Here is a 54,744-nt window from a genome sequence, read left to right on the forward strand (position 1 = left end):
CTGGTAGTGGTTGCGGCTGTCCTTGTGGATCTGCCAGTGCATGCCGATGGTGCGCTTGTCGTGGCGCTGGAGGCGGTAGAGCCCGAGATTGCGGATGCCGCTCTCCGGGTCCTTGGTGTGGGTCAGACCGAGGTTGAAGAAGGACCCGCCGTCCTTGGGCCAGGTGAAGAGGGCGGGCAGCTGGTCCAGGTCGACCTCGTCACCCTGGAGCACGACCTCGTGCACCGGCGCGTTGTCGGACTTGATCTTCTTCGGCGGTACGTGAGTCATGGCGCCGAGCTTCCCGAAGGCCTCGCGCACCCCGATGAACCCCTGCGGCAGCTCGGGCCTGAGCAGTCCGCCGATCTTCTCGCTGATCTCGTCGTACGACTTCAGGCCGAGCGACTTGAGGAGCCGGCGGTCCGTCCCGAAGACGTTCATCGCGAGCGGCATCGCCGACCCGCGCACGTTCTCGAAGAGCAGGGCGGGGCCGCCGGCCTTCTGGACGCGGTCGACGATCTCCCCGACCTCCAGATACGGGTCCACCTCGGCCTTGATGCGCTTGAGGTCGCCCTCACGCTCAAGCGCCCGGAGCAGGGAGCGAAGATCGTCGTAAGCCATGCGTTCCAGTATCGGCTACTCGCTACGCTGAACCTGTAACGGGGGCCGCTCACCCGGCCCCGATCTCGCACGCATCTCCACTCTCCACACGCAGGGGGACCGCCGAATGCTTCGGGTGCTGATGATTCTGGTGCCGTTGGGGCTCAGCATCTATGCGTTCATCGACTGCATCACCACTGACGAGAAGGACATCCGGTACATCCCCAAGCCCCTCTGGGCGATCCTCGTGCTGCTGTTCCCGCTCGTCGGCTCCATCTCCTGGCTGATCGTCGGCCACCAGCGCAAGCCGCGCGGTCTCTCCTCCGGCCGGGGCGGCTGGGTCGCACCGGACGACAACCCGGAGTTCCTGAAGTCCCTCAAGGACGACAGCAAGGACAAGGGCAAGGACGCCGGCAAGGACAGCGGCAGCGGCAGCGAGGACGGCCCGACGGACGCCGTGACGGACGACGAGGCGCACCTCAAGAACTGGGAGGACGACCTCCGCCGCCGCGAGGAGGAGCTGAAGCGGCGCGAGGGCGGTTCGGGCGACGGCCCGGACGACTCGGCTCCGCCGAAGCCCTGACGCGCGGTCCTGGGACGCAGTTCTGAGATGGAGCCCTGAGATGGAGATCCGTCTGCTGGTCACCTTCGAGAAGGTCGCCACCGTGCTGAGCTTCACGCAGGCGGCGGCCGAGCTGAAGTACGCCCAGTCCAGCGTGACCAGCCAGATCCGCGCCCTGGAGTCCTCGCTCGGGGTGCAGCTCTTCGACCGGCTCGGCAGCCACATCCGGCTGACCGAGGCGGGCGACCGGCTCGTCCCCTACGCCCGGCAGATCATCGAGCTGAGCGAGGAGGCACGGGCGGCGGTCGTCGGTACGGAGGAGCCCTCGGGCACGCTGACGGTCGGCACGATGGAGTCGCTGACGTCCTACCGTCTGTCCCCGCTCCTCGAACTGTTCCACCACCGCTATCCCGGGGTCCGGCTGTCCATGCGTCCGACGCTGGGTGACGAGACCCGGCAGGCGCTGCGGCAGGGCACGTACGACGTGGGTTTCCTGATGGAGCGGGAGACGGAGCACGCGGGTCTTGAGGTCACGCTGCTCGCCGAGGAGCCGCTGGCGCTGGTGGCGGCGCCCGGCCATCCCCTCGCGGGAGCGGCCGTGTCGGCCGTCTCGACCGCCGATCTCGTACGCGAGCCGCTGCTGGCCACCGAGCCGGGCTGCGCCTACCGGGACCTGTTCGAGGAGGAGCTCAACACCCGGTCCGCGGAGCCGGTTTCGTTCATGGAGTTCGGCACGATCGAGGCGACCAAGCGGGCGGCGGCGGCCGGCCTCGGCATCGCCCTCCTGCCCGCGGTGACGGTGGCGGAGGAGCTTGCCGACGGCCGGCTCGTGGCCCTGCGCTGGGAGCCGCCCTTCACCCTCAGTACTCAACTGGCGTGGCGGTCCGGGAAGCGGCTTCCGGCGCACGCGCGGCTGTTCGTGGAGCAGGCGCGGAAGCTGGTTGCCGAGCAAGGGTGACCTTCAGGCTCGCGGCCACGATCAGCGGGACGCCGAGCGCCTGGACGAGTCCGATGTGGTGCCCGTACACCGCCCAGTCCGCGAACATCGCCACCGCCGGGTAGGTGAAGGCGAGTACGGCGATCTTGGCGGTCGGCAGCTGGGCGTAGGCGGCGTACATCAGGACGTACATCAGGCCCGTGTGGATGACGCCGAGGCCGACCAGCCAGCCCCAGTCGGCGCCCGTGCCGCTCATCGCGCCGAAGTCGGCGAAGGGGAGCAGCAGCGGGATTCCGACGACGACCTGCACGAGGGCGATGAGGTGCGGGCGTACGCCCGTGATGCGCTTGGTGACGAGGGTGGAGAGGCCGTAGAGGAGCGCGGCGAGGAGGGCCTGTCCGACGCCCAGGAGGTACGTGCCGTCGCCGCCCGTGAAGTCCGAGGGCCTGACGCCGGAGACGAGGATCAGGCCCACGAAGGCGAGCGCGATCCAGCCCGCCTTCGCGGCGGTGAGGCGTTCGCGGAAGAGGAGGGCGCCTAGCAGCACCACGTAGAAGGGCTGCGTGTGGTAGACGACGGTCGCGACCGAGATCGACGTGTTCTCGTACGACTGGAAGAGGAAGACCCAGTTGAAGACGATGAACAGGCCGCCGAGGGCCGCGAGTCCGAGTTTGCGCGGGGTGAGTCCGTGGTTCCGGAAGTAGCCGCGGGCGAGGGCGTACGTGGCGAGTGCCAGGGCGCCGAAGAGGACGCGGAAGAACACGACGTTGAAGGGCGAGGCGCCCGACTCCACGACGAAGATGCCGAGGGTTCCGGAGAGGACCATCGCGGCGGTCAGCTGAACGGTGCCCTTGCGCTCGGACGAGCTGTCTGTAGCCATGCCCCGAAGCTACGAGCGGCTGCCGGTACGGGTCCACGCCCCACCGGGGCGTCCTGTCGATGGGGCCATCGGTCCGCCCGATGACGTTTCTCGCCCCCGCCGCCCCTACCCATTCCCGTCCCTTTTCGGGGGCCAGCCCCCGAACCCCCGCTCCTCAAACGCCGGAGGGGCTGAAGATTTCGCAGCCCGGGCCGACAACTTCAGCCCGTCCGGCGTTTGAGGACGAGGCCGTTCAGGCCGATAGCGGGGGTCTGGGGGCGGCAGCCCCCAGGGACGGGAACGGGAAGGGGCGGCGGGGGCGAGAAAAGGCCCCCGATCAACGCCCCGCCGCCAGCCGGTAGAACGCCTGCGTCGTGCGCGGATGCGCCATCTCGTCCAGCAGATGCCGCCACTCGGGATCAGCGGTGGCGGCCGTGTGCGCCTGGTCCCAGGCATCCAGCAGCGGCCCGAGCTCACTCTCGGGGGCCGCGACGACGGTGGCGGGGGTGACGGGGATGTTCATGGCGGTTTCCTTCCGGGCGGAGAGGCTGTGAACCTCCGGGAGCGTCTGGGTACAACCATCCCGCCGCCCGCTCCTCACCACCATGAAGCGACCTCCCGAGTGGAGGTACAGCTAGCCCCACCAAAGGAGTTGGCGTCTCCTACCGGACGCCCGCCACGAACACCGCCCAGGCGCTTCGCTGGATGAGCAGAACGGGGCCGGTGGGGTTCTTGCTGTCACGGACGGGGACGATGCCGGGGATGCCGGGGGCGATTTCGATGCAGTCCCCGCCGTTTGTGCCGCTGTAGCTGCTCTTGATCCACGTCGCCGCGCTGAACGCCTGAGTGTTCATGCTGCTCGTACCCCTCCATCGCCGCGCTGATCAGAGCGGCGGACTCCGGAGCCGACAGAGCGTCCGCCCTGAGCACATCATAGGTCTGGCTGTGGCGCGCATAGGCGGCTGGATCGTCGTTGAAATGACCACGGTCCAGGGATTCCGAGTACACCCAGTTGTGCCCGTCAGGCAGGTTGATCAGCGACATCGAGGCATTGGGACGGTCGAGTCCGGGACGGGCCGCCGGAGCCACCTGGATCCGGATGTTGGGCCGCTGCCCCACGGTCAGCAGGTGCGCGCACTGGTCACGCATGACAGCCGCGCTACCGATGACGTTGCGCAGACAGCTCTCGTCCATCATCGCGACGAACAGCGGGCCGTCCGGGGCGAGAAAGCGCTGCTGCCGACTCAGTCGCGCCCTGACACGCTCCTCCACTTCCTCGGTATCGACGATGTGGCGGGAGAACAGTGCCCGCGCGTAGTCCTCGGTCTGCAACAGACCTGGCATGACCTGGGCTTGGTAGGCACGCACAGCGTCCGCCTCCGAGTCCATGCGTACCCGGCGTTCGAACCAATCCGGATGCTCCACCTGCGGATACCAGTCGATCCGACTCCACAACCGCACCAACACCCCACCCGTACCCAGCAGTTCGTCGCAAGACTTGGCGAACGTGTCCTGCGGGACGCGCGTACCGGCCTCCACGCGGGCCACGTGCGAGCGGTCGCAGGGGATCTGGCGGGCCAGGCCCTCCTGGGTGAGGTCGGCGGTCTCGCGGAAGTGCTTCAGGACCTCCCCGAACACGGCGGCGGTCGTGACCGCCGAACCCCCCTCGGCGTTGCGTCGACTCACGGCGTCCGTTCCCCCTCCGTGACAGTGCGCCAGTGGCACGCGTCATGCGTTGAAACGGGCTGCTCCGTTCAGCAACGCTTGATGCACCCAGAGTAATGAGCCAACGTACGGAGCGTCAGTGGAAGCAGAAACAGCGCCGGAACGCGGAGCCCTCGTCTACGACCCGGTGACGCAACGCGTCGGCGAGTACCGGGACGCGACAGGCCCGTACGCGATGCTGCGCCCGGTGGGCGGCGGCCGGGAGTGGCAGGCCGACCCGGAGCGGATCCGCCCGGCGACCGCCGACGAACGGCTGGCGGCGGCTCTCAAGGCCGCCAACAGGCGCTCGGAGAGGGCATTGTGACGGGACGTCAGGCCACGGAGGAGGGAGACCTGAGCCGTCCGCCCGTACCCGTCCCCGGCTGCCCGGCGTGCACGGAGCTCGCGATACGACGTGACGACGCCCGCGCCTGGCGCGACCGCAGCGCTGAGACCGACGCCGATGTGCTGCTGAGACGGCATCTGCGTGCGGCCGGGGTGGAAGACATGCACCGTCAGGGACATCGCGCCGACCACGGGGAAGCAGGGCTTTGACGGTAAAGGCGAGGGGCAAGGGGAACTGGCGGTTCATGACCGGGCGTCCGCGTGCGGCGTGGACGGCCCGGCTCACGGACTCGCTGCTCGTCACCCTCGCGGCGCTGGACGTGTGGTGGCAGCTCGACCGGGACACCCCGGTCGAGGTGGTCCTCTCGGTCGCCGCCTGCGCGGCCCTCGCGGTGCGGCGGCGCTTCCCGCTGCCCGTCTTCCTGCTGTCGCTGCCCGCCGCACTGTTCTCGTCGGTCGTGGTGGTGCCCCTGGCCGCCCTCTACACACTGGCCGAACTCAGCCGGGACCGGCGCCTGTTGACCGTCTGCGCCACCGCGTCCGCGGCGGCCTCCGCCATGCCGTGGCCGCTGTCGGAGTACGCGTCGGACGACCGCACCTGGACCTTCGTCAACTTCGTCTACCTGCTGGCCACCGCGGCGGCCCCGGTCTTCCTGGGCCAGCTGGTCCAGGCCCGGCGCGACGCCGCGGTCCGGCTCGTCGAGATCGAGGAGGCACGCGAACACGAGCGGCAGCTGCACGCCCAGAACGTACTGGCCCGCGAACGGGCCCAGCTGGCCCGGGAGATGCACGACGTCGTCTCCCACCAGGTGAGCCTCATCGCCGTACGGGCCGGGGCGCTGCAGGTCGGCGCGCCGGACCCGGGCTCGCGCGAGGCCGCCCGGGCGATCCGCGAGCTCAGTGTCACGACACTCGACGAACTGCGGCACATGGTCACGCTGTTGCGTGCCTCCGGCGGCCGTACGACCGAGCTGACCCCGCAGCCGACGCTCGCGGACCTGCGCCAACTGATCGACACGAGCGGTATCGAGGTGTGCCTGGAGGGCGAACTGCCGCCCGGTATCGGGGCCCCGGCCCAGCGCGCGGTCTACCGGACCGTGCAGGAGGCCCTCACGAACGTACGCAAACACGCGCCCGGCGCGACGGCGACCGTACAGCTGTGGCACCTGGGCGACGAGCTGGGCGTGACCGTCACGAACACCCCGCCGACCCGTCCGACTCTCGAACTGCCCGGCTCCCAGCAGGGGTTGATCGGTCTGGGCGAACGGGCCGAGAACCTCGACGGCTCCTTCGAGGCGGGCCCGACGGAGGACGGCGGCTACCGGACCCGACTGCGACTGCCGGCGACGACCGACTGACCAACCGACCGCCCACCGGCCGGTGTTGCGCCGCCTGGTCGCCCTCGCGCAGAAAGTCGGACGTACGGGTCAGTCCTCGCGCAGGACGAGCGCGAGGAGCCCCGGGAAGCGGGCGTCGAACTCCTCGCGGCGCAGACGGTTGACGCGCCTGACGCCCTCGTCGCGCTGCTCGACGAGTCCCGCGCCGCGCAGCACGGAGAAGTGATGACTCAGGGCCGCCTTGCCGACCGGCACGTCGAAGCTTCCGCAGCTGCGCGTCCAGACGGGGGACCCCGCGAGCTCCCGTACGAGCGTGATGCGTACGGGATCGGAGAGGGCGGCGAGGGCGGTCAGGACCGGGACCTCGTCGGGGTGGGTGTGCTCGGGGGCCGCCCGGTGGCTGACGCGTTCCGCCATGTCCGCCTCCCCTTGAGCACGGTCGTTTCCGCTTGCCGAGTGTTCGACGAAAACCATACACTCCGGAGTGTTCGCTTTTCATTGAACAGTCGACCGGGGAGTGTGGCATGCGCGCGGTTCAGGTCCAGGAGTACGGCGGCCCCGAGGTCCTCAGGACGGTGGAGACGGAGGTGCCCGAGCCGGGCCCCGGCCAGGTGAGCGTGGACGTGGCGTACACGGGGGTGAACTTCGCCGACCTCAAGGCGCGGGGCGAGGGCTACCGCGTACCGTCGCTGCCGTTCGTCCCCGGCCTTGAGGTCTCGGGCCGGGTCCGGGCGCTCGGCGAGGGCGTGTCGGGTGTCGAGGTCGGCCAGGAGGTGGCGGCCCTCACGAACGGCGGCGCGTACGCGGACGTGGTCGTGGCCGACGCGACGACCGTCTTCCCGCTGCCGTCCGGCGTGGACCTCCGTACGGCCGCCACGCTGCCCACGGTCCTGCCGACCGCGTACGCCCTCGTGCACGCGGTGGGTCGGCTGCAGCCCGGCGAGACGGTTCTCGTACAGGGTGCGGCGGGCGGAGTCGGCACGGCGGTGGGGCAGTTGGCGAAGGCGGCGGGGGCCTCCGGGGTGTTCGGGGTGGTGTCGGGCGCGGCGAAGGCGAAGTACGCGCTGGACCACGGCTACGACGACGTGTTCGTCGCCCCGTCCACCAACTCCACGGCCTCCACGAACTCCACGGCCTCCACGGTCTCCGCGGGGTTCGTGGACGAGGTTCGTGCGGCTACGGGTGGCCGGGGCGTCGACCTGGCCCTCGATCCGGTCGGTGGCGAGACCTTCAGGGCGTCCCTCGCCTCCCTGGCCGTCTTCGGGCGCCTGGTGTCGTTCGGCAACGCGAGCTCGGCCGAGCCGTGGCGGGTCGGGCAGCCGGAGCTGTACCCGACCGGCCTGTCGGTCTCCGGCTTCTCCATCCTGACTCTGGCCCAGACGGCGCCGGACGCTCTGCGGGCCCTGACGGAGAAGGCGTTCGCGGCCGTGGCGGAGGGGGTCGTATCCCTGCCGGTGACCGCGGAGTTCCCGCTGGAGGAGGCGTCCGAGGCGCACCGGCTGATGGGCGGGCGGACGAGCACGGGGAAGCTGTTGCTGCGGGTCGCATGACCAGGCTCCCGCTCAGCTCTCAGGCACGGTCGACTCGGGTTTCGTGTGGAGGACCTCGCGGGCCTGGTCCGCGGCGCGGATGAGGCTCTCGCTCACGTAGTCGAGGAAGCGGGCGATGTTCTCCAGGCGCGCGGCGGCCGGGGTGTCGGGGCCGAGGATGCCGACGCCCTGCCGTGCGGTCTCGGCCAGTTGGATGGTGCCGCGGGCGCTGGCCACCATCGACTGGTACCAGACGTCGTCGTCGACCGTGTACCGCTCGCGGCGGTTTTCGTCGCGCTCCCGGCGGACGAGGTTCTGGCTCTCCAGGAACGCGATCGCCTTGGAGATGGACGCCGGGCTGACCTGGAGACGCCGGACGAGTTCGGACGCGGTGAGGCTGCCCGTGTCGCTGGTGAAGAGGCAGGCGAGCACCCGGGACATCATCTTGGGCAGGCCCTGCTGCATGAAGACGGTCGTGAACGTCTCCTCGTACTCGCGCACGGCTTCCGCGTCGCGCCCATGGGCCTGCGGGGGCGCCTCCGACCCCCGGGTCTCGGCCGGCCTGCGCCGGTGGGCGCGGCGCTCGGTGGCTCGGTGGGCCAGGTCGGGGCGGTAGGCGGTGGGGCCGCCGTTGCGCATGACCTCGCGCGTGATCGTCGAGGTCGGACGGTCCAGACGCCTGGCGATCTCCGCGTAGGCGAGCCCGTCGGCCAGTCCCAGCCCGATCTGCTGACGTTCCTGCTGGGTGAGTCTGCCTCCCGGCATCGCGGTCCCCTTTCGTACTTCCTTGACGCGCCCAGCATAGCGTTCACTCGCAGCCCAATGCAACGAGCGTTGGGCTTACGTTGCATTAAATCTCAGACGGTTGCAACGATATTTGCACTCTGAGCTGCAGTGATTCAGATCGAGTGCAACAACCTCATTGCGCACTCCATGAACGCAACGTAGCGTTTGCGTTGCCAGAAACCAGCAGCGCAAGACAGCGAGCGGTGCAGAACAAGCACCGCACGAGGAGAACACCATGCAGAAGTTCGACACCCCCGCCGCGATCTCCGCCGTTCTCGACATCCCTGCGGGACGCATCCGGTTCATCGCCGCCGACCGGGCCGACACCACCGTCGAGGTCCTTCCGGCGGACACCTCGAACAGCCGCGACGTGAAGGCGGCGGAACAGACCGAGGTCGCGTACGGCGACGACGGTGTCCTGAGGATCAAGGCCTCACCGGCGAAGAACCGGATCGTCGGCCACTCCGGATCCGTCGAGGTGACCGTCCAGCTGCCCGTCGGCTCCCGTGTCGAGGCGAAGGCGGCCAGTGCCGAGTTCCGGGGCGTCGGTCGGCTCGGTGACGTGGCCTTCGAAGGCGCGCAGGGCTCGGTCAAGCTCGACGAGACCGCGAGCGCCCGCCTCACCCTTCTCGCCGGTGACGTCTCGGTCGGCCGCCTGGGCGGCGACGCGGAGATCAGCACCCAGAAGGGCGGTATCCAGATCACCGAGGCCGTGCGCGGCACGGTCGAACTCCGCACCGAGGCCGGCGAGATCTCGGTCGGCGCCGCACGCGGAGTCTCCGCCTCCCTGGACGCGGGCACCACCTACGGCCGGATCAACAACGCACTCAAGAACACCGACGGCGCCGACTCCGCCCTCACCATCCGCGCGACCACCGCCTACGGCGACATCACCGCCCGCAGCCTCTGAGCGACCACATCGTCCGCAGCCTGTGGACGACTTCAACGTCCGCTGTCCCTGCACGGCATCAACGTCCGCTGCCCCTGGACGACTTCACCCTCCGCAGCTCTGAAGGAGCACTCATCATGACCGACTTGGCCATCGCGGCGAACGGGCTGCGCAAGTCCTACGGCGACAAGACCGTCCTCGACGGCGTCGACGTGGCCGTCCCCGAAGGAACGGTCTTCGCCCTGCTCGGCCCGAACGGCGCCGGCAAGACCACCGCCGTGAAAATCCTGTCCACGCTCATCTCCGCCGACCCCGGCACCGGCGACGTCCACATCGGCGGCCACGACCTGGCCGCCGACCCCCAGGGGGTGCGGGCCACGATCGGTGTCACGGGTCAGTTCTCCGCGGTGGACGGACTGATCACCGGCGAGGAGAACATGCTCCTCATGGCGGACCTGCACCACCTGTCCAAGCAGGAGGGCCGCCGGGTCACCGCCGAACTCCTGGAACGCTTCGACCTGGTGGAAGCGGCGAAGAAGCCCGCCTCCACCTACTCCGGCGGCATGAAACGCCGCCTGGACATCGCCATGACCCTGGTCGGCAACCCGCGGATCATCTTCCTCGACGAGCCGACCACCGGCCTGGACCCGCGCTCCCGCCACAACATGTGGGGCATCATCCGGGAACTGGTCACGGGCGGGGTGACGGTCTTCCTCACTACCCAGTACCTGGAAGAGGCCGACGAACTCGCCGACCGCATCGCGGTGCTGAACGACGGCAGGATCGCCGCCGAGGGCACCGCCGAAGAGCTCAAGCGCCTCATCCCCGGCGGGCACGTACGACTGCGCTTCGAAGACCCGGCCACGTACGAGACGGCCGCCGTCGCGATCAGCGAGGCCACCCGGAACGACGAGGCACTCTCCCTCCAGATCCCCAGCGACGGCAGCCAGCGCGAACTGCGCTCCATCCTCGACTGGCTGGACGCGGCCGGCATCGAGGCCGACGAACTCACCGTGCACACCCCCGACCTCGACGACGTGTTCTTCGCCCTCACCGGCCCGGCCAACGTTCCCAACCAGCCGGCTCAGCCCGCTCAGCCCACCCAGCCCGCTCAGACCAAGGAGACCGCCCGATGAGTACCCTCTCCCTCGCCGTCCGCGACTCGTCCACGATGCTGCGCCGCAACCTGCTCCACGCCCGGCGCTACCCGTCCCTCACCCTGAACCTGCTGCTCACCCCGATCATGCTGCTCCTGCTCTTCGTGTACGTCTTCGGCGACACGATGAGCGCGGGTATAGGAGGTGGCGGCGGTCCGGACCGGTCCGCGTACATCGCGTATCTCGTCCCGGGCCTGCTGCTGATGACCATCGGCAGCACGACCATCGGCACCGCGGTGTCGGTCTCCAACGACATGACCGAGGGCATCATCGCCCGCTTCCGCACGATGGCGATCCACCGCCCTTCGGTGCTCATCGGACACGTCGTCGGCAGCGTGCTGCAGTGCGTGATCAGCGTGATCCTCGTCGGGGCCGTCGCGGTGGCCATCGGCTTCCGGTCCACGGATGCCACGGGTCTGGAGTGGCTGGCGGCGTTCGGACTGCTCGTGCTCTTCGCCCTGGCGCTCACCTGGATCGCGGTCGGCATGGGCCTGATCAGCCCCAACGCCGAAGCGGCCAGCAACAACGCGATGCCGCTCATCTTCCTGCCCCTCATCTCCAGCGCCTTCGTCCCCGTCGACTCCATGCCGGGCTGGTTCCAGCCGATCGCCGAGTACCAGCCGTTCACCCCGGCCATCGAGACTCTGCGCGGCCTGCTGCTCGGCACCGAGATCGGCCACAACGGCTGGCTCGCCCTCGCCTGGTGCCTGGGTCTCGCGGTGCTCGGCTACTTCTGGTCGACCGCGAAGTTCAACAGCGACCCGAAGTAACCGCCGTGACAGCGCGGGTCACCTCCCCCGCAACTCGTCCCGCCCCCAGGGCGGCGCACCCCGACACCACGTGGGCGTACGCCGCCCTGTCGGCGTCCCCGGCGAGACCGACGCAGACTGGAGACCCGAACGAAGGGAGACTGATGCCATGCCGGACACAGCAGCCGAGAACTCCCCCGGCCCCCGTGAGGTCCTGGCCCGCTATCAGCAGGCGATGCTCGACGGTTCCGCGGACGACCTGGCCGACCTCTACGCGGTGGACGCCGTCCACGAGTTCCCGTTCCTCTTCCCGGGCATGCCCGAGCGGTACCAGGGGCGCGAGGAGGTGCGCGCGGGCTACCGGGCGGCCTGGGGCGCGAGCCCGGCGCGACCGCGGGACATCCGTGACGTCGTCGTGCACGACAGCACCGACCCCGAGGTGATCACCGTCGAGCAGGTCGTCACCGGGACCGTTACCACGACCGGCCGGTCCTTCAGCTTCCCCGGCCTTCTGGTGATCCGGGTCCACGACGGCCTGATCACACATGTCCGCGACTACATGGACGGGCTGGGCGTGGCGCATGCGATGGGCCGCCTGCCGGCGGTGGTCACCGCCCTGTCCCAGTAGGTGTGTTGCGTTGAGCGGGTCGTGTTAGAGGGATCGTGTCGTGGGGAGAGGTTGGTGATGAGAGCCGACGACCTCGTACCACTGGGCCGCACGGGACTTCAGGTCAGCCGTCTCGGGCTGGGACTCGCCTCCCTGGGCGGCCTGTTCGAGCCCGTGCCCGAGCGACAGGCCGCCGCCACCATCGACACCGCCTGGGAGTTGGGCGTACGACTCTTCGACACGGCTCCCGTGTACGGGTACGGGCGCTCGGAGACCCGTACGGGCGCGGCCCTCGCCTCGCGGCCCCGTGACGCGTATGTGCTGTGCACCAAGGTGGGGCGGCTCATCGAGCCCGGCGGGCCGGACACCCAGCCGATCTGGGCGGACCCGCCGGCCGGGGTCGGGCCCCGGCTCGACTACTCGTACGCCGGGGTGCTGCGGTCGGTCGAGGAGAGCCTGGCGCGGCTGGGGCTCGACCGGATCGACGTCCTCCATGTCCACGATCCCGACGAGGACTTCGGGGCGGCGGTGGGCGAGGCGTATCGTGCGCTGGCCGATCTGCGGGCCGAGGGTGTCATCGGTGCGGTCTCCCTCGGCGTCAACCATGCGCCCGTGGCGGCGCGCTTCCTGCGGGAGGCCGCCGTTCCCGGGCCCGACTGTGTGCTGCTGGCCGGGCGGTACAACCTTCTCGACCAGTCGGGGCTCGACGAGTTGCTGCCGCTGTGTGTCGAGCGGGGGGTGGTTGTCATGGCCGCGGGGGTCTATCAGTCGGGGTTGTTGGCGGATCCGCGGCCGGGGGCTCCGCACGGGTACGCGTCCGTTCCTGCTGAACTGGCCGCGCGTATCGGGGCGTTGAGGCAGGTTTGCGCGGACTTCGGTGTTCCGCCCCTCGCGGCGGCCGTTCAGTTTCCGCTTGCCCACCCTGCGGTCACCAACGTGGTCGTCGGCGCTCGCTCGCCTGCGGAGGTGGCGGACACGGTGTCTCTCTTCAACCAGCCTGTTCCGGGGGACTTTTGGGCGGCGGTGAAGACGGCCGGGTTGCTTCCGGAGGAGGCGCCGACGCCCGCGTAGGGAGGGGCTTTTCTTCGCCCCCGCCGCCCCTACCCATTCCCGTCCCTTTTCAGGGGCTCCGCCCCCGAACCCCCGTATCGCGCTGAACGCGCTCGTCCTCAAACGCCGGACGGGCTAGGTGGGTGGGTGGGCAGGAGCTAACCGGGGGTGGGTGGGGACCAGCCTGAACGGCCTCGTCCTCAAACGCCGGACGGGCTGGGTGGGGTCGGTGGGACTGCGCTCACCACACCCGCTGGTCCTTGAAGAAGACGCTGGCCTGGCGGACGCCCCCCGTGTTCGACTCGAAGCCGAAGCACAGTCGTGGCTCGGGGGCGAGCCAGATGCTCATGCCCTCGGGCTCGCGGGCGGGCAGCGACTGGCCGGCCGTGGTTTCGAAGGTCTCGACGACGGAAGAGCCGACGTCGTTGAGATCGATGGTCCGGAGGTAGGAAGCACTGTTGGTGCCCCCCTCCAGCAGATATGCGAAGGACCCGTACGCGGCGAACCCCTGGTGGGTGGCGACGGGGTCCGGAAGGGCCCGTTCGATGAGCCTGTCGGCGTCGGCGAGGCGACCGGCGCGCGCATCACTGAGGTCGAAGGCCACGATGCGGCGTTGAGTGCCATTCGAATAGCGGACCAGCAGACGATTGGTGGACGGGTCGATGACGGGCTGCGGGTTCCTGACCACATCGCTGATGGTGGGAGTGCGGTCCTGAATCCGGGAATCGTTCCTCTCGAAGACCGCGCCGTTGATGAATTCGAATCGGCCCATACGAGTGCCGTAGAAGCCCTCGTTGGCCTCGCTGGCGTTACCGGTGCCGTTGTAGGCACCCAAGGTCTCCGTCCAGAGATAGACCTTGCCGTTGTACGGCTCTACGGCGACGGACACTCCATGACCGAAGCCGTGGAGCGCCATGGAGCCCGTTTCATTGCCCGCGAGATCGGTCCTGGTGACCCAGATGTCGCCGAAGTTCTCGGCGCTGGTGTTCGTGCTGTTGTGCTGGAGAAAGTAGATCTGGTCATTGACGGAGTCGTAACCAAAGGACTGCAGCACCCAGTTGGCGTGCAGCGATCTCTTCCAGATCGGGTTTCCGCCGGTGCCTCCCAGGACGAATCGCATGGAGACGGGAACGGACGCACTCGCCGGCGTCGCGCCCAGCACCGTGGCCCCCAGCCCGACGGCTGCGGCGCCACCGGCTTTGAGCAGGGTACGGCGGTTTATTCGGGAGTTGGGTCTGTCTAACGCGCTCATGGCACCTCGCTGCAAACGTTGAAGCGGATGGCGGATGGACGGGCATCAGTCGTGCGCGTGGCCGTAGATCTGGCCGGACAATGCAAGATCAGCAACTGTCGAACATCCAATCAGGCCGGAGTTTCGGCGCGCCAGTGCGTTTACCAGAACTTGCCGAGTGGGTGGTCATGCCGCAATGACCGTCAGTCGCATGTTCAGGCTGAACACAACCCAGTTGACGCCCACCCGCCCGCGGGGATTTCCTGCCGCCATGACTGACCTTCGTATCGAACGCGTCGACGCCACCGAGCCCCTGCTCGAAGACTGGCGGCACGTTCACAACGTGATCGTGCCGCCGGCCGCCATGGACCTCGACGAGGTGCGGGAACGGGCCGGACGGAATCACCTGGAGGTCGCCTACCTCGGCGACGGACCCGACGGCGTCCTCGTCGGGTGTACGACGGTGCGCCCTCCTACGGACGACACGGCGACGGCCACCGTGATCGCCCGCGTACTCCCCGCCCACCGCCACCAAGGACTCGGCGAGCAGCTCTACGTACGGGCGCTGGCGCAGGCCCGCGAACTCGGCGCCCAGCGGATCGAGACCGTCGTGCTGGCCGCCAACACCGAAGGACTCCGGTTCGCGGAACGGCACGGATTCGTCGAGTTCGACCGGTACACGCTGCCAGGCGAGAGCGCCCTCTGGATCGACCTACGGCTGGCGTGAGGCACGCCGTACCGGAGTCCTTGTCGTATAGGACATGGTCTGGCCTACACGGCTCCTAGCGTCGGGCTCACCGCCTCCGTTCACGGACGGCCGGCTGCCGACGACCGACCAAGGAGCCCCCCATGAGCCTCGTCACCACCATCCAGCCGGACGGTACGCCCACGTGGATCGACCTCAGGGTGCCCGACCTCGAACGCGCGCTGGAGTTCTACAACGCGCTCTTCGGATGGGAGTACGCACCGGACACCGCGAAGACCGGCCTCGGCACGGTGTGCCTGCTGCGCGGGCGCCCCGTCGCGGCCATCGCGCAGGCCGCCCCGACCGACACGAGCACGAACCCCGACTGGACCATGTACTTCGCGACCGCGGACTGCGACGGCACCGCCAAGCGGATCGCCGACGCGGGCGGCTCCGTGCTCACGGCCCCGACGGACATCGGGGAGCACGGCCGCGCGGCCCTCGCCGAGGACCCGGTCGGCGCCCGCTTCGGTCTCTGGGAGGCCCGGGCCCACGTCGGCTGCGAGGTCGTGAACGAGCCCGACTCGCTCGTACGGAACGACCTGGTCACCCCGGACCCCGAACCCGCCCGGGCCTTCTACACGACCGTGTTCGACTACACCCTGGACGGCAACAAGACCCTCCCGGACCTCGACTTCACCTTCCTGCGCCGCCCGGACGGCCACGAGATCGGCGGCATCTTCGGCTTCCCGGGCGCCCCGAGGTCCGCCTGGGCGACCACGTTCGAGGTGGCCGACACGGATGCCGTCGTCGGCCGTGCCGTCGCGGCGGGCGGCATCGCCGACACCCCCGAGGACAGCCCGTACGGCCGAATCGCCACCCTCACGGACCCCTTCGGCGTGGAGTTCTCGGTCATCACCAGGCCCGCCTAGGACAGAGTCACACCGATCCGAGCAGGCCGTCGAGGATGGTCTTCTCGGCGAGGTAGAAGGCGAGAGCGCCGACGGGAACGAGCGCGGCGCACAGCCAGTAGCGGTGCACCCCGGCGCGCGCCAGGTAGCCGGTGAGGAGGGCGGTGAACAGCGCGCCGACGGCCAGGAAGACGGCCGCCTCTCCCCAGTAGCCGAGCGCCAGACCCAGCCAGAGTCCCTCCCCCAGCACCACCATCGGGACGGCCGCCGCGGCCACCGCCCGTACGTGCCCCCGCCCGCGCCGCACCGTCCACCCGGCCCACCCCAGCAGCGGCCCTCCGGCCAGCCCGGCCACCGACCACACGGCGGCGGTTCCGAGCCCTCCGGCCCCGAAGGTGTCCCCGAGCGTGGACGCCGTGTAGTAGCCGCAGCAGGTGGCGAGCATCATCGACGCCCCGCCCCAGACAGCGAGCGGCCGGGTACGTATCAGGGCACCGGCCGCGGCGGTCCAAATGATCCAGGTGGACACCGAGTTGGTCGCCCGCTCCAGCAGGGGCGCCGTCCCGTGCAGGCCGTAAGTCGCCCAGCCGAGCAGAAGCCCGAAGGCAGCGGTCGCGGTGATGGTCGCCGTAGCGGTGAGGACGCCGGCGGAGGTGTCGCGACGGGACACGGTTCCGGTAGACATGCCCGCACTATACACACGACGTATACGCACGGTGTATAGCCTTCGTTCGTTCGCAGCGGAGGCTCCGGCGCCCTAGGCCCCCCGCGGCGCTCCCCACTCATAGCCGTGCGCTGTGAAGGCCTCGGCGAGGCGGCGCCAGGGCAGGCCGCAGCGCTCCCGGGCCAACTCCCCGCCGTCCGGGGCGACCAGGACGAGTTGTTTGCCGTCCCGGCACGCGAGGGCGATCTCGTCGCGCGCGAACTCCTGGTCCGAGTCCCTGATCGTGAGGACCACACCGCTGTCGGAGATACGGGCCGTCAGGGACTCGTACACGGCGATGAACCCGACCAGCACGCCCAGCGCGAGGCCCACGACGACCGCGCCGACGGTGAGCCAGGGTTCGGGGACGGAGGTCAGCAGCCGGGCCGGTCCCTTCATCGGCACCCAGGGCAGCGACAGCCACAGGTCGGCCAGGAGCGTGAGCAGCCAGCCGCCCACGCCCCCGCACCCCACGCAGACGAGCATGAGCTGCCAGACCGGCTCCGCGAGGACGGTGGCCTCCCCCGAGCCCGCCACCGTCCCGTCCCGCGGATCCGGGCCGCTCTTCTCCATGTCCACGCTGCTTCTCCCCGATCGGCGCCGATGGTGCGGTCTCCAGTCTCACGAGCACGGGGCCGTCCGGTCGTCGGCCGATGGTCTATGTGCCCGCAACTTTGGTCGTCCACCGGGTACTTTCCGCACGTTGCCCCGGCATACCGGCCGAAGGAAACAGGAAAGTGGAAGGCATGGATCAGGCACAGGCACAGGCACAGGCACAGGCACGCGCATGGCTGGCCACCGCTGTCGAGGAGGCACGCACGGGGCTGGAGGAGGGCGGCATCCCCATCGGGGCCGCGTTGTACGGAGCGGACGGCACACTGCTGGGGCGCGGGCACAACCGGCGCGTCCAGGACGGCGATCCGTCGATGCACGCGGAGACGGCCGCCTTCCGGAACGCGGGACGGCAGCGTACGTACAGGGGCACGACGATGGTCACCACCCTCTCCCCCTGCTGGTACTGCAGCGGTCTCGTCCGGCAGTTCGGGATCTCCCGGGTCGTCGTCGGGGAGGCCGAGACCTTCCACGGCGGGCACGACTGGCTCGCCGAACACGGCGTCGAGATCGTGCTCCTTGACGACCCCGAGTGCACCGCCCTGATGCGCGACTTCATCAAGGACCGACCCGAGCTGTGGAATGAGGACATCGGTGAGTGACGCCACCACCCCCAGCAGTCCCCGTACGGCCCGTACCCCCCGTATCCCGACCGTCGATCTGCGGCCCTGGGTCTCCGGCGACCCGGCGGCCCGCGAGGAGATCGCGCGTACGGTCGACTCCGCGCTCCGGACCGCCGGCTTCCTCCTGGTGACCGGCCACGGCGTCGATCCCGCCCTCCGCGCGGAGATCCGCGAGGCCGCCCGCGCCTTCTTCCGGCTGCCCGCCGAGGTGAAGCAGCCGTACGCCGTCAAGGTCGGTGGCCGCGGCTGGCTCGGCCCGGGTGCCGAGGCCAACGCCTACTCGGAGGGCACGGAGACCCCGCCCGACCTCAAGGAGTCCCTGTCCTTCGCGACCGACGAGCCCTTCGACGACCCGGAGATCGACGCGGAGTGGTGCGCGCCGAACGTCTGGCCCGCGGAGGCCCCCGGGCTCCGGGCGCTGTGCGAGGAGTACCTGGCCCGGATGGCAGAGCTGGAGAACCATCTCCTGGAACTGCTCGGCGCGTCCCTCGGCCTCGAAGCCGACTTCTTCACCCGCCACATGAGCCACCCGACCTTCGGCTTCAACATCAACTGGTACCCGGGTACGGAGGTCGTCGGCGAGCCCGAGGAAGGCCAGTTCCGTATCGGCCCGCACACCGACTTCGGCACGGTCACCATCCTCGACCGCCAGGCCGGCAAGGGCGGTCTGCAGGTCTACACGGACGAGGGCGGCTGGGAGGACGCACCCTTCGACCCGGAGGCCTTCACCATCAACATCGGTGATCTGATGGCCCGTTGGACGGGAGACCGGTGGCGCTCCGGCCGTCACCGCGTGCTGCCGCCGCCCGCCGACGCCCCCGCCGAGGAGCTGATGTCCCTCGTCTACTTCGGCGAGTGCACCCCGGGCACCGTCGTCGAGTCCGTCCCGGCTCCGGTGGGACGGGTGGCCCACGAGCCGGTGGACTCGCACACGTATCTGCGGGCGAAACTGGACTCGATCACCGTGGTCTGACGCCGATTCCGCGATCAGTCTCCGCCAACCGCGGCGACACTTTCGCAAGCTGCCGGACATCATGCGGCCTACTCCGAATCAACTCCCCCTCTCCGTCCTGCTGTTGATACACCTCTCCACAGCACGGAGAACCGGACCGCCCCAGGGGGAGATGCGGTGCACAGTGGGCTGCACGGCCGAGGGGCGCTGTTCGACACGGATCCGCCCGGCCTCGTCGCACGGCTTGTCGGGCTGTGCCCGTTCCAGCACGGGCCGACTCCTCTGGAGTACGCGAAGGAGCCGCCGTTCGTGGTCTTCACCGGCGGACCCGGGCTCGGCAAGAGCGCGGTGCTCGGCGAACTCCGCGCCGCCTACGCGGGGCAGACGCCCCTCGCGCTGATCGACTGCGAGGACGAGCTGTTCGCGCGGCCCCCGGCGCGGCGGCCCGGCGAGGCCTGGTCGCCGGTGTCCCAGGCCGTCCTGACGATCGCCGAGCAGCTCGCCGAACCGGTCGCGGGCGCCGGGCGGATCGCCTTCCCCCGGCTGACGGCAGGGCTGTTGGCGGTGGCGGCGGGCGGCTGGCGCGACCGCGACCTGCCCCGCATCCGCCAGGAGGCCGAACGGATCCTGCTGCTGAACGACACCGGCTCCTGGGTCGCCGGATTCACCGGCCGCTGGGTCGGCCGGGTGTCGACCAGACTGGTCGACGCACTGTCCGGTACGGGGCCGGTCGCCGCGCCCTCCGGTACGGGGTCGGTCGTCGCGCCCATCATCGAGGCGACCCTGGAGGTCTTCTCGGAGGGCGTCACGCCCACCCACCGCCGGCTGCGGAAGGCCGCCACCTGGTACCGCGACTGCCCGAGCGCGGGCGGCAACCCGAAGCTCGGACTCATCCTGCTCTCCGGGCACTTCAGGGCGGGCGGCGACTCCCGCACCCACGCCGAGCGATATCTCGTACGGGCCCTGCTGGCCGACCTCGACGACGCCTACACCGGTGCCGTACAGCGCACGCACCGGCCCGGACGTCCGGTCGTCCTCGTCGACAACGTCCAGGCCACGGCCGGTGTCGGGCTCATCGGCTCCGTGCTGCGGGACCGGGCCGACGGCATCGCCGACCGGGTGGCGTTCTTCGCGGGGCTGCGCGGCGACGGCCACCCCTCCCTGCACAACGCCGCACGCCGAGCCCTGCCGGAGGTGGCCCGCGCCACCGGCTGGGAGCCCGGCGGCACGGTCTCGTCCCACGCCTTGCTCGTACCGCTGCCGCCACCCGCCACCGCTTCTCCACAGGCTGTGGAAGCCGGTCTGTGACAGCCACGGCTGCCGTAGTGACAGCTACGGCAGCCGGCCGGTCTCGTCGACGATCCCCCGGTCCACGACCGCCACGGACTCGACCAGGTCGCCCTTGTCGAGGACGTCGCACTCGTTCTTCGGCCCGGTGATCCGGACCGTGCTCTCGCCCAGGAACTTGTCCGTCTTCTCGTCGAAGATCAGCTCGCTGCGAGCACCGACCCGGTCGGGTGTCCAGGAGAGGCTCGCGCCCTTCATGGCGACGGCCACTCCCTGCCGCCCCGCCGCGTCCCGCGCACCGTCCACTACGAACAGGCCGGGAATGCGGGCGGCGGCCCGGTAGAGCGCGGCGGCGGTCTTCGGCGGCAGGAGCTGGCCGGTCAGCAGAGTCGCGACCTTCTCGTACGCTTTCACGTCGTCGGACCGCTTGCCGGACGCCCGCTCGCCGGGTTCCAGCCCGTAGAGCCACCGGTACATCCCCTCGGGGTCGGTGGGCAGTTCCTCGACCTGCCGGAAGTACTCGGGCATGGTCTTGCCGGGCAGCTGACGGGCGATCGTGTTCTCCACGTAGTCGCCGTCGCCGCCGCTGCCCTTCCCGTCCGCGTGCTCGCGGCGCAGGCCCTCGCTCTGCCCGTCGACGGACTTCCAGGACTGCTCCACGCCGTACGGGTGGCCCTCCTGCGTCATGAGGCAGCCGTCGGGAATCCGCAGGCCGGGGTTCATCTTCCAGTGGTAGTTCTCCACTTCGGAGTAGACGAACTGGTTGTCGCGCACCCGCGGGAGCCGCTCCTTCTCCGCCGCCCGGGCGATCCGCTCCAGCACCTCGGCGGGACTCTGCCGGTTCATGGTGTCGGGCGTGCGGTCACTCGACGCGATGCCGGGCCCGGCCGACGGCCCGGTGGCGTCCCGGGTCACCGTGACACCGAGGACGACGGCCACCGACAGGGCGCCCGCCAGGGCCGGGGCCACGAAGGCCGGGCGGCGCCAGAGGGGCGGCCGTACCGGCGGCGGGGTCTCGCTCGTGTCGTGCGCCTTGTCCGTCTCGCCCGTATCGCTCGTCTCGTTCGTGATCTCGCGCATCAGATGCTCCCTCAGGACGCGGTGGCGGCCCGGCGGGAGGTCCTTCTCGGGAATCGTGCTCACTGGTTCCCCTCCTGGATGGGCCCGGCCACGGACGGGCGGCCGTCCCTCATCTGTCCGCGCCCGCCGGCGAGTTCCGCCGCGAGCTTCGTACGCGCCCGGGAGAGCCGGGAGCGCACCGTGCCGACCGGGATGCCGAGCGCCTCCGCGGCGGCGGCGTAGTCGAGGCCGCCCCAGACGCACAGCGCGAGCACCTCGCGCTCGGGCCGGCGCAGCCGGTCGACGGCGACGCGTACGGACCTGAGGTACTCCACGTCGTCGATCCGGGCGGCGACCTCGTCGGCGAAGTCGCGCTCGGCCTCGGCGGGCGGCAGCCGTGCCACTGCCGCCGTGTGACGCCGGGCGGCCCGGCGCCTGTTGCGGGCCACGTTCGTGGCGATGCCGAGCAGCCACGGCCGCGGCGAACCGCCCTCCGCGTCCAGCCGCTCCCGCAGCCGCCAGGCCTCCAGGAACGTCAGCGACACGATGTCCTCGGCCCCCGCCCAGTCCCCCGTCAGCCGGAACGCGTGGTTGTAGACGGAGCGCGCGTACGCGTCGAAGAGCCCCCCGAACGCCTCCGCGTCCCCGGCCCGGATACGCGCGCGCAACTCCCGCCGGCTCGGGCGGTCCCCCTGATTCGTCTCCACGTCCCCCACCTGTCCGTACAACGAAGGCCGGTTCCCGTGACGTGCGTCACATGGAACCGGCCTCGGTCGTACGAGGGTGTCAGACGGCGGGTGTCGTACGGGAGTGTCGGATGGAGAAGTCAGACGCCCGCGTAGGAGTGCTTGCCGGTGACGAAGATGTTCACGCCGTAGTAGTTGAACAGCCAGCAGGCGAAGGCAATGAGCGCGATGTACGCGGCCTTGCGGCCCTTCCAGCCGGCGGTGGCCCTGGCGTGCAGGTAGCAGGCGTAGGCGACCCAGGTGATGAAGGACCAGGTCTCCTTGGGGTCCCAGCCCCAGTAGCGGCCCCACGCGTCGCCCGCCCAGATCGCGCCCGCGATGATCGTGAACGTCCACAGCGGGAAGACGGCGGCGTTCACGCGGTACGAGAACTTGTCGAGCGACGCCGACGCGGGCAGCCGCTCCATGACGGAGGTGGCGAAACGGCCGGGCTTCCCGCCGGTCGTCAGCTTGTTCTCGTACGAGTCCTTGAAGAGGTACAGGATCGTGCCGACCGCGCCCACGTAGAAGACGGCACCGCAGAAGATCGCGGTGGAGACGTGGATGTAGAGCCAGTACGAGTGGAGGGCGGGAACCAACTGGTCGCTGGCGGTGTACAAGACAGTGACGGCGAGACCGAGATCGAGGAGGACCGTGGTCACCAGGAAGAGGCCCATCCAGCGGACGTTCTTCTTCATCGCGAGCAGCGCGAGGTACACACCGACGGCGACGGTGGAGAAGGTGATGTTGAACTCGTACATGTTGCCCCACGGCGCCCGCTGCACCGACAGAGCACGCGTGAGCACACCGCCGAAGGCGATGAGGAAGGCGAGCACGGTCAGGGACACGGCGATACGCCCGTAGAGGTCCCCCTGCTCGTCCCCGCCGTGCGCGCCCGGCCCGTCCGGCACGTCCCGGGAGCCGGGTGCGGCCCGCGTGACGACCTTGGGCCGTTCCAGTACGGCGGTTCCGCCCGCGTTCTTCACGGTGACCGCGGGAGCCGCCGCCTTCTTGCTCTTGGCGTCCTTGTCCGCGGTCAGCGCGGCGGCCGTCCGGCCGACCTTGCTGCGGCTGCCGAAGAGCCATTCGGCGATGTACGCGAAGAAGGCCAGCGTGTAGACGGCCATCGCGGAGTAGATCAGCGTGTTGCTGAGGTTCGCGAGGTTTTCGTTGGTCGCGGCGGCGAGCTCGGTTGCGGCGGCGAGAGTCACTTCTCAGCCCCTTCGGCGGCAGGTACGGCGGGGGGTTCGGGGGTGGAGGTCTTTGCTTCCGGGGCCGGGTCGGACTCCGGTGTGTCGGGGGCGCCCGGCGCCATGTCGTACAGGATCCCGGCCAGGTCGCCCAGTTCCTCCGGGACCTTGGCGGACTCGCTGCGGCCGAGGCCGGCCATCTCGACGACGGTGACGCCGTCGGGACCGGCGGTGGCGCGGACCCAGACGCGGCGGCGCTGGATGAAGAGGGACGCGGCGAGGCCGAAGATGGCGGTGAGGGCTCCGGCGAGGGCCCAGCCGGAGCCGGGCTGCTCGGTGACCTGGAAGCCGGCCCACTCCTTGATGTCCTTCTCGAAGGTGATCGAGCCGGCGCCGTTCGGGAGCTTCATGGTCTCGCCGGGCTTCAGGTTCTCCCTGAGCTGCTTGCCCTTGGAGTCCTTGAAGCCCTTCATGTTCTTCTTGTCGAGCTGGTACACGCTCTGCGGGAGTCCCGAGTCCACACCGAGGTCGCCGTGGAAGGCCTCCAGGTTCAGCACCGGGTTGAGCAGCGCGGGGAACTGCGAGACCACCGCGGTGTTCGCCCCGCCGTACGCCGGAAGGAAGAAGGCCCGGAAGCCGAGCTGGTCCTTCTTCCCCTGGGCGTCGCGGTAGCCGTCCATGACCTTGATCGCACCGGTGGAGGTGACGTTGGAGTCGAGCGGCAGCAGCGGCACGGCCTGGCTGTAGACGACGTCGCCCTTGCCGTCCCGGACGGTGACGACGGGCGCGTACCCGTGGCTGACGAGGTAGACCTTCGTGCCGGCGATGTCGAGCGGCTCGTTGACCTTGATCGTCCGCTGCTTCTCCTTGCCGTCGGAGCCCTCGCTGTAGGTGACGTGGGACTCGTACGTGCGCGGGGTGCCCTTGTTGGGCCCGCTCGGCTCGTACGTACCCCTGAAGTTGTCCAGGACGAAGCTGAACGGCTCCAGGTCGTCCGTGCTGAAGAGGCTCCCGGACTTGAAGTCGTCGTACTGCGTGAGGGTGTTGGCGAAGCCGTCGCCCTCGACGATCAGCTTGTTGCCCTCGTACTTGAAGAGCTGGCCCCAGGCGAAGGCGATCAGCATCACGATCAGCGCGATGTGGAAGGCGAGGTTGCCGACCTCCCGGAGGTAGCCCTTCTCGGCGGCGACGGCGTCCCCGGCGGCATGCGCGCGAAAGCGCCGCCGCGTCAGCAGCTTCAGGGCTTCCTCGCGGACCGCCTCGGGCTCGGCCTCGGTGCGCCACGTCGTGTACGCGGGCAGCCGGTTCAGCCGTCGCGGGGCGCCCGGCGGCCTGCCGCGCAGCTGGCCCACGAACTGCCAGGTGCGGGGCACGATGCAGCCGATGAGCGAGATGAACAGCAGGATGTAGATCGCCGAGAACCACGCCGAGCTGTAGACGTTGAAGAGGCCGAGCTTCTCGTAGATCGGCCCCAGGGTCTCGTGCCGGCCCATGAAGTCGGCGACCTTGGTCTCGTCCTGGCCCGTCTGCGGGATCAGGGAACCGGGGATCGCGCCGAGCGACAACAGGAAGAGCAGGATCAGCGCGACCCGCATGGAGGTCAGCTGCCGCCAGAACCAGCGGGCCCACCCGAGGATCTCGCGGCCGGTCCACGCCAGCCATCCCGCCGCGCCGGGGGCGCGCACACCACCGAAGGAGCCCGGTACGACCGTGTCCCGGGGCGCGGTGGACAGCTGCGCCCCGGCGGCGCCGAGTTCGCCCGCGTCCCGCGCCGCGGCGGTGTCGGTCGCGGCGGCGTCGTTCCCCTCACCGGTCGGCACGTCCGTGCCTCGTTCACCGGTCCGCACGTCCGTGTCCCGTGTCGTGCCCATGGATCAGACCCCTACCGTGAAGCCGTTGGACCAGCCCTGCATCTCCTGCACGATGCTGTCCCACGCGCCGGTCAGCAGCAGCAGACCGGTCGCGATCATCATTCCGCCACCGACGCGCATCACCCACACGTAGTGGCGCTTGACCCAGCCGAAGGCACCGAGCGCCTTGCGGAAGGCGACGGCCGCGACGACGAAGGGCACGCCCAGACCGACGCAGTACGCGATGGTCAGTATGGCCCCACGGCCGGCGCTCGCCTGGTCGAAGGCGAGCGCGTTCACGGACGCGAGCGTCGGTCCGATGCAGGGCGTCCAGCCGATGCCGAAGAGCGCGCCGAGCACAGGGGCCCCGACGAGACCGGCCACCGGCCGCTTGTGGAAGCGGAATTCGCGCTGGGTGAGCCAGGGCATCAGGCCCAGGAAGAAGATGCCCATCGCGATCATGAGCCCGCCGAGCACCTTGGAGAGGACGCTCTGGTGCTCCTGCAGCGTCGAGCCGAAGTACCCGAAGAGGGCGCCGCCGGAGACGAACACGGCGGAGAAGCCGAGCACGAAGAGCGAGGCGCCCGCCACCATCCGCCCGCGCTTCGCGTCACCCAGGTCGGTGCCGCCGACGCCGGTGACGTACGACAGATAACCGGGCACCAGCGGCAGTACGCACGGTGAGAAGAAGGAGACGAGTCCGCCGAGTACGGCGATCGGGATGGCGAGTACCAGCGCCCCGGTGAGGACGGTCTGGTTGGGGTCGGTGCCCGCGGCTACGAGAAGGGACACGAGCCGTCACTTCTCCGCGAGGATCGGCTTGAGCATCTTGCGCAGGCTCGCCTCGCTGAGCGCCGACAGCGAGCGGGAGGCGACCTTGCCGTCCCGGTCGAGGACGAGCGTGGAGGGGATCGTCTGCGGGTTGAGCGTGCCCTTCTTGAAGCGGAGCATCAGCTTGCCCGTCGGGTCGTACAGGCTCGGGTACGTGACGCCGTGCGCCTTCTCGAAGGCGATCGCCGGACTGGTGCTGGTGTCGCGGGTGTTGATGCCGACGAACTGCACGCCCTGGTCCTTGAGGTCCTCGGAGACCTTGACGAAGTTCTTCGCCTCCAGGCGGCACGGGCCGCACCAGGAGCCCCAGACGTTCAAGACGACGATCTTGCCCTTGTAGTCGGCGACGTCGAGCTGCTTGCCGTCGATGGTCTTGCCCGAGAGTTCGGGAGCCGCGACCCGGCTGCCCTGCTTCACCGTCGCGATGCCGTCGGAGCCGGTGACGAAGCCGGTGTTGCCTGCCCCTCCGGACTTGCCCCCGGAACCGCACGCGGACAGCAGCAGCGCCGCGACGACGGCCCCGCCGGTCAGCAGGACGGCGCGGCCATGACTACGGCTGCGGCTCTGGCTGCGACTACGGCCGTGGGCCCGGTTCGTACGGTTCGTGCGCTGAGGGGTCCGGATCGAGCGCTGGGGGGCGCGGCTGGCGGCACTCATGTGAAAAGTTTCGCATGTCCGTTCCGAGGATCTTGCCCACCCCCCTCGCAGGCGGAAACCCGCACGTCAGACGCCATTTCGGGCACTGGTCCCGGTGGCCGTCAGGCGGCCTTGTCCGAGCCCTTCTCCGACCTGTTCGCGGAGTTCGTGCCGACATCGCCGAGGAACCCGTTCCAGCCACCGGCCGGTTCCTGCCCCACGCCGAGCGACCGCAGCTTCTCCAGGACGGCCGGGTCCTGCGCGTCGAGCCAGTCCACGAACTGGCGGAACGACACCAGGCGTACGTCCTTCTTGCCGGCGATGTGCTTCAGCGCGCCCTCCACGGCATCCATGTAGATGCCGCCGTTCCACTCCTCGAAGTGGTTGCCGATGAAGAAGGGGGCGCGATTCGTCTCGTATGCCCGCTTGAAGCCAGCTATGTACGACTTGGTCGCCTGCTCGCGCCAGGCCGGGTAGTTGGCGGGCGGCGCCTGCGTCGAGTTGACCGACTGGTTGGCGAGGATGTTGTAGTCCATCGAGAGGACCTCGAAGGTGTGGCCGGGGAAGGGGATCGCCTGGAGCGGCAGGTCCCAGAGGCCGCCGTTCTTCCTGGGCCAGACCTGGGTGCCGCCGGGCGAGGAGGCGTCGTAGCGCCAGCCGAGCTCGCGGGCGGTGGGCAGCAGGTTGCTCTGGCCGAGCAGACAGGGCGTGCGGCCGCCGATGAGTTCCTTCTCGTAGTCGAAGGGCAGCGCGGGCACCTCGGCCTCGCTCCAGCCCGTGTTCGTACGCCATTCCTTCACGAAGGACTTCGCCTGGGCTATCTCGCTCTTCCACTGGGCGGGCGTCCAGTTGCCGACCGTGCCGCTGCCGCCGCAGAAGTGGCCGTTGAAGTGCGTGCCTATCTCGTGGCCGTCGAGCCAGGCCCGCCGGACGTTCTTCAGCGTCGACTTGATGTGGTCGTCCGTCAGATAACCGATGTCGGACGCGCCCGGCGCGTTGTTCGGCGGGAGGTACTTGCGCTTTTTCGACTCGGGCAGCAGATAGAGGCCGGAGAGAAAGAACGTCATGCTCGCGTCGTGCTCTTCGGAGAGTTTCAGGAATCGCTCGAAGAGGCCGTTGCCGACGTCACCCGCGCCGTCCCAGGAAAAGACGACGAACTGCGGCGGGGTCTCGCCGGGTTCGAGACGACGGGGCTTACCGGGCTGCTTCGGCTGCTTCCCGGTGAAGGAGGTGGAACCGTCACCGATGGGGCGTACGGGGTGGTCGCCACGCTTGTTTCCGCCGTTGCCACGGTTTCCGGAACCCCCGACCCCGTCGGAGCCGTCTCCCAGTGCGGTACCGCAGCCCGCGAGTCCCATCGCGGCCGCGGCCCCGACCCCGAGCCCCAGCGCTCCCCTTCGGCTGATGTCGCGCATTCCGTCCCCATTCGTCGTGCCCTGTGCCCATGTCGAATGGACACCGGGTTAGAGGGCACGACGAAGACGGGGGTTCCCGGTCACACGCACATATTTCGGTGACTATCCGAAGATGAACCTGTAACGGACACACCGGAACGCAACAGACCGATTCCCCGTCTCAGCAGGGCGACTTTTTCAAGGGGCCAGGGACCGGCGCGCCTCAGAGGGGCGCGGGGCTGTGACATTTGCGGCTCCGCCGCGGGGCGCGACAAGCCCCCACCGACCCGCACATCACATACCGGCCGATGCACGGAGTGCTTACGCCCCGAAGGCCTTGGACTTGCCCTTCACCGGCTTGGCCCCTGCGAGGAGATGCGCGGGCACAAGATCCCGCGCGGGCTCGCTGTAGCCGACGGACACGATCTTGTCGCCCTGGTACGTGAAGGTCGTCAACGACGCCAACGTGCACTGCCGCTTCCGCGGGTCGTGCCACAACCGCCGCCGCTCCACATAGGACCGCACGATCCAGATCGGCAGCTGATGGCTGACGCACACGGCCTCATGCCCTCGAGCCGCGTCCTTGGCGGCATCGAGCGCCCCCATCATCCGTACGACCTGGTCCACGTACGGCTCGCCCCAGGACGGCTTGAACGGGTTGACGAGGTGTTTCCAGTTCTCGGGCCGGCGCAGCGCACCGTCCCCGACGCCGAAGGTCTTGCCCTGGAAAATGTTCTCGGCCTCGATCAGCCGGCCGTCGGTCGCGAGCTCGAGGCCGTGCGACTTGGCGATCGGCGTGGCCGTCTCCTGCGCTCGCTCCAGCGGCGAGGAGACGACATGGGTGATGTCCCGCGAGGCGAGGTGCTCGGCGACCCGCTCGGCCATCTGCTGCCCGAGCTCGGACAGGCGGTAGCCCGGGAGCCGCCCGTACAGAACCCCGTCCGGGTTCGCGACCTCGCCGTGCCTCATCACGTGTACGACGGTGATGTCACTCATGCTGCCGTGGCCTCCGCTGCTGCCCGTGCCGCCGCCGGAAGGGCGTCGGCGATCCGCTGAACCGCCCGTTCGTCGTGCGCCGTCGACACGAACCAGGACTCGAACGAGGACGGCGGCAGGTACACACCCTGCGCCAGCATCGAGTGGAAGAAGGCGGTGAAGCGGTACGACTCCTGCGCCTTCGCGTCCTCGTAATTACGTACGTCCGCCTCGGTGAAGAAGACGGAGAACATGTTGGACGCGTTCTGCAGCCGGTGCACCACACCTTCCTTGGTGAGGGCGTCCGTGACGAGCGTACGGATCTGCTCGGACACCGCGTCGACCTTCACGTACGCGGCGTCGTCGAGCAGCCGCAGCTGCGCGAGCCCGGCGGCGGTCGCGACCGGGTTCCCGGACAGGGTGCCGGCCTGGTAGACGGGACCCGCGGGCGCGAGGTACGCCATGACGTCCCGCCGCCCGCCGAACGCGGCGGCCGGGAAGCCGCCTCCCATGACCTTGCCGAAGGTCATGAGGTCGGGGGTGACGCCGTCGACGCCGTACCAGCCGGCTTTGCTGGTCCGGAAGCCGGTCATGACCTCGTCGGAGATGAACAGCGCGCCGCCCTCGGCACAGATGTCCTTGAGCCCCTGGTTGAACCCGGGCCCGGGCGGCACGACGCCCATGTTCCCGGGCGAGGCCTCGGTGATCACGCAGGCGATCTCACCGGGATGGGCCCGGAAGGCCTCGCGCACGGCGTCGAGATCGTTGTACGGCAGGACGATGGTGTCCCCGGCCTGGGCGCCGGTGACGCCCGGGGTGTCGGGCAGCCCGAAGGTGGCGACGCCGGAGCCGGCCGCGGCGAGCAGCGCGTCCACGTGCCCGTGGTAGCAGCCGGCGAACTTCACGACCTTGGCGCGGCCGGTGAACCCGCGGGCCAGCCGGATCGCGGACATGGTGGCCTCGGTCCCGCTGGACACGAGCCGCACCTGCTCCAGGGGCTCGATCCGAGCGACCATCTCCTCGGCGAGCGCGACCTCGCCCTCCCCCGGCGTGCCGAAGGAGGTGCCTCGGGAGACGGCCTCCTGGACCGCCGCGATCACCTCGGGACGGGAATGGCCGAGGATCATCGGCCCCCAGGAACAGACCAGGTCCACGTACTCCCTCCCGTCGGCGTCCGTCAGGTAGGGACCGCTGCCGGACACCATGAACCGGGGCGTACCGCCCACGGCCCGGAACGCGCGGACGGGAGAGTTCACGCCACCGGGCGTGACGGCCGCCGCACGGTCGAAAAGGGTCTGCGAGACCGGCGCCTCATAGGGATAAGGGACGGCCTCCCCCGCCTCAGGTACCTCGGGTACCTCAGGCACCTCGGGGGACGCACCGCCGGAGATGTTGTTCGCCTCTGCCATGTACTTCAGCGTACGGCCAGGGGCGGGTGGCTCCGGCTCTGCCCCGGGGTCTCCGACCACGAGGGGCTCCCGCCCGAACCCTCCACTCCGGATGCCCGATTTCACCGATATCTGCTAATCGGCTCGGGAACGGTATACCCTGCTGTGACGCGATACCGCGCGCCGCTCCACTCTTCGTTGGTCACCGCGAGCGCGAACTACCTAGACTCCCTGAAGGTGCCGTTCTCGGGGATAGTTGACTTCACACGCGTGGGGTCGGTCCACGGCGACGGACAAGTGTTTCAACGCACGTTTCGGCGGGCGGTCGTGGGGGAGGTCACTCTCACGATGATCGGGTTGCGTGGCGGGGGTCGCGCGCCTTAGAAAAGCAGTCGGGTGGAGATATGCATCGCGGTGGCGGACTGGGCGAGGGGACCGATGACCTGGGTCCTCGGCGTGCCCGGCGGGGGAAGCACCGACGCGAGGCGGAAGCGGCCGAGACACGTCAGGCACAGGGATCGCAGGGCGAACCTGAGCGGAACGACCCGTCCAGCCGTATGGACGGTATGGACTACACAGACCGCGGGGCGGACCAGCTCAGGGCAGGAAGCGGGAATGGTGGCCGGGTGGGGGTGACGTACAAATACTTCGGAGCCCCGGACGGCGCGACCGCCGCACGCGTTCCGATCTCCATGAGGCCCGAAGAACTCGGCGGCGACGAGCTCGGCATGAACGGCATGTTCACCAAGATCAAGCCGGAGACGATGGCCGCGATGGTCCTCACCGGCATAGAGGGCATACCGCTGCACAAGGTGCCCCCGCTGGAACTCGTCGTCCTCCACCCCGACTACGCCGTCGTCAAGCTCCCCATGACCGTCGTCGACCCCCTCCGCGGCATCGGCGAGGAGGCCGTCGGCGCGGCCGCCTTCATCTGGTCCACGGTCCCGGACCGCGGCGGCCCGCGGGACGCGTACAACGTGTACCAGCTGCTGCACGAGTGGCAGGACTTCTCCCACCGACTGCACGAGGCTGGGCACCAGCCGTACTGCTTGGTGTGGCCCTGACCTGACCCCCTGACCCGGGTTTCTGCGAATCGGGCGGAGCTTTCGGGCTCCGCCCTCGTCGTGTTCTGGGAGGGGCCGTCGTGCGGCCGCCCCCCTTGGAAGCACATGAGTCCGGGCGAGGGCTCTGAGACGCCCCCGCCCGTAAGTGTGTGCCGCTGCCGCCCTCAGCCGCGCAGCGGATGCGTCAGGTGGCCGAGCACCCCCGCCACCAACGCCGTCTGAGCCGGCACCGTGTCCGGGTAGATGAACTCGCCCTGGGCGTGGGCGCCGTCGCCGACCGCGCCCATTCCGCAGAGGACCGGGAGGCCGAGGGCGGCGACGAAGTTGGCGTCGCTGGCGCCGCCGACGGCGGTGTCGGGGAGGGAGTCGCGGCCCTGTTCGCGGGCGACCTCGCGGGCGAGGGCCAGGAGTGGGGCGGAGGCGGCGTTGAGGGTCATCGGGGGGCGGTTCCAGGCGTGGTCGATCTCGATGCGGACGCGGGGGTCGCTCACCTTGATGGCGTCCAGCTCCTCATCCACACGGGTCTGTTCGGCCTCGCTGCTGACCCGGATGTCCACGCCGGCGGTGGCCTGCCCGGCGACTACGTTGATCGCCGAACCGCCCTTGAAGAGGCCGGTGTTGATCGTGGTGCCCCGGTCGGGCGCGGCGACCTTCGCCGCGGCGACCACGAACTCCGACAGCGCGGTGATCGCGCTCGCCCCGTCCTGCGGCGCTAGCCCTGCGTGCGCCTCGACGCCCGTGGCGGTGACCTGGAAGATGCCGGTGCCCTTGCGGGCCGTCTTGACCGCGCCGTGGGCGGTCGGCTCCAGCACCAGCGTGACGTCGGCCTTCTGCGCGACCTCCTCGATCACCGGCCGCGAGGACAGGGAACCGATCTCCTCGTCGCCGTTGAAGAGGAAGGTGACTGTGGGCAGGGGCGCGCCGCTCTCCCGGGCCAGTTTCAGGGCCCAGATCCCCTGGGCCAGGCCGGTCTTCATGTCGAAGATGCCCGGCCCGCCGAGCTTCTCCCGCCCGTCCTCGGACGCCCCCGGCTGCTCCCATCCTGCGAGCGTCCCGGTCGGCCACACGGTGTCGTAGTGGCCGACGAGCAGGACGTGCCCAGCGCCCGCCCCGGTACCGGCGTACGTCAGCGTCAGCGTGTCCCCGCACTCGCCGCCCGGGTAGCGGTGCTCGTGGTCCGGCCGCCCGAGCCGCTGGACGGTCAGTTCGCGCAGGAGGTCCAGGCCGGTTGCCAGGCCGGGAAGGTCGTAGCTGCTGGTCTCCTGGCGTACGAGGGTCAGGATGTCGTCGACGATCCGCGGGGACACCTCCTGGGCTCGGGTGGTGAGGGCGGCGGCGGCTGCAGCTGCGGGTGATGCGGTCATCGTCTTCTTTCTCTTACGGAGGTGGGGCGGCGGTCCTCGGCGAGGGTCCGGTGGCGGAGGGTGCGGTCAGCCGACGCCGAAAGGGATGCCCAGCAGGTACCAGGCCACGAAGAACGCGACCCAGACGACCCAGACGACGGCGGCGATCGGGATCGTGAAGGAGGCCAGCGTGCCGATGCCCGCGGACTTCCGGTACTGCTGGATGAAGCCCAGGGCCATCACGAAGTACGGGCTCATCGGGGTGACGCAGTTGGTGACCGAGTCGGCGACGCGGTAGACGGCCTGGGTCGTCTCGGGCTCGATGCCGATGAGCATCAGCATGGGTATAAGGACGGGCGCGGCCAGGGCCCACAGCGCGGAGCCGCTGGTGATGACGAGGTTCATGAAGGTGATCAGCACGGCGATGCCGACCAGTACGGTCCAGCCGTCCATGTCCAGTTCGCGCAGCGTCTCCGCGCCCTTGACGGCGAGGATGTTGCCGATGTTCGTCCACTTGAAGTACGCGAGGAACTGGGAGATCGCGAAGAACAGGACGAGGATCGGCGCCATCGAACGGGTGCCGTCGACCATCGCGGTGATGATGTCTCCGGCGGCGGAGAAGCTCCCCGTCATCCGCCCGTAGACCGTGCCGAGCACGGCGAAGAACACGCCCAGGACGAGCGCCATCCCGCCGATCAGCGGGGATTCGACGATGCCGCCGCCCTCGCCGCGCAGCGGTGAGGACGCGGGGATCATGGCCACCGCCAGGAACGCGACGAAGCCGAGGGCGACCAGTCCGGTCACGCGCAACGCGCGGCGCTGCTGCTCGGTGACCTCGATCTCCTCCAGCTCGTCGGCGTCGAGCGCGGCGACCGGCTCGTCGGGCTCCAGGTCCGCGCGGCGGGCGAGGACCTTGTCGACGACGAGGGTGATCACCAGGGCCACCAGGACCGACGAGCCGAGCCCGAAGAAGTAGTTGGCCACCGGGGTGACGACGTAGTCCGCGTCGATGGTGTGGGCGGCAGCCGTGGAGATCCCGGACAGCAGTACGTCGGTCGTGGTGAGCGACGGAGAGGCGTCGTAACCGGCGGCGATCGAGACGTAGGCGACGACGCAGCCGAGCACGGGACTGCGGCCCGCCGCACGGAAGACCAGGGCGCCGAGCGGGATGAGCGTGACGTATGCGGCGTCACCGGCGACATGGCTGACCATGGCCGTCATCGACAGCGCGAAGGTCAGGTACTTGCCCGGCACCCGCGCGACCATGCGGCGCAGCAGGGCGGAGAACAGTCCGCTCCGCTCGGCGACGGCGATGCCGAACATCACGGTGAGGATGGTGGCCAGCGGAGGGAAGGCCGCGAAGTTCTCGACGGCGCCCTCGACGGCCATGGTGAGGCCGGCCTTGCTGAGCAGGTTCTGCACGTCGATGGTCTCGTGCGTGCCGGGGTGGACGGCGCTGACACCGATCGCCGCCAGCACGGCACTGAGGACGGCGACGACCCCCGCGAGGATCCAGAACAGCCAGAACGGGTTGGGGAGTCTGTTCCCGACCTTCTCGATCGCCGCGAAACTCCGGAACGCGGCACGCAGGGCTCTCGACCGGGGCTCGGTCGGCTGTGGCTGGGCAGAGGTGGCACTCATCGGTACCTCTTCGTGCATTTGAGGGATGTTCCCGCGAACAATGGCATTCAGATGAGAGATTCTCTATACCCTGGATGTAACGGTGGGATTAATCGGCAGTCTAAGGTGGGGCGCTATGACCCGCCCTCTCCTCGACGAGCTCGACCGGCGCCTCATCGGGGCACTCCACCTGGCACCCCGGGCCACCTGGGACGACATCGGCGCGATCCTGTCCGCCGACGCCGGCACCCTGAAGCGCCGTTACGACCGGCTGCACGAGGCCCGGATGGTCCGCGTGATCGGACAGGCCGACTGGGGCATGCACTCCACGGCGATGCCGGTCCATGTCTTCCTGGACATCACCGGCGAGACCCCGCTGGCCGTCCTGGACCGCCTCCGGGGCCTGCCCCACCTCCAGCTCCTGGCACAGATCTCGGGCGACTACCCGCTCTACGCCGTCGTGCACGCCCCCTCCGACACGGCCACCAGCGAGGCGATCGACCGGATGTTCTCCGTCCCCGGCGTCCGCCGCGTCAAGGCCCTGCCCGCGCTCAGCACCCTGCGCCGGGGCATCACCTGGGACCCGCAGTTCCTGACCGAGACCGAACGGGCCGGCCTGCTCGAACTCACCGGCACCCGCGTCGAGGGCACCGCCACCGCGACGCCCCCCGCCAAGCCCCTCAGCGAGGCCGAACGCACCGTCGTCGCCCAGCTGCTCCAGGACAGCCGGGCCTCCGCCGCGAGCATCGGCCGGGCCGCGGGCCTGGCCACCTCCACCGCACACCGGGTCGTCCGCCGAGTCCTCGACGAACAGTGGGTCAAACCACGCCTGGAGATCGTGTCGGACTGGCTGGGCTTCCAGACCCCCTTCGTACTCCGCCTGCGGATCGCGCCCGGCGAGACCCCCGACGTCATGCGCCGCATCGACCGGCTCCCCCAGACCCGGCTCGCCGCCCACGTGGCCAGCGACATGTCCGTCCTCGCCACCGGCCTGGTCACCGACCGCTCCGCCCTGGCGCTCTTCATCGACAACGAACTCGCCCGGATCCCCGGCATCCTCGGCGTCAGCGTCGACGTCATGCTCGCCGAACCGCGCCGCTACTGGCTGGACCGCGACCTCACCTCGGGCCTCGGCACGTTCCACGCACCGACGCTGCTCTGAGGCGCCGAAGACACCGAGACACCTGAGGCACCCGAGACACCGGCCGGCACCAGGCACCACCAGGCGGCACCGGCCGACACCGGGCGCCATCAAGCACTCCCCCTTCCCCCGCCCCCTTTGCCCTGTCTTTGCGCCACCATCGCCCGAATCCACTTGCGTAAGTCAATCAATCCTGCATATCGTTGAGTAAGTCAAGCAAATCAGCCATCCCCTTCCGACGGAGGCAGCACGATGTCCGACGCCCTTGTCCGATCCGGTGAGGTCGGGGATTCCGCCCCGCCCAGGTCGAACGCCGTGGTGGCGGTCCTGGCCTTCGCCGGAATCGTCGTCTCGCTGATGCAGACCCTGGTGATCCCGATCGTCCCGGAGCTGCCGAAGTACCTGGACGCCTCGGCGTCGAACGCCGCCTGGGCGGTGACCGCCACCCTGCTGGCCGCCGCAGTCGCGACCCCGGTCGTCGGGCGCCTGGGCGACATGTTCGGCAAGCGGCGGATGCTGCTGGTCAGCATCGTCCTGCTGGTGAGCGGCTCGGTGGTGGCCGCGTTCAGCGACTCACTGGTCCCGATGATCGTCGGCCGGGTGCTGCAGGGCCTGGCGGCCGGTGTCGTCCCGCTCGGCATCAGCGTCATGCGTGACGTACTGCCCTCCGAGCGGCTCGCCGGCTCCACCGCGATGATGAGCGCCTCGCTGGGTGTGGGCGGCGCGCTGGGGCTGCCGTCCGCCGCGTTCATCGCCGACAACTACGACTGGCACGTGCTGTTCTGGGTCTCCGCGGTACTCGGTGCCGTCGCCTTCGTACTCGTCCTGACGATCGTGCCCGAGTCGAAGGTGCGGACCGGCGGACGCTTCGACCTGGTCGGCTCACTCGGTCTGTCGGCCGCACTGGTCTCCCTGCTGCTGGCCATCTCCAAGGGCGCCGACTGGGGCTGGGGCAGCGGCACGACGCTCGGCCTGTTCGCCGTCGCGGCCGTCGTGCTGGTGGCGTGGGGCTTCTACGAGCTGCGTACGTCCCAGCCGCTGGTGGATCTGCGGACCACCGCCCGCCGGCAGGTGCTGTTCACCAACCTCGCCTCGATCGCGTTCGGCTTCTCGATGTTCGCGATGTCGCTGGTGCTTCCGCAGCTGCTCCAGCTGCCCGAGCAGACCGGTTACGGCCTCGGCAAGTCCATGATGACCGTCGGCCTGGTGCTGGCCCCGCAGGGTCTGGTGATGATGGCGATGGCGCCGGTCTCCGCCGCGATCACCAAGACCAAGGGTCCGAAGATCACCCTGATGACGGGTGCCGTCATCGTCGCCGTCGGCTACAGCCTCAACATCCTGCTGATGTCCGAGGTCTGGCACCTCATCCTGGTCTCCTGCATCATCGGCGCCGGTGTCGGCTTCGCCTACGGTGCGATGCCCGCGCTGATCATGGGGGCCGTGCCCGCGTCCGAGACGGCCGCCGCCAACAGCCTCAACACCCTGATGCGGTCCATCGGTACGTCCTTCGCGAGCGCCGTCGCCGGTGTCGTACTGGCGCAGATGACCACGGACTTCGGCTCGTCCGCGCTGCCCTCCGAGAACGGCTTCAAGGTGGTCATGGCGATCGGTGCGGGTGCGGCGCTGCTGGCGCTGGTTCTCGCCGCGTTCCTGCCGCGGCAGCGGACCGCCGCGCAGGCCGTGTCCCCGGCCGGGGACACGGACGACAGCGGTCAGGCCGAGGTCACGGAGGTGGCCGGAGTGAAGTCGTAACGCCTCCGGGCCTTTCAAGCACCCAGGCGGTCGCCTCCCACGGGAGGCGACCGCCTGGGTTCGTACGGGATGCGGTCAGGGCTTGCGGCCCAGTCCGCCGTGCTGGCCGATCGGCGTCGGGGCCGTGTCCGACTTCTCCGGGTGCCAGAGCGGGACCGAGACGACCCCGGGCTCGACGAGTTCGAGGCCCTCGAAGAACGCCTCGATCTGGGAGACGGGACGCAGGAAGTACGGGACCGCGCCGGTCTCGTTGTAGCCGTCCTGGGCCGCCTCGTACGCCGGGTCGGTGCCGCGGGAGCCGTCGTTGATGCACAGGTAGCTGCCCGACGGGAGGCCGTCCACGAGGGCGCTGACGAGGGTGCGGGCCCGGTCGTAGTCCGCGACGTGGCCGAGGATGCCGCTGAGGATCAGGGCGGTCGGGCGGGAGAGGTCCAGGGTCCGGGCGGCCTCCGCCAGGATGAGGTCCGGCTCGTAGAGGCTGGAGTCCACGTAGTCGGTGGCCCCCTCCTTCGACGAGGTCAGCAGGACGCGCGCGTGGGCGAGGACCAGCGGGTCGTTGTCGACGTAGACGATCCTGGACTCCGGCGCGATGCGCTGGGCGACCTCGTGGGTGTTGTCCACGGTCGGCAGGCCCGTACCGACGTCCAGGAACTGCCGGACGCCCGCCTCCTCCACCAGATGACGGATGCTGCGGCCGAGGAAGGCTCGGCTGCTGCGGGCGATCGTCACGATGCCGGGGAAGACGGCGGTGTACGCGTCGCCGGCCTCCTCGTCCACGGGGTAGTTGTCCTTGCCACCCAGCCAGTAGTTCCAGATCCGCGCCGAGTGCGGCACGGAGGTGTCGATTCTCTGCCTCGCCGCCGGGCCGGTCGAGCTCTCGTGGTCGGTCATGGGCACCGTCTTCTCATCCAAGGCGTGTACGGACACGCACAAACATAAGGTTCAAGATTCACCGATCAAGGTCCAATCTCCAAGATACGTACGGCATTTCGCACTTCGTGTGCCACCCCTGGTACCGCGGTGGCGCGCGGGGCGGTCGCACGGCCGTGCACTGCCCGCCGGACCGCCCGACGGGGCGTGTGATGATGGCGGAAGTCGTGGAGAGATGCGGGGGTGGGCGACCATGACCAGCCGGTTGCTGATGCCGTACCGGAGCGCCGGACGCGCTGCCCGGTCGGACGTACGGCGGGTGGCCCGGCCACCGGAGGTACGGGGTTCGACGCGGGCCACCGAGATCCTGGACTGGACGGATCCGGGTGTCACCGCCCTGGTGAACCGGGTCCGGGAGCGGGCCTCCGCGTCCGAGACGCTGCGCGTGGCGCACGGGATCGTCGCGCGGGAGATCCGGCCGGTGTACTCCGTGGAGGACCGGCGGCGGGTCTCGACGACACTGCGGCTGGGGCGCGGTTCGTGCAGTCAGCGGATTGCGGTCCTTGAGGCGGTCGCCCGTGCCGTGGGCATCCGTACGCGGGTACGGGGCCTGCTCGTCGACGGCGTCTTCTGGTATCCGCGGTTCCCCCGGCTGAAGCCGCTGGTGCCCGAGCAGGTGCTGCTGGCCTGGCCGGAGTTCCGGCTGGAGGGCGCGTGGGTGCCTATCGGCGAGCTGTTCGGGAAGGGCGGCGACGGCGGGTTCACCAACCGGGGTGGCGAGACCCTCTTCGACGCCGTGGCCCGTACGACCGTCGACTGGGGTGGTGCGACTGCCTGCGGCGGCGCGGGTGGGGGCTGCGATCTGTCGGCCCAGGTCCGGACGGACCTCGGCCACTTCGACTCCCGCGATGCGCTCTTCGCGCAGCACGGCCAGACGTTGTGCTTCGCGGCGCGCGCGGTGTCCGAGCCGGTGCTGGGGCGGTGGAGTGCGGGCTCCTGAATGTCTCCGGTGTGCACGTGACTCATCGCGTGCGGGTGGGTGGGGGCTGAGTGCGCGGTTCCCCGCGCCCCTTAAAGAACAGGTAGCCCCCTGCCTTTAAGGGGCGCGGGGAACTGCGCACCAGCACCCCACCCACCCGCACCCGTCGAACAAGCCACGGCTCAAGCGGCCAGCGAAACCGCCCCGACCGCCGGTGTCCGCAGCGCGCGCCGAGCTGTGACCAGGCTGGTCACGAACACCGCCGCCCCCGCGACCCCCACGATCCCGAACCAGATGCCCAGTCCTCCCTCCGGGAGGACGGAGTCCGTGCGGACCATCGTGAAGGGGATGATCCCGGCGAGCCCGGCGGCCGTGCCGAAGAAGACACCCGTCACCGTGAGGACGAGGGACTCGATGCCGATCATGCCGAGGACCTGACCCGGCGTCGCCCCCGCGAGCCGCTGCTGGCCGAACTCCCGGCGGCGGTAGGTCGTCGCCGCGTACAGCGAGTTGATCAGCATGATGCAGGAGAAGACCACGATGATGCCGACGACCACGAGGTTCAGGGTCTCGAGGTTCTTGGCGTCGATGGACTTCGGGACTCCGGAGGCGTCGATGGCGTCGTTCTCGACGGCCTGCATGTAGAGGGTCGCCGTCGCCATGCCGGTGAAGAGGATCAACGGCATGAGGACCCCGGACAGCTGCGCGGCACGCTCCCGCATGGTGCGTACGGCGAGATAGCCGCTCGGGCCCGTCGGCGGAAGCCGGTCGAGCAGGGCCCTCAGCAGCTTCGGCGAGAGCAGTGCGAAGCCGACCGCGAGCAGGATCGCGCCGTACGCGGCCGGTGCCATCAGCGCGGCGGCGGTCGAGGAGAACGCGAAGGTGGAGCAGACCGACAGGCTGCCGAGGACCAGGGCGGCGCGGACGAAGAACGTCCGTCCCCTGCCGCGGGGGCCGGTCTTCCGGGTGGCCCGGCGGACCGCGAGGAACGCCGCGCCCGCCGCCGCGAGGACCGTGATGTCGATGCCGGAGAGCAGCGCGACCGTTCCGAAGGTGTAGTCGACGGACTCGGCGACCTGCCCGCTGTCCTGGAAGAGGTCGAGCAGCAGCCGTCCGCCGAGCATCGCGGGACCGATCGCCAGCAGTGCGCCCACCAGGGCGACGGCCACCGACTCCCCCACGACCATCCGCTTGATCTGTGCGGGGGTCGCGCCGGAGCAGCGCAACAGCTCGATCTCGGCGGAGCGTTGACGGACGTTCACCGTCAGGGTGGAGGCGACGGCGAAGAACACCAGGAGGGTGCCGTAGCCGCCGACGACGCCCGCCGCGGTGGAGAGGCTCTCCGCGCTGGTGGCGTCGACGCCCTTGGCGCCGGCCGTGTCGTGCATCGAGTTGAAGGTCATGATGATCGCCGCGCCCAGGAAGGCGGACAGCAGCGTCGCGCCGAAACGACCGGGGCGCCGGCGGATGGAGCGCAGGGCCAGAGCGAACATGTCGTCACACCCCCGCCATCACGTCGTCGCCGAGGTGCGCGAGGCGCTCGGCCACCGCGTCCGCGGTCGGCCGGTGCATCTCACCGGCGAGCCTGCCGTCCGCGAGGAACAGCACCGAGTCGGCGTACGAGGCCGCCACCGGGTCGTGGGTCACCATGACGACCGTACGGCCGTGGACCCGTACCGCCTCCTGGAGGAGCCGCAGGACGTCCCGCGCGCTGCGGGTGTCGAGGGCGCCGGTCGGCTCGTCGGCGAAGATCACGCTCGGCTCGGTGACCAGGGCGCGGGCGATGGCGACGCGCTGGCGCTGGCCGCCGGAGAGCTGGTCGGGCCGGTGGCCGAGGCGGTCGCCGAGGCCGACGGCGGTGAGGATCTCCTGCACCCGGGCCCGGTCGACGCGGCGGCGGGCGAGCTTGAGCGGCAGGATCGTGTTCTGGGCGACGGTGAGGGTGTCCAGCAGGTTGTACTGCTGGAAGACGAAGCCGATCCGGTTGCGCCGGAACTTCGTCAGCTCGGCCTCCGTGCCGCCGGTCATCTCGGCGCCGTCGACCACGACGATGCCGCTGTCGGGCCGGTCGAGTCCGGCCGCGCACTGCAGCAGCGTGGACTTGCCGGAGCCCGAGGGCCCCATCACCGCGGTGAACGTGCCGCGCGGCAGGGCGAGCGTCACCCCGTCGAGGGCGGTCACCGCGTTCTCCTCGCCCCCGTAGGTCTTGGTGACCTTGACCAGCCGCAGTGCCTCGGCGGCGGGGCCCGTGCCGTGCTCGTGGTTGCGTCGATCGGTTCGGCGAAACATCGTCATCAGCCTCCGTCGGGCACCGTCCGTGCCCCGCTGTCGGGCACTTCCTGTGCCCTGCCGAAGACGCTACGGAGAAGGCGGGGCAGGCACATTGGGCGCAGAACCCGTATCGGGGGGTGTACCCAGCGACACCTCCCCCGGCGGGAAATCCCGGTCCCGCCGAAGGCAAACCCCGGTCCTGGAGGGAAATCCGGGCCGCACACCGCCTCGAACAGCGGACTTGTAGGTGGCATGACCACACTCATGCGTGGCCTTTGCCTCCGCTTCGCCGCCCGTACGCCTCCACTTGCTTGCATCGACGGCATGGACCACATCACGTTCCTTGTGGCCGTCGTCATCGTCACGGCCCTCGCCTTCGACTTCACCAACGGCTTCCACGACACGGCGAACGCGATGGCGACGTCCATCGCCACCGGCGCGCTGCGCCCCAGAACGGCGGTCCTGATCAGCGGCGTACTGAACGTCGGCGGCGCGTTCCTGTCCACCGAGGTCGCCAAGACGATCTCCGGCGGGATCGTGGACGACACCCTGGTGACACCGGGCATGATCTTCGCCGGTCTGGTCGGCGCGATCCTGTGGAACCTCGCGACCTGGCTGCTCGGACTGCCGTCGAGCTCGTCGCACGCGCTGTTCGGCGGCCTCATCGGGGCCGTCTGGGTGGGCGCCGGCGAGCACGGGGTGCACTTCGACAAGGTCGTGGAGAAGGTGCTGATCCCGGCGGTCGCCTCGCCGCTGGTGGCGGGCGTGGCCGCGCTGATCGCCACGTACCTCGCGTACCGGATCACCGCACGGGCGCGGCAGAAGACGGTGACCAAGGGGTTCCGGCTCGGGCAGATCGCCTCGGCGTCCCTGGTCTCGCTCGCGCACGGCACCAACGACGCGCAGAAGACGATGGGCGTCATCACGCTCACGCTGATCTCGGCAGGGGCGCTCGGCCATGACGCAGGGCCGCCCCTGTGGGTGATCGCGTCGGCCGGTCTCGCGATCGGCCTCGGTACGTATCTCGGCGGCTGGCGGATCATCCGGACGATGGGCAAGGGGCTGACCGACATCCAGTCGCCGCAGGGCTTCGCCGCGGAGGCCGCCTCCACGACGGTGATCCTGACCTCCGCGCACCTCGGGTTCGCCCTGTCGACCACACAGGTGTGCTCAGGCGGCATCCTCGGCGCGGGCCTGGGCAGGCGTCTCGCCGAGGTGCGGTGGGGCACGGCGGGACGGATGGTGGTGGCGTGGCTGGTGACGCTTCCCGCCGCCGCGCTGGTCGGCGGCCTCTCCGCGAGCGTGGTGACGCACGGCGGGAACTTCGGCATCGTGGTAATCGCACTCCTCGCGCTCGCCGTCGCCACCTTCATCGTGGTCATGTCGCGCCGCAACCCGGTGCACGCGTCCAACGTCAACGAGACCCACGAGGTCAGCGTCCGCGGCGCGGCCTCGACGCAGGTCTCCACCGCCGCCTGATCCGCCCCGGCCCGGGAGAGCAAGGAGAGTACGAACGATGCAGCTGGACTGGAGCGCCCTCGGCGAGGTCGCCGCGGTGAGTACCGGAGTCACGGTCGGAGTGGTCGTCGTCTTCGCCCTCGGCGTGCTGGGCCTGGCCCGCGCCGAGACCGCGCGGGAGGGCGACGGAGGCACCGACCCGGTGGGGCTCGGCGTGGCCGGGCTGTGTTTCCTGGCGTGCGCGAGCGTGGTGGCGTACGGGATCTATCTGATCGTGCCGCAGTTCCACTGATTCTCCCGGGGAGCAGAGATGACCGAGCTGCTGAGTGACATGCGCGTCGACTACACCGACCACGACGACCCGGTGCTGATCCGCCCCGACGGCAGTCCGGTGGACACCTGGCGGGAGAACTACCCGTACGAACAGCGCATGGAGCGCGGCGAGTACGACTGGCACAAGCGGCTGCAGCAGATCGAGCTGCTGAAGCTGCAGAGCTGGATCAAGGAGACCGGGCGTCGGCTCGTCGTCGTCTTCGAGGGGCGGGACGCGGCCGGCAAGGGCGGCACGATCAAGCGCTTCACCGAGCATCTCAATCCACGCGGCGCCCGGGTGGTGGCCCTGGAGAAGCCGACGGAGCGCGAGCAGGGGCAGTGGTACTTCCAGCGGTACGTCGAGCATCTGCCGACGGCCGGGGAGATCGTGCTGTTCGACCGGTCCTGGTACAACCGGGCCGGGGTGGAGCGGGTGATGGGCTTCTGCACGGGCGACGAGTACCGGCGCTTCATGCGACAGGCGCCCGCCTTCGAGCGGATGCTCGTCGACGACGGCGTGGACCTGGTGAAGTTCTGGTTCTCGGTGTCGCAGGGCGAGCAGCGCACACGCTTCACGATCCGGCAGGTCGACCCCGTACGGCAGTGGAAGCTCAGCCCCATGGACGTCGCGTCCCTCGACCTCTGGGACGACTACACCGCCGCCAAGGTCGCCATGTTCCGCGAGACGGACACCGAACAGGCCCCGTGGACCGTGGTGAAGAGCAACGACAAGAAGCGGGCCCGCGTGGAGGCCATGCGCAGCGTGCTGGACCGCTTCGACTACACGGGCAAGGACGACGAGGTGGTCGGAAAGCCGGACCCGCGGGTGGTCGGCGCGGCGGCGACCCTCCTGGAGGCGGGCGAGGACGACGAGTTGCAGGAGGGCTGGTAGGGGGCTCGTGGAGTAACTCTCGGCCGGGCTCGCGGAGGAGCGCCTGGACCCACCGGTGGTCCGAAGGCGTACGCGGACACCTCAGCCCCCGCCGCCCCGGCCCACCGTGAACCCGATCGCCGACCCCCCGCCCTCCCGGCGCCGGGCGAACGGGTCTCCGCCGTGGGCGGCGGCCACCTCGCGGACGATCGACAGTCCGAGCCCGGAGCCGGGCAGGCTCCGGGCGTCCGGCGCGCGGTAGAAGCGGTCGAAGACCCGGTCGAGGTCCTCCTCGGCGATACCGGGCCCACGGTCGAGAACCTCGACACGGACAGCGGCGCCCACGTCGGCACCGGCGCTCGTCCCCACCGGCACCCCAGTTCCCGTCACCACGATGTCGATCGGCTCGCCCCCGCCCCGGTCGAACTTCGCCGCGTTGTCGACGAGGTTGGACAGCGCCCGTTGCAGCGCGCCGGGCCGGCCGTCGACCACCGTGTCGCCGGACACCCGCACCGTGACGGCCCGGCCCGTCCGCCGCCGCGCCGCCACCGCCACGTCCTCGGCGATGTCGGCGAGGGCCACCCGCTGGAGCGGCTCCCGGTCCGACTGTCCGGCCGCGAGGTCGACCAACTCGTTGACCAGGTCGGTGAGTTCGCGGGATTCCTGGGCGAGGTCGGCGACCAGTTCCCCGCGGGCCGCGGGCGGCAGTTCGTCGATCCGGCGGAGCATCGAGATGTTGGTGCGCAGGGAGGTCAGGGGCGTACGGAGTTCATGGCCCGCGTCCTGGACGAGGCGCCGCTGGTCCTCCTCGGACTGGGCGAGGCGGCCCAGCATGCGGTCGAAGGAGCGGCCGAGCCGCGCCACCTCGTCGTATCCGGCGACCGGCACCTGGATGCCGAGCCGCCCGGTGCGCGCCACGTCCTCCGCGGCCCCGGCGAGCCGGACGAGCCGCGAGGTGATGCGCCGGGCCAGCCACCAGCCGAAGAGACCGGCGGCGATCACGACGGCGCCCACCAGCAGCACGGTCCGCTGCTGGAGTTCCCGCAGCAGGTCCTCCGTGTCGCTGAACTCCTGCGCGATCTGCACCGCGCCCCGCCCGTCGCCGAGCGAGACGGTGGCCACCCGGTACATGCCGTCGCCGACGTCGACGTCACGGTGTTCCACCAACTGGCCGGCCGGCCGCGCGGCTGCGATCCGCCTGTCGTCGGCCCCGACGGGCAGCGGCGGATGGCCGCGGTCGACGACCGAAGCGTCCGGCCCGAGGACCTGTACGACCGTGCCGCTCGGCCTGATGAGTTCGTCGCGCGGGCCGCCGTCGGCGTCCGCGGTGGCGAAGTCGGCCGGGGTCAGCGCGCTGTGCCGCACCTCGTCGAGCAGGTCCTGCACGACACCCTCGAACACGGTCTGCTGGTCGACGCGTACGAGCCGGGCGGCGGCGTCGTACGACAGGAACCCGACGAGGACCGTGACGGCCGCCGCCACCGCCGCGAACGACACCGTGAAGGTGGTGCGCAGCGAGGACAGCCGCGCCCGGGCCACCCAGCGCCTCAGGCGCGCGCCGGAGCGCACTCAGTCCTCCCTCAGCACGTACCCCACACCGCGCACCGTGTGGATCAGGGAGGGCGCGCCCGGCTCGTCGAGCTTGCGCCGCAGGTAACCGACATACACGGCGAGGTTCTTGGAGCCGGGCCCGAAGTCGTAGCCCCAGATGCGGTCGTAGATGGTCGTGTGGTCCAGGACGATGCCCGCGTTGCGGACGAGCAGTTCGAGCAGGTCGAACTCGGTGCGGGTGAGCTCGACCTCGTGCGGGCCCCGCCACACGCGGCGCGCCTGCGGATCGATGCGCAGACCCGCTGCGGCGATCTGGCCGTCGGGCATGCGCGGCGGTTCACTGGGTACGTCGACGGGGGCGCCCGTACGCCGGAGCAGGGCCCGGAGCCGGGCGAAGACCTCCTCGACGTCGAACGGCTTTACCACGTAGTCGTCGGCGCCCGCGTCCAGACCGGCGATACGGTCCGCGGTCTCGACGAGTGCGGTGAGCATCAGGATCGGGGTGCGGTTGCCCTCCGCACGCAGGACGCGACAGACCTGGAGGCCGTCGATGCCCGGCATCATCACATCGAGAACGAGCACGTCGGGTGGGGTGCGGTGGGCCTGCGCGAGCGCCTCGACGCCGTCGGCGACCGCCGTGACCGCGTATCCCTCCAGGGTCAGGGCCCGCTCCAGGGCATGGCGGATCGCACGGTCGTCCTCGGCGAGCAGCAGATTCTGGGGCACGGGACCAGTCTGCCAAGCCCCGCGGTACGTACTACCTGCTGGAGAGGGGTACGGCCGGGCCTCTTACCCGGCTCTCACCCTGCCGGGACCGGTGGCTTACCTCGCCCCGCCACTGTGTCCCCGATGCCGGGGGCGAGCGCCGCAACGGGGAGGCAGCGCACCGCATGAAACGTAGGGAGACCACCGAACGCATGAGGATCGTGTTCCTTCTGCACAACGCGTACGCCATCGGGGGGACCGTCCGCACCACGCTCAACCTCGCGGCGGCGCTCGCCGGGCGGCACGACGTGGAGATCGTGTCGATGAGGCGGCACCGGGACGAGCCGAGGTTCACCGTCGACCCGCGGATCACGATCATCCCGCTGGTGGACGAACGGGACGGCAGCCAGGACCTCACCGACCCGTCCTACGCACAGCCGGCCGTCGACTTCCCCGCCTCCGACAAGCGCTACGAGCAGTACACCCGGCTCACCGACCTGCGCGCCCGCGACCATCTGGCGGCCTGCGACGCGGACGTGGTGATCGGCACCCGGCCCGGCATCAACGTGTACGTGGCCCGGTTCGCCCCGCGCCGGGCGCTGCGGATCGCCCAGGAGCATCTGCGGCACGACTCGCACAGCAAGCGGCTGCGGGGTGTCCTGGCCCGCGCCTACCGCTCTCTGGACGCGGTGGTGACGACGACGGAGGCGGACGCCGAGGTGTACCGGCAGCGGATGCCGCTGCCGGGCGTACGGGTCGCCGCGGTGCCGAACATGGTGCCCGCGCCGGTCGGGATCACTCGGGACGACACGACGAAGGTGATCACCGCGGCGGGCCGTCTGGTCCGCGGCAAACGCTTCGACCTGCTGATCGAGGCCTTCTCCGCGGTCGCCTCGAAGGAACCCGACTGGCAGCTGCGGATCTTCGGCGGCGGTCCCGAGCGAGAACACCTCCAGCACCTGATCGACGGCCTGGGCCTGGCCGGGCACGCCCGCCTGATGGGACCGCGTACGCCGATCGAGGCGGAGTTCGCCAGATCGGCGATGGTGGTCTCGGCCTCGGACGCGGAGTCGTTCGGGATGACCCTGGTCGAGGCGATGCGCTGCGGGGTGCCGGTGATCAGCACGGACTGCCCGCTGGGCCCCGCCGAGATCATCACGGACGGCGTCGACGGCCGGCTCGTCCCCGTGGGCGACGCCCGCTCCCTCGCCGAGGCGATGCTCGACCTGATCACGGACGACCCGCTGCGGCAGGCGATGGGCGAGGCGGCGCTACGAAGTTCCCACCGCTACGACGCCGACCCGATCGTCGACCGCTACGAGGCCCTGTTCACGGAACTCAGGGCCACCCGCGCCCGCCGCGCCTGGACCCGGACCCGGTCCCGCGCCCTGAACTGGGCCCGCCGACAGCCACACCGCTTCCGCCGCACGACGAACACCCGGACCCCCACCATCAACAGCACAAGACCCACAGGACCGTGACGCCCGGGGCTCCGAGGACGTCACCTCCAGTACGCCGGGCGGCCCACATGGGTTCCCAGTCCCCCAGGACCGCCCGGCTCCCGCACCGGTCCGCCCGGCTTCCCGGCCCGGTGCGACGAGCCGCCCGCTTTCGCACGGCGGGCGGCTCGTAGGGGGCCGCGCCCCGCACCCAGAACACAACCTCCGCCCGGGCTACTCGCTCCTCAACGCGGCAAGCTGCTGCTCGAACGGAACCACCTCGAAGCCGCCATCACGCACGAGCTCCACCCCGCCCTGCGTCGGCAGCGAAACCGGCACCGACCCGGACCGCCAGGCCGCCAGGCCGTTCATCAGCCCCGCCAGCTCCCCCGCGGCCCGATCGATCCGCTCGACGAGCCCCTCGGCGCCCCAGTCCTCCGAGGCCGCGTACACCCCGGTGGGCACGACCACGGCCCGCAGATACGAGAACAGCGGCCGCAACGCGTGCTCCAGGACCAGCGAATGACGGGCCGACCCCCCGGTCGCCGCGACCAGCACGGGCTTCCCGGTGAGCGTGTCCGGGTCCAGCACGTCGAAGAAGGACTTGAACAGACCGCTGTACGAGGCGGAGAACACCGGCGTGACGACGATCAGCCCGTCCGCCGACGCCACCGCGTCCAGGGCGGCGCCCAGCGCCGTCCCCGGAAAGCCGGTGGTGAAGTTGTGCGCGATCTCGACCGCGAGGTCGCGCAGCTCCACCACCTGGACGTCCGCCGAGGTGCGCTCGGCGGTCGCGTTGGCCAGCCGGTCACCCAGCAGCCGCGTGGACGACGGAACACTCAGCCCCGCGGAAACGACGACGAGCTTCATGACGAGGTCACCTCCTTGCCGGCGGCGTCGGCGTCGGCCACGGCCGCCGCGGCGACACGGGACGCGTGCGTGGGCGCATCCGGCACCCCGGCCGGACGCCGCTTCGCGAACTCCTCACGCAGCACGGGCACGACCTCCTCGCCCAGCATGTCGATCTGCTCCAGCACGGACTTCAGCGGCAGCCCGGCATGGTCCACCAGGAACAGCTGACGCTGGTAGTCACCTGCGTACTCCCGGAAGCCCAGCGTCTTCTCGATGACCTGCTCCGGAGAGCCGACCGTCAGCGGGGTCTGCTGGGTGAAGTCCTCAAGGGAGGGCCCGTGCCCGTACACCGGCGCGTTGTCGAAGTACGGCCGGAACTCCCGGACCGCGTCCTGCGAGTTCCTGCGCATGAAGATCTGGCCGCCGAGCCCGACGATCGCCTGCTCCGCCGTGCCGTGCCCGTAGTGCGCGTACCGCGACCGGTACAGCTCGACCATCCGCTTGGTGTGGTCGGCCGGCCAGAAGATGTTGTTGTGGAAGAAACCGTCGCCGTAGTACGCGGCCTGCTCGGCGATCTCGGGCGAGCGGATCGAGCCGTGCCAGACGAACGGCGGCACGCCGTCCAGCGGCCGGGGCGTCGAGGTGAACGACTGCAGCGGCGTACGGAACTTGCCCTCCCAGTCGACGACTTCCTCACGCCACAGCCGGTAGAGCAGCGCGTAGTTCTCGACGGCGAGGTTGATGCCCTGCCTGATGTCCTTCCCGAACCAGGGGTAGACAGGACCGGTGTTGCCGCGCCCCATCATCAGGTCCACTCGCCCGTCCGCCAGATGCTGGAGCATCGCGAAGTCCTCGGCGATCTTCACCGGGTCGTTGGTGGTGATGAGGGTGGTGGAGGTGGAGAGGATGAGCTTCTCGGTGCGCGCGGCGATCCAGCCGAGCATGGTCGTCGGCGACGACGGCACGAACGGCGGGTTGTGGTGCTCGCCGGTCGCGAAGACATCGAGCCCGACCTCCTCGGCCTTCTGCGCGATGGCGACCATGGCCTTGATCCGCTCGTGCTCGGACGGCGCGCGACCCGTGGTGGGGTCCGGCGTGACGTCACCGACGCTGAAGATCCCGAACTGCATGGCTGCCTCATCCTCCACAGGTTGTTTACGATTCAACTATACCCGCCAACGATGGCCCCCGCCGGGCTATTCCCAGCCTCCGGCACCCCGAGTGCCGTGGCATCCCCGGGCCCGGGCATCCCTGCGCCTACGGGGTCCCTCCCCGCTGTCAGTGCCCCGTCCTACCATCCCGATATGGCCGCCCCACGCCGTGACGCACACCACGACACCGACCGCGACACCGACAGCAGCAGCGACCGCGACGACCGCGACACGAGAGGCATCGTCGACGCCGCGGAGTTCCTCGCGCATGTGGACTTCCGCCGCCCCGAGCCCGCCGAGCCCCTCCGCCGTCACGTGGAGCACTACTGGCTGATCGACTGGGACCTCCCCGAGCCGTACGTCTCCCACGTGGTCCCGCACCCCGCGGTCCACGTCGTCTTCCAGCAGTTCGAGGGCCAGGACCCCTTCGTCGAGGTCGCGGGCATCCAGCTCGGGCTCTTCACGCAGAAGCTGGAGGGGCGGGGCAGGGTGTGCGGCATCAAGTTCCGGCCGGGCGCCTTCCACCCCTTCGCACCGCGGCACCCGGTGTCCGACTGGACGGGCAGGCGCCTGCCCCTGACGGAGGTCCTCCCCGCGGCCCGGGACGACCTCGACGCCGTCCTGACCCCGCCCGACGAGAGCGCCCGCGTCTCAGCGCTCGACACGTTCCTGCTGGGCCTCGCCCCGGCCCCCGACCCCCGCGCCGACCTGGCGAGGGACCTGGTCGAAACCATCCGCACCGACCGCACGATCCGCCGCGTCACCGACTTCGCCCGCGCCCAGGGCATGACGGTACGAGCGATGCAGCGCCTCTTCTCCACCTACGTCGGCGTGGGCCCCAAGTGGATCATCCTCCGCTACCGAATCCACGAGGCCCTGGAGCACGCCGAATCCACCCCCTCCACCGACTGGGCCACCCTCGCAGCAGACCTCGGCTACGCAGACCAGGCCCACCTGATCCGCGACTTCACAGCAACGGTGGGGGTACCCCCGACGGCGTACGCCCAGAACACCCACTGAGGGCGGGGGGGGCCGTGAGCCCCTTTAGCGACGCGGGGGTCGCCAGCCCCTTCGGTGGCACAGGGGGCCATGAGCCCCATTAGGGGCGCGGGGAACTGCGCAATCTTTTAGGGGCGCGGGAAACTGCGCGACCAGCACCCCACCCACCCGCACCAACACGTACCCACACGCACCCACCCGCGCGCCACCTAGAACACATACGTATCCCCGGTGTCCAGCACCAACACCTCCTGCCGGTCGTTGTGATGGTTGCGATCCACCGCACCGCCGCCCCACACCGTGTCGATGCCCAGCGTCACCTCCGAGGGCGCCCCCCTCAGCCGTACGGCCATGGTGATCGTCTCCCCCCACCCGTCCGCGGGCAGCGCCCCCGTCCGGCACATCACCGTCCGCACCTCCGTCCGCGCGCACCCGGCCGGCAGCCCCTGCTCGTCCGCGAGCGGCACCGACCACCGCAGCCGTACGGTCGCCTCCGCGATGCCGGAGGGGCCGTGGTTCTGCGGGGTCATCCGCAGGTCCACACGCCCGCCGGTCATCACCAGGTGCCCGTGATAGGCGAGATCGGCCTCGGGCGCCGCGGCCGGAGCCGCGTCCACCACCGGTGCCGCCGTGGCAGCCGAAGAGGCCAGGGCCACCAAGACAGCCGCACCCAGCCCACAAAGAATCCGCATGTGTCATGTCCTCCGCGTCGACCCGCATGTCTCCGTACGTCGACGGATGTATGCCACCTGGGCCGCACGACAGGCGCCGCCCATCAGGTGAGGTGAGACGGCGGCTGGGTGGTGGAGCCGGGAGCGAGCCGCGGAGGACCCTTCAGGCGGGTGGCTCGTCGGGCAGCAGCCCCAGCTGCCCCAGGAAGTCCATCTGGTCGAAGTAGAGCCGGTAACTGGCGATCCGGCCGTCCGCGTCGACGGTCGCGAGGTCGACTCCGCGGACCCTGATCTCCTTCTGCGTGGCCGGCAGCGACTCCCCGGAGGGCAGCACCAGTGGCCCCGTGTTCCTGCCACTGAAGAAACCCTCGTCGACGGCGGTGTCACCGATCTCGTACGAGTACACCGTCTCGAACGTCGCCTCCGGGACCGCCTCCGTCATGTGCCGCCAGTACTCGACGATGTTGTCGCGCCCATGGATCTCTCCCTCGTCGGGCGTGACGGCGACCGCGTCCGCCGCGTAGAGCTCGGCGATGACCTTGAGATCCTGGTTCGTCGTCAGTGCTTCCGTGAGCCGGTCCATGACCTCACGTGCCTGTCCCATGATCCACCTCCTGCGCAGGGGATCACCCACCTCGATTTTCCCACCGCACCCGGCCCAGCGCACCAGGTCACCCACCGGCCGAACACCCCGCCCGCCTATCCTGGCCGATGAAGCAATCGACCGTACGAGCGAGCGGCGGTCCCGCACCACGGCCGCGCCCGCCCCCTCCCCCGAGGAGCAGCCCATGACCGCCGCCGCATCCGCCGCGCCCGCCGCCGCCTCCCGCATCGCCGTCGTCACCGGCGCGAGCAGCGGAATCGGCGCCGCGACGGCCAGGCAGCTGGCGGCAGCGGGCTACCGCGTCGTCCTCACCGCTCGCCGCAAGGACCGTATCGAGGCGCTCGCGGAGGAGATCGGCGCGGCGGGCGGCCAGGCGACGGCGTACGCGCTGGACGTCACGGACCGCGCGGCGGTCGACGAGTTCGCGACGGCCTTCAAGAAGATCGGCGTCCTGATCAACAACGCGGGCGGCGCGCTCGGGGCCGACCCTGTCGCGTCCGGCGACCCGGCCGAATGGCGCCAGATGTACGAGACGAACGTCATCGGCACGCTGAACATCACCCAGGCGCTGCTCCCCGCGCTGACCGCGAGCGGCGACGGCACCGTGGTCGTCGTCTCCTCGACCGCCGGACACGGCACGTACGAGGGCGGTGCGGGCTATGTGGCCGCCAAGCACGGCGAGCACGTCCTGGCCGAGACGCTCCGACTGGAGATCGTCGGGACCCCGGTCCGCGTCATCGAGATCGCCCCCGGCATGGTCAAGACGGACGAGTTCGCCCTGACCCGCTTCGGCGGCGACACGGAGAAGGCCTCGAAGGTCTACGCCGGCGTCGCGGAGCCCCTGACCGCCGACGACGTCGCCGACACCATCACCTGGACGGTCACCCGCCCCTCCCACGTCAACATCGACCTCCTCGTCGTACGCCCCCGCGCCCAGGCCTCCAACACAAAGGTCCACAGGGAGCTGTGATGCCGGACGCCGACAACCCGGCCCAGAACCCACCCGCCACGGACCCACTCGCCCGGGCCCAGGAACAACGCCGCCTGGCCCAGGAAAAGAAGGACGAACGCTACGTCTGGTGGTACCTCGCGTACTTCCTCTTCGGCATCCACCTGGTGGCGTTCGTGATGATCTACGCGGTGATGCACGCGAAGTAGTGCGGTCAGGTCGGTCTCATGACCGCCATCCCGCCTGCAGAACCTGGTAGTCGACCACGAAGATCCCTTCCTCCCTGAGGAGTTCACGGGCTTCGGCCGAGACGAGAAACTCGTGGTCGCTCTGCCGGACCCGCCACCCGTCGGGCTCGACGGCCCGCGACTGCGCGTCCCCCAGCCCCGGATGCACGGCCCACTCGCTCAGCCCGGCCGGAAGCTCCCGCAACAGCCGCGCGTACCGCTCCGCCTTGCCGTCGAGGGGCAGCGAAAAGCTGTCGAGGAAGTCATGGTCGACAACGGGCAGCCCGCGCACTCGCTGCCGCCCGGCCTCACCCCAGACCCGCACGGCAAGCCCGTACTCCCCGGCCAGGGCCACGGTCAGCTCGAAAATATCGTCGCGCCCGCCATCGAGCAGGCAATGCCAGTCAAGATGGGTCGGCTCCAGCCCGGCCGCGACCACAGTCTCGACCTGAGCCCGGAACTCCACCTCGACGTCCTCGATCCGAGCCCGCGCCATCAACTCGGCACGCCGCTCGGGCGTATGGAGCTCCCCGTCCTCATCAACCAAGGACGCCACATCCGCCCTCGGCGCGACGGGCCCCCGCCCACTCCGTGCCCCCGCCTCGCACACCAGCGAGAGATGCACCCCGAACGACACCTCGGGCCGCTCCCGCAACAGCCGCATGGCCTCTTCGGCCCCGCCGCAGGGCACCATCAAGCTGCACGAAGCCGCTATCCCACTCTCGATCGCCTCGACAACGGCGGCATTGACCCCACGCCGCATCCCGAAGTCATCACAATTGACAATGAGGACACGGGCATCAGCGGGGAAACCCAATAACTCACTGGCCAGCAATGGCAGTTCCCTTCGGCGAAATGAAAAAGGGGCCCGGGCCGACAACAGCCCGGGCCCCACTTGCAGTTCAGCCCTTCACGCACACCACCTGCTTCAGCTTCGCGACGACCTCCACGAGGTCGCGCTGCTGGTCGATGACCTGCTCGATCGGCTTGTACGCGCTCGGGATCTCGTCCACGACGCCGGAGTCCTTGCGGCACTCCACACCCTGCGTCTGCTCCTCCAGGTCCTTTGTCGAGAAGCGACGCTTGGCGGCGTTACGGCTCATGCGCCGGCCCGCCCCGTGCGAGGCCGAGTTGAACGCCTTCTCGTTGCCGAGACCCTTCACGATGTACGAACCCGTGCCCATCGAGCCCGGGATGATCCCGTACTCGCCGGAGCCCGCGCGGATCGCGCCCTTGCGGGTGACCAGCAGGTCCATGCCCTCGTACCGCTCCTCGGCCACGTAGTTGTGGTGCGCGCTGATCTCCGGCTCGAAGGTCGGCTTCGCCTTCTTGAACTCCTTGCGGACCACGTCCTTCAGGAGCGCCATCATGAGCGTGCGGTTGTACTTCGCGTACTCCTGCGCCCAGAACAGATCGTTGCGGTACGCCGCCATCTGCGGGGTGTCCGCGATGAATACGGCGAGGTCGCGGTCGACCAGACCCTGGTTGTGCGAGAGCTTCTGGGCAATACCTATGTGATGCTCGGCCAGTTCCTTGCCGATGTTCCGGGAACCGGAGTGCAGCATCAACCAAACAGAACCGGTCGTATCCGTGCACACCTCGACGAAGTGATTCCCGGATCCGAGCGTTCCCATCTGCTTCGTGGCCCGTTCCTGTCGGAATTTGACCGCCTCGGCCACACCGTCGAACCGCCCCCAGAAGTCGTCCCACCCCGCCGTGGCCAGCCCGTGGAACCCACCAGGATCCACCGGGCTGTCATGCATCCCCCGCCCC

General features: G+C 70.0%; 58 protein-coding genes (2 of these 58 cut by a window edge). 26 read left to right on the top strand and 32 right to left on the bottom strand.

All coding sequences use genetic code 11. The annotated features are described in order from the left end of the window. A protein-coding gene (locus tag ACN20J_RS21615) for a menaquinone biosynthesis decarboxylase (RefSeq protein ID WP_190230995.1) crosses the window boundary here: on the bottom strand, positions 1-600 show its 5' end (the start). 861 nt of this gene lie to the left of the window's left edge; 600 of the gene's 1,461 nt are visible here — the first part of the coding sequence; the start codon lies at positions 598-600; its stop codon lies beyond the left edge, outside the window. 106 nt (positions 601-706) lie between these two features. Here ACN20J_RS21615 and ACN20J_RS21620 point away from each other — a divergent pair, with 106 nt between their 5' ends. After that, complete coding sequence (locus ACN20J_RS21620; RefSeq protein ID WP_419666559.1) at positions 707-1,162, top strand: PLD nuclease N-terminal domain-containing protein; 456 nt, start codon at positions 707-709, stop codon at positions 1,160-1,162. A 40-nt stretch (positions 1,163-1,202) separates the two neighbouring features. After that, positions 1,203-2,099, top strand: a complete 897-nt coding sequence (locus ACN20J_RS21625; RefSeq protein ID WP_189844864.1) for a LysR family transcriptional regulator — start codon at positions 1,203-1,205, stop codon at positions 2,097-2,099. Here the strand turns inward: ACN20J_RS21625 and ACN20J_RS21630 are convergent. The 4 genes from ACN20J_RS21630 to ACN20J_RS21645 all read right to left on the bottom strand — a co-directional run bounded on the left by ACN20J_RS21630 (position 2,002) and on the right by ACN20J_RS21645 (position 4,623). Then, entirely contained in the window at positions 2,002-2,958 is a 957-nt protein-coding gene (locus ACN20J_RS21630) for a DMT family transporter (protein ID WP_419666560.1), read from the bottom strand. The two genes, ACN20J_RS21625 and ACN20J_RS21630, sit on opposite strands and share 98 nt — an antisense overlap. A gap of 316 nt (positions 2,959-3,274) precedes the next feature. After that, on the bottom strand, positions 3,275-3,460 hold the full coding sequence (locus ACN20J_RS21635; protein WP_189844865.1) for a hypothetical protein: 186 nt from the start codon (positions 3,458-3,460) through the stop codon (positions 3,275-3,277). A 139-nt stretch (positions 3,461-3,599) separates the two neighbouring features. After that, a complete protein-coding gene (locus tag ACN20J_RS21640) occupies positions 3,600-3,719 on the bottom strand; it encodes a DUF397 domain-containing protein (RefSeq protein ID WP_257678096.1) in 120 nt (39 codons plus the stop codon). After that, entirely contained in the window at positions 3,676-4,623 is a 948-nt protein-coding gene (locus tag ACN20J_RS21645) for a helix-turn-helix domain-containing protein (protein ID WP_364195970.1), read from the bottom strand. The genes ACN20J_RS21640 and ACN20J_RS21645 overlap by 44 nt, the downstream gene beginning before the upstream one ends. Before the next feature lie 118 nt (positions 4,624-4,741). Between ACN20J_RS21645 and ACN20J_RS21650 the strand changes: the two genes are divergently transcribed. Next, positions 4,742-4,966, top strand: a complete 225-nt coding sequence (locus tag ACN20J_RS21650; RefSeq protein WP_419666561.1) for a hypothetical protein — start codon at positions 4,742-4,744, stop codon at positions 4,964-4,966. 265 nt (positions 4,967-5,231) lie between these two features. Further along, positions 5,232-6,344, top strand: coding sequence for a sensor histidine kinase (locus ACN20J_RS21655; protein ID WP_190230989.1), 1,113 nt, complete (start codon positions 5,232-5,234; stop codon positions 6,342-6,344). Between the two features lie 69 nt (positions 6,345-6,413). On the opposite strand, the gene ACN20J_RS21660 is transcribed toward ACN20J_RS21655, so the two are convergent. Next, positions 6,414-6,740: an ArsR/SmtB family transcription factor gene (locus ACN20J_RS21660; RefSeq protein WP_189844868.1), complete on the bottom strand. Its 327-nt coding sequence runs from the start codon at positions 6,738-6,740 to the stop codon at positions 6,414-6,416. A gap of 107 nt (positions 6,741-6,847) precedes the next feature. Between ACN20J_RS21660 and ACN20J_RS21665 the strand changes: the two genes are divergently transcribed. Then, a complete protein-coding gene (locus ACN20J_RS21665) occupies positions 6,848-7,873 on the top strand; it encodes a quinone oxidoreductase family protein (protein WP_419666562.1) in 1,026 nt (341 codons plus the stop codon). Positions 7,874-7,885: 12 nt separating this feature from the next. Here ACN20J_RS21665 and ACN20J_RS21670 read toward each other — a convergent pair whose 3' ends face one another. Then, the gene (locus ACN20J_RS21670) at positions 7,886-8,617 is read right to left on the bottom strand and encodes a GbsR/MarR family transcriptional regulator (protein ID WP_189844870.1); all 732 of its coding nucleotides are present in this window, start codon (positions 8,615-8,617) and stop codon (positions 7,886-7,888) included. A gap of 256 nt (positions 8,618-8,873) precedes the next feature. Between ACN20J_RS21670 and ACN20J_RS21675 the strand changes: the two genes are divergently transcribed. The 5 genes from ACN20J_RS21675 (at position 8,874) to ACN20J_RS21695 (ending at position 13,111) form a co-directional block, all read left to right on the top strand. Further along, the gene (locus ACN20J_RS21675; RefSeq protein ID WP_419666563.1) at positions 8,874-9,548 is read left to right on the top strand and encodes a DUF4097 family beta strand repeat-containing protein; all 675 of its coding nucleotides are present in this window, start codon (positions 8,874-8,876) and stop codon (positions 9,546-9,548) included. A gap of 116 nt (positions 9,549-9,664) precedes the next feature. Continuing rightward, complete coding sequence (locus ACN20J_RS21680) at positions 9,665-10,663, top strand: ATP-binding cassette domain-containing protein (RefSeq protein WP_419666564.1); 999 nt, start codon at positions 9,665-9,667, stop codon at positions 10,661-10,663. After that, a complete protein-coding gene (locus tag ACN20J_RS21685; protein ID WP_189844873.1) occupies positions 10,660-11,454 on the top strand; it encodes an ABC transporter permease in 795 nt (264 codons plus the stop codon). The genes ACN20J_RS21680 and ACN20J_RS21685 overlap by 4 nt, the downstream gene beginning before the upstream one ends. Before the next feature lie 148 nt (positions 11,455-11,602). Next, a complete protein-coding gene (locus ACN20J_RS21690) occupies positions 11,603-12,061 on the top strand; it encodes a nuclear transport factor 2 family protein (protein ID WP_419666565.1) in 459 nt (152 codons plus the stop codon). Positions 12,062-12,118: 57 nt separating this feature from the next. After that, positions 12,119-13,111: an aldo/keto reductase gene (locus ACN20J_RS21695; protein WP_419666566.1), complete on the top strand. Its 993-nt coding sequence runs from the start codon at positions 12,119-12,121 to the stop codon at positions 13,109-13,111. A gap of 220 nt (positions 13,112-13,331) precedes the next feature. On the opposite strand, the gene ACN20J_RS21700 is transcribed toward ACN20J_RS21695, so the two are convergent. Beyond that, entirely contained in the window at positions 13,332-14,342 is a 1,011-nt protein-coding gene (locus ACN20J_RS21700; RefSeq protein ID WP_190230984.1) for a hypothetical protein, read from the bottom strand. 250 nt (positions 14,343-14,592) lie between these two features. On the opposite strand from ACN20J_RS21700, the gene ACN20J_RS21705 reads away from it, so the two are divergent. Then, positions 14,593-15,048 (top strand): GNAT family N-acetyltransferase, encoded by a 456-nt coding sequence (locus ACN20J_RS21705; RefSeq protein ID WP_190230983.1) that lies wholly within the window; start codon positions 14,593-14,595, stop codon positions 15,046-15,048. A 122-nt stretch (positions 15,049-15,170) separates the two neighbouring features. Next, a complete protein-coding gene (locus tag ACN20J_RS21710) occupies positions 15,171-15,938 on the top strand; it encodes a VOC family protein (RefSeq protein WP_190230982.1) in 768 nt (255 codons plus the stop codon). A gap of 7 nt (positions 15,939-15,945) precedes the next feature. Here ACN20J_RS21710 and ACN20J_RS21715 read toward each other — a convergent pair whose 3' ends face one another. Next, positions 15,946-16,602: a DUF6518 family protein gene (locus ACN20J_RS21715; RefSeq protein WP_190230981.1), complete on the bottom strand. Its 657-nt coding sequence runs from the start codon at positions 16,600-16,602 to the stop codon at positions 15,946-15,948. A 72-nt stretch (positions 16,603-16,674) separates the two neighbouring features. Beyond that, entirely contained in the window at positions 16,675-17,193 is a 519-nt protein-coding gene (locus tag ACN20J_RS21720) for a YqeB family protein (protein ID WP_419668923.1), read from the bottom strand. 173 nt (positions 17,194-17,366) lie between these two features. Here ACN20J_RS21720 and ACN20J_RS21725 point away from each other — a divergent pair, with 173 nt between their 5' ends. From ACN20J_RS21725 to ACN20J_RS21735, 3 genes are all read left to right on the top strand, one after another. Then, complete coding sequence (locus tag ACN20J_RS21725) at positions 17,367-17,834, top strand: nucleoside deaminase (protein ID WP_190230979.1); 468 nt, start codon at positions 17,367-17,369, stop codon at positions 17,832-17,834. After that, positions 17,827-18,828: an isopenicillin N synthase family dioxygenase gene (locus ACN20J_RS21730; protein ID WP_361921996.1), complete on the top strand. Its 1,002-nt coding sequence runs from the start codon at positions 17,827-17,829 to the stop codon at positions 18,826-18,828. The genes ACN20J_RS21725 and ACN20J_RS21730 overlap by 8 nt, the downstream gene beginning before the upstream one ends. A gap of 156 nt (positions 18,829-18,984) precedes the next feature. After that, positions 18,985-20,115, top strand: coding sequence for a hypothetical protein (locus ACN20J_RS21735; RefSeq protein ID WP_419666567.1), 1,131 nt, complete (start codon positions 18,985-18,987; stop codon positions 20,113-20,115). A gap of 24 nt (positions 20,116-20,139) precedes the next feature. Here the strand turns inward: ACN20J_RS21735 and ACN20J_RS21740 are convergent, their stop codons facing one another. From ACN20J_RS21740 to hemL, 9 genes are all read right to left on the bottom strand, one after another. Then, complete coding sequence (locus ACN20J_RS21740; protein ID WP_419666568.1) at positions 20,140-21,237, bottom strand: CU044_5270 family protein; 1,098 nt, start codon at positions 21,235-21,237, stop codon at positions 20,140-20,142. Further along, complete coding sequence (locus tag ACN20J_RS21745; RefSeq protein WP_361922038.1) at positions 21,234-21,821, bottom strand: RNA polymerase sigma factor; 588 nt, start codon at positions 21,819-21,821, stop codon at positions 21,234-21,236. Before ACN20J_RS21745 ends, ACN20J_RS21740 begins: the two co-directional genes overlap by 4 nt. A 158-nt stretch (positions 21,822-21,979) precedes the next feature. After that, positions 21,980-23,089 (bottom strand): c-type cytochrome biogenesis protein CcsB, encoded by a 1,110-nt coding sequence (gene ccsB / locus ACN20J_RS21750; RefSeq protein WP_190230975.1) that lies wholly within the window; start codon positions 23,087-23,089, stop codon positions 21,980-21,982. Next, a complete protein-coding gene (gene resB, locus ACN20J_RS21755) occupies positions 23,086-24,939 on the bottom strand; it encodes a cytochrome c biogenesis protein ResB (protein ID WP_419666569.1) in 1,854 nt (617 codons plus the stop codon). The genes ccsB and resB overlap by 4 nt, the downstream gene beginning before the upstream one ends. A gap of 3 nt (positions 24,940-24,942) precedes the next feature. Further along, on the bottom strand, positions 24,943-25,710 hold the full coding sequence (locus tag ACN20J_RS21760) for a cytochrome c biogenesis CcdA family protein (RefSeq protein ID WP_189844885.1): 768 nt from the start codon (positions 25,708-25,710) through the stop codon (positions 24,943-24,945). Positions 25,711-25,716: 6 nt separating this feature from the next. After that, positions 25,717-26,406 (bottom strand): TlpA family protein disulfide reductase, encoded by a 690-nt coding sequence (locus ACN20J_RS21765; RefSeq protein ID WP_189844886.1) that lies wholly within the window; start codon positions 26,404-26,406, stop codon positions 25,717-25,719. A 101-nt stretch (positions 26,407-26,507) separates the two neighbouring features. Further along, positions 26,508-27,800: a hypothetical protein gene (locus tag ACN20J_RS21770; RefSeq protein ID WP_419666570.1), complete on the bottom strand. Its 1,293-nt coding sequence runs from the start codon at positions 27,798-27,800 to the stop codon at positions 26,508-26,510. 300 nt (positions 27,801-28,100) lie between these two features. Further along, a complete protein-coding gene (locus ACN20J_RS21775; protein ID WP_055611091.1) occupies positions 28,101-28,775 on the bottom strand; it encodes a histidine phosphatase family protein in 675 nt (224 codons plus the stop codon). Continuing rightward, a complete protein-coding gene (gene hemL / locus ACN20J_RS21780; RefSeq protein WP_246575491.1) occupies positions 28,772-30,163 on the bottom strand; it encodes a glutamate-1-semialdehyde 2,1-aminomutase in 1,392 nt (463 codons plus the stop codon). The genes ACN20J_RS21775 and hemL overlap by 4 nt, the downstream gene beginning before the upstream one ends. Before the next feature lie 383 nt (positions 30,164-30,546). Between hemL and ACN20J_RS21785 the strand changes: the two genes are divergently transcribed. Next, positions 30,547-31,206 carry a hypothetical protein gene (locus ACN20J_RS21785; RefSeq protein ID WP_189844889.1) on the top strand — a complete coding sequence of 220 codons (660 nt, stop codon included), beginning with the start codon at positions 30,547-30,549 and terminating at the stop codon, positions 31,204-31,206. A gap of 164 nt (positions 31,207-31,370) precedes the next feature. Here ACN20J_RS21785 and ACN20J_RS21790 read toward each other — a convergent pair whose 3' ends face one another. After that, positions 31,371-32,570: a M20 family metallopeptidase gene (locus tag ACN20J_RS21790; protein ID WP_419666571.1), complete on the bottom strand. Its 1,200-nt coding sequence runs from the start codon at positions 32,568-32,570 to the stop codon at positions 31,371-31,373. Positions 32,571-32,636: 66 nt separating this feature from the next. After that, positions 32,637-34,190, bottom strand: a complete 1,554-nt coding sequence (locus ACN20J_RS21795) for an AbgT family transporter (protein ID WP_419666572.1) — start codon at positions 34,188-34,190, stop codon at positions 32,637-32,639. A 115-nt stretch (positions 34,191-34,305) separates the two neighbouring features. Here ACN20J_RS21795 and ACN20J_RS21800 point away from each other — a divergent pair, with 115 nt between their 5' ends. Together ACN20J_RS21800 and ACN20J_RS21805 are read left to right on the top strand one after the other, a co-directional pair. After that, a complete protein-coding gene (locus tag ACN20J_RS21800) occupies positions 34,306-35,331 on the top strand; it encodes an Lrp/AsnC family transcriptional regulator (protein ID WP_190230959.1) in 1,026 nt (341 codons plus the stop codon). 231 nt (positions 35,332-35,562) lie between these two features. Beyond that, positions 35,563-37,062 (top strand): MFS transporter, encoded by a 1,500-nt coding sequence (locus ACN20J_RS21805; protein ID WP_419666573.1) that lies wholly within the window; start codon positions 35,563-35,565, stop codon positions 37,060-37,062. A 75-nt stretch (positions 37,063-37,137) separates the two neighbouring features. Here ACN20J_RS21805 and ACN20J_RS21810 read toward each other — a convergent pair whose 3' ends face one another. Then, positions 37,138-37,953 (bottom strand): SAM-dependent methyltransferase, encoded by an 816-nt coding sequence (locus ACN20J_RS21810; protein ID WP_189844894.1) that lies wholly within the window; start codon positions 37,951-37,953, stop codon positions 37,138-37,140. Positions 37,954-38,185: 232 nt separating this feature from the next. Between ACN20J_RS21810 and ACN20J_RS21815 the strand changes: the two genes are divergently transcribed. Then, positions 38,186-38,932 carry a transglutaminase domain-containing protein gene (locus ACN20J_RS21815; protein WP_419666574.1) on the top strand — a complete coding sequence of 249 codons (747 nt, stop codon included), beginning with the start codon at positions 38,186-38,188 and terminating at the stop codon, positions 38,930-38,932. 161 nt (positions 38,933-39,093) lie between these two features. Here the strand turns inward: ACN20J_RS21815 and ACN20J_RS21820 are convergent, their stop codons facing one another. Further along, complete coding sequence (locus ACN20J_RS21820; protein ID WP_361903772.1) at positions 39,094-40,404, bottom strand: FtsX-like permease family protein; 1,311 nt, start codon at positions 40,402-40,404, stop codon at positions 39,094-39,096. 4 nt (positions 40,405-40,408) lie between these two features. Further along, entirely contained in the window at positions 40,409-41,206 is a 798-nt protein-coding gene (locus ACN20J_RS21825; protein ID WP_372505634.1) for an ABC transporter ATP-binding protein, read from the bottom strand. A 300-nt stretch (positions 41,207-41,506) separates the two neighbouring features. Here ACN20J_RS21825 and ACN20J_RS21830 point away from each other — a divergent pair, with 300 nt between their 5' ends. The 3 genes from ACN20J_RS21830 to ppk2 are packed head-to-tail and all read left to right on the top strand — an operon-like array spanning position 41,507 to position 43,844. Then, on the top strand, positions 41,507-42,661 hold the full coding sequence (locus tag ACN20J_RS21830; protein WP_419666575.1) for an anion permease: 1,155 nt from the start codon (positions 41,507-41,509) through the stop codon (positions 42,659-42,661). Between the two features lie 37 nt (positions 42,662-42,698). Beyond that, on the top strand, positions 42,699-42,932 hold the full coding sequence (locus ACN20J_RS21835; RefSeq protein WP_143644145.1) for a hypothetical protein: 234 nt from the start codon (positions 42,699-42,701) through the stop codon (positions 42,930-42,932). An 18-nt stretch (positions 42,933-42,950) separates the two neighbouring features. After that, positions 42,951-43,844, top strand: a complete 894-nt coding sequence (gene ppk2, locus ACN20J_RS21840) for a polyphosphate kinase 2 (RefSeq protein WP_361922022.1) — start codon at positions 42,951-42,953, stop codon at positions 43,842-43,844. An 81-nt stretch (positions 43,845-43,925) separates the two neighbouring features. On the opposite strand, the gene ACN20J_RS21845 is transcribed toward ppk2, so the two are convergent. After that, positions 43,926-45,392: an ATP-binding protein gene (locus ACN20J_RS21845; protein ID WP_419666576.1), complete on the bottom strand. Its 1,467-nt coding sequence runs from the start codon at positions 45,390-45,392 to the stop codon at positions 43,926-43,928. Further along, positions 45,393-46,100 (bottom strand): response regulator transcription factor, encoded by a 708-nt coding sequence (locus ACN20J_RS21850; protein ID WP_055610892.1) that lies wholly within the window; start codon positions 46,098-46,100, stop codon positions 45,393-45,395. It abuts the gene before it with no gap. Between the two features lie 191 nt (positions 46,101-46,291). Between ACN20J_RS21850 and ACN20J_RS21855 the strand changes: the two genes are divergently transcribed. Beyond that, positions 46,292-47,560 (top strand): glycosyltransferase family 4 protein, encoded by a 1,269-nt coding sequence (locus ACN20J_RS21855; RefSeq protein WP_419668924.1) that lies wholly within the window; start codon positions 46,292-46,294, stop codon positions 47,558-47,560. Positions 47,561-47,752: 192 nt separating this feature from the next. On the opposite strand, the gene ACN20J_RS21860 is transcribed toward ACN20J_RS21855, so the two are convergent. Further along, on the bottom strand, positions 47,753-48,388 hold the full coding sequence (locus tag ACN20J_RS21860) for an FMN reductase (RefSeq protein ID WP_419666577.1): 636 nt from the start codon (positions 48,386-48,388) through the stop codon (positions 47,753-47,755). Then, a complete protein-coding gene (locus ACN20J_RS21865) occupies positions 48,385-49,500 on the bottom strand; it encodes an LLM class flavin-dependent oxidoreductase (RefSeq protein WP_361903755.1) in 1,116 nt (371 codons plus the stop codon). Before ACN20J_RS21865 ends, ACN20J_RS21860 begins: the two co-directional genes overlap by 4 nt. A gap of 174 nt (positions 49,501-49,674) precedes the next feature. On the opposite strand from ACN20J_RS21865, the gene ACN20J_RS21870 reads away from it, so the two are divergent. Then, on the top strand, positions 49,675-50,541 hold the full coding sequence (locus tag ACN20J_RS21870; RefSeq protein WP_419666578.1) for a helix-turn-helix domain-containing protein: 867 nt from the start codon (positions 49,675-49,677) through the stop codon (positions 50,539-50,541). Between the two features lie 188 nt (positions 50,542-50,729). Here ACN20J_RS21870 and ACN20J_RS21875 read toward each other — a convergent pair whose 3' ends face one another. Further along, positions 50,730-51,212, bottom strand: coding sequence for a hypothetical protein (locus tag ACN20J_RS21875; RefSeq protein ID WP_419666579.1), 483 nt, complete (start codon positions 51,210-51,212; stop codon positions 50,730-50,732). A gap of 142 nt (positions 51,213-51,354) precedes the next feature. Beyond that, the gene (locus tag ACN20J_RS21880; RefSeq protein WP_189844903.1) at positions 51,355-51,795 is read right to left on the bottom strand and encodes an ester cyclase; all 441 of its coding nucleotides are present in this window, start codon (positions 51,793-51,795) and stop codon (positions 51,355-51,357) included. A gap of 184 nt (positions 51,796-51,979) precedes the next feature. On the opposite strand from ACN20J_RS21880, the gene ACN20J_RS21885 reads away from it, so the two are divergent. Both ACN20J_RS21885 and ACN20J_RS21890 read left to right on the top strand, forming a co-directional pair. Further along, complete coding sequence (locus ACN20J_RS21885) at positions 51,980-52,765, top strand: SDR family NAD(P)-dependent oxidoreductase (protein WP_190230951.1); 786 nt, start codon at positions 51,980-51,982, stop codon at positions 52,763-52,765. Beyond that, positions 52,765-52,953, top strand: a complete 189-nt coding sequence (locus tag ACN20J_RS21890) for a hypothetical protein (protein ID WP_190230950.1) — start codon at positions 52,765-52,767, stop codon at positions 52,951-52,953. Before ACN20J_RS21885 ends, ACN20J_RS21890 begins: the two co-directional genes overlap by 1 nt. A 16-nt stretch (positions 52,954-52,969) precedes the next feature. On the opposite strand, the gene ACN20J_RS21895 is transcribed toward ACN20J_RS21890, so the two are convergent. After that, on the bottom strand, positions 52,970-53,806 hold the full coding sequence (locus ACN20J_RS21895) for a ChbG/HpnK family deacetylase (protein ID WP_419666580.1): 837 nt from the start codon (positions 53,804-53,806) through the stop codon (positions 52,970-52,972). Between the two features lie 67 nt (positions 53,807-53,873). After that, positions 53,874-54,744, bottom strand: the 3' portion of a protein-coding gene (locus ACN20J_RS21900) for an RtcB family protein (protein ID WP_189844906.1). Its footprint extends 323 nt past the window's final position; only the last 871 of its 1,194 coding nucleotides appear in the window; the start codon falls outside the window, past its right edge — the gene reads right to left on this strand; its stop codon occupies positions 53,874-53,876.

It is taken from the genome of Streptomyces sp. 2-1 (assembly GCF_048564895.1).
GTDB classification, from domain to species: domain Bacteria; phylum Actinomycetota; class Actinomycetes; order Streptomycetales; family Streptomycetaceae; genus Streptomyces; species Streptomyces phaeochromogenes.

Excerpts from the sequence above, each read along its gene's own strand:
- ACN20J_RS21620 (WP_419666559.1), top strand. The coding sequence starts at position 707 with ATGCTTCGGGTGCTGATGATTCTGGTGCCGTTGGGGCTCAGCATCTAT.
- ACN20J_RS21625 (WP_189844864.1), top strand. The coding sequence starts at position 1,203 with ATGGAGATCCGTCTGCTGGTCACCTTCGAGAAGGTCGCCACCGTGCTG.
- ACN20J_RS21630 (WP_419666560.1), bottom strand. The coding sequence starts at position 2,958 with ATGGCTACAGACAGCTCGTCCGAGCGCAAGGGCACCGTTCAGCTGACC.
- ACN20J_RS21635 (WP_189844865.1), bottom strand. The coding sequence starts at position 3,460 with ATGAACATCCCCGTCACCCCCGCCACCGTCGTCGCGGCCCCCGAGAGT.
- ACN20J_RS21655 (WP_190230989.1), top strand. The coding sequence starts at position 5,232 with ATGACCGGGCGTCCGCGTGCGGCGTGGACGGCCCGGCTCACGGACTCG.
- ACN20J_RS21660 (WP_189844868.1), bottom strand. The coding sequence starts at position 6,740 with ATGGCGGAACGCGTCAGCCACCGGGCGGCCCCCGAGCACACCCACCCC.
- ACN20J_RS21665 (WP_419666562.1), top strand. The coding sequence starts at position 6,848 with ATGCGCGCGGTTCAGGTCCAGGAGTACGGCGGCCCCGAGGTCCTCAGG.
- ACN20J_RS21670 (WP_189844870.1), bottom strand. The coding sequence starts at position 8,617 with ATGCCGGGAGGCAGACTCACCCAGCAGGAACGTCAGCAGATCGGGCTG.
- ACN20J_RS21675 (WP_419666563.1), top strand. The coding sequence starts at position 8,874 with ATGCAGAAGTTCGACACCCCCGCCGCGATCTCCGCCGTTCTCGACATC.
- ACN20J_RS21680 (WP_419666564.1), top strand. The coding sequence starts at position 9,665 with ATGACCGACTTGGCCATCGCGGCGAACGGGCTGCGCAAGTCCTACGGC.
- ACN20J_RS21685 (WP_189844873.1), top strand. The coding sequence starts at position 10,660 with ATGAGTACCCTCTCCCTCGCCGTCCGCGACTCGTCCACGATGCTGCGC.
- ACN20J_RS21690 (WP_419666565.1), top strand. The coding sequence starts at position 11,603 with ATGCCGGACACAGCAGCCGAGAACTCCCCCGGCCCCCGTGAGGTCCTG.
- ACN20J_RS21695 (WP_419666566.1), top strand. The coding sequence starts at position 12,119 with ATGAGAGCCGACGACCTCGTACCACTGGGCCGCACGGGACTTCAGGTC.
- ACN20J_RS21700 (WP_190230984.1), bottom strand. The coding sequence starts at position 14,342 with ATGAGCGCGTTAGACAGACCCAACTCCCGAATAAACCGCCGTACCCTG.
- ACN20J_RS21705 (WP_190230983.1), top strand. The coding sequence starts at position 14,593 with ATGACTGACCTTCGTATCGAACGCGTCGACGCCACCGAGCCCCTGCTC.
- ACN20J_RS21710 (WP_190230982.1), top strand. The coding sequence starts at position 15,171 with ATGAGCCTCGTCACCACCATCCAGCCGGACGGTACGCCCACGTGGATC.
- ACN20J_RS21715 (WP_190230981.1), bottom strand. The coding sequence starts at position 16,602 with ATGTCTACCGGAACCGTGTCCCGTCGCGACACCTCCGCCGGCGTCCTC.
- ACN20J_RS21720 (WP_419668923.1), bottom strand. The coding sequence starts at position 17,193 with ATGGAGAAGAGCGGCCCGGATCCGCGGGACGGGACGGTGGCGGGCTCG.
- ACN20J_RS21725 (WP_190230979.1), top strand. The coding sequence starts at position 17,367 with ATGGATCAGGCACAGGCACAGGCACAGGCACAGGCACGCGCATGGCTG.
- resB (WP_419666569.1), bottom strand. The coding sequence starts at position 24,939 with ATGGGCACGACACGGGACACGGACGTGCGGACCGGTGAACGAGGCACG.
- ACN20J_RS21765 (WP_189844886.1), bottom strand. The coding sequence starts at position 26,406 with ATGAGTGCCGCCAGCCGCGCCCCCCAGCGCTCGATCCGGACCCCTCAG.
- ACN20J_RS21770 (WP_419666570.1), bottom strand. The coding sequence starts at position 27,800 with ATGCGCGACATCAGCCGAAGGGGAGCGCTGGGGCTCGGGGTCGGGGCC.
- ACN20J_RS21775 (WP_055611091.1), bottom strand. The coding sequence starts at position 28,775 with ATGAGTGACATCACCGTCGTACACGTGATGAGGCACGGCGAGGTCGCG.
- hemL (WP_246575491.1), bottom strand. The coding sequence starts at position 30,163 with ATGGCAGAGGCGAACAACATCTCCGGCGGTGCGTCCCCCGAGGTGCCT.
- ACN20J_RS21785 (WP_189844889.1), top strand. The coding sequence starts at position 30,547 with ATGCATCGCGGTGGCGGACTGGGCGAGGGGACCGATGACCTGGGTCCT.
- ACN20J_RS21790 (WP_419666571.1), bottom strand. The coding sequence starts at position 32,570 with ATGACCGCATCACCCGCAGCTGCAGCCGCCGCCGCCCTCACCACCCGA.
- ACN20J_RS21795 (WP_419666572.1), bottom strand. The coding sequence starts at position 34,190 with ATGAGTGCCACCTCTGCCCAGCCACAGCCGACCGAGCCCCGGTCGAGA.
- ACN20J_RS21800 (WP_190230959.1), top strand. The coding sequence starts at position 34,306 with ATGACCCGCCCTCTCCTCGACGAGCTCGACCGGCGCCTCATCGGGGCA.
- ACN20J_RS21805 (WP_419666573.1), top strand. The coding sequence starts at position 35,563 with ATGTCCGACGCCCTTGTCCGATCCGGTGAGGTCGGGGATTCCGCCCCG.
- ACN20J_RS21810 (WP_189844894.1), bottom strand. The coding sequence starts at position 37,953 with ATGACCGACCACGAGAGCTCGACCGGCCCGGCGGCGAGGCAGAGAATC.
- ACN20J_RS21815 (WP_419666574.1), top strand. The coding sequence starts at position 38,186 with ATGACCAGCCGGTTGCTGATGCCGTACCGGAGCGCCGGACGCGCTGCC.
- ACN20J_RS21820 (WP_361903772.1), bottom strand. The coding sequence starts at position 40,404 with ATGTTCGCTCTGGCCCTGCGCTCCATCCGCCGGCGCCCCGGTCGTTTC.
- ACN20J_RS21825 (WP_372505634.1), bottom strand. The coding sequence starts at position 41,206 with ATGACGATGTTTCGCCGAACCGATCGACGCAACCACGAGCACGGCACG.
- ACN20J_RS21830 (WP_419666575.1), top strand. The coding sequence starts at position 41,507 with ATGGACCACATCACGTTCCTTGTGGCCGTCGTCATCGTCACGGCCCTC.
- ACN20J_RS21835 (WP_143644145.1), top strand. The coding sequence starts at position 42,699 with ATGCAGCTGGACTGGAGCGCCCTCGGCGAGGTCGCCGCGGTGAGTACC.
- ppk2 (WP_361922022.1), top strand. The coding sequence starts at position 42,951 with ATGACCGAGCTGCTGAGTGACATGCGCGTCGACTACACCGACCACGAC.
- ACN20J_RS21855 (WP_419668924.1), top strand. The coding sequence starts at position 46,292 with ATGAGGATCGTGTTCCTTCTGCACAACGCGTACGCCATCGGGGGGACC.
- ACN20J_RS21860 (WP_419666577.1), bottom strand. The coding sequence starts at position 48,388 with ATGAAGCTCGTCGTCGTTTCCGCGGGGCTGAGTGTTCCGTCGTCCACG.
- ACN20J_RS21865 (WP_361903755.1), bottom strand. The coding sequence starts at position 49,500 with ATGCAGTTCGGGATCTTCAGCGTCGGTGACGTCACGCCGGACCCCACC.
- ACN20J_RS21870 (WP_419666578.1), top strand. The coding sequence starts at position 49,675 with ATGGCCGCCCCACGCCGTGACGCACACCACGACACCGACCGCGACACC.
- ACN20J_RS21875 (WP_419666579.1), bottom strand. The coding sequence starts at position 51,212 with ATGCGGATTCTTTGTGGGCTGGGTGCGGCTGTCTTGGTGGCCCTGGCC.
- ACN20J_RS21880 (WP_189844903.1), bottom strand. The coding sequence starts at position 51,795 with ATGGGACAGGCACGTGAGGTCATGGACCGGCTCACGGAAGCACTGACG.
- ACN20J_RS21885 (WP_190230951.1), top strand. The coding sequence starts at position 51,980 with ATGACCGCCGCCGCATCCGCCGCGCCCGCCGCCGCCTCCCGCATCGCC.
- ACN20J_RS21890 (WP_190230950.1), top strand. The coding sequence starts at position 52,765 with ATGCCGGACGCCGACAACCCGGCCCAGAACCCACCCGCCACGGACCCA.